Here is a 57,068-nt window from a genome sequence, read left to right on the forward strand (position 1 = left end):
CCATCCCGCTGCGCACCGGCATCAAGTTCCACGACGACAGCGTCATGACCTCGGCCGATGTGGTCGCATCGCTTGAGCGCTGGATGAAGATTGCCACCCGCGGTAAGCAGGCAGCCGAAGTCATCACCGACATCGCCGCAACCGACGACGCCACGGTCACTATCACGCTGAGCAAGCCTTACGCCCCACTGCTGCCGCTCCTTGCCTTCAACAACGCGGCCGCAATCATCATTCCGGCGGCCAATGCCAGCCAGGACCCGCTCGAAAGCTTCATCGGCACCGGTCCCTACAAGCTCGAGCAGCGCGTTCCTGACCAGTATATCCAGCTCGTGCGCTTTGACGGCTACCAGTCGCTTGAAGGCGAGGGCAATGGCTATGGCGGTGCGCGGCACCAGTATCTCGACGAAATCCGCTTCGTGCCGGTCCCCGATCCCAACACGCGCATCGGCGCGGCAGTGGCTGGCCAGTACGACTATGTCGATCAACTGCCGGTCGAGGCTTTCGACCAGATCAGCGGTGGCGCCACCGAACCGGTCGTTTTTGCGCCATTCGGCTGGCCCGTGTTCATGATGAACCATTCCGAAGGCCTCGCCTCCGACATCCGGGTGCGCAAGGCAATCCAGGCGGCGCTCGCGCCCGAGGACATGTTGTTTGCCGCCTTTGGTTCGGACGAGTTCTTCACCGCCGAGGGTGCTTGGTATCCCGAAGGCTATGCCTGGCATTCCGATGTTGGCACCGAAGCCTACAAGCCCATGGGCGACACCGAAACAGCCAAGGCCCTGCTGGCGGAAGCCGGCTATGATGGCTCCAAGCCGCTGCGCATCCTGACCAGCCGCCAGTATGAGTTCCACTACAAGATGGCACTGGTTGCCCAGTCCTACCTGGAAGCTGCCGGCTTCAAGGTGCAAATGGACGTGGTCGAGTGGGCGACGCTCACCACCAATCGCGCCGATCCGGCCCTTTGGGATGTCTACATCACCCACAGCCCGTTCCTGCCCGAGCCTTCGCTGATGGGCATCATGTCCGACACCGGCCCTGGCTGGTGGGTGAGCGATGCCAAGCACAAGGTCCTGGAAGCCTTTAATGCCGAAAGCGATCCGGCCAAGCGCGCCGAGTTGTTCGTTGAGGTCCAAAAGGTCATCTATGACGAAGTACCCGGCTACAAGGTCGGCAACTTCAATGCCCTGGCCGCACAGAACCCGGCTCTCGACGGCGTAACACCCGCTCCATGGCCCTATTTCTGGAATGCCTATCTGACCGAATAGGTCCCTATCCGGCTTCGTGCCGCCTGTCGCGTCTTCGGTCGCGGCAGGCCTTTTGTCCATCAGCTTCGACGGGGATTTTCCAGAGCATCATGATCCGCTCCGCACTCAACCGCATATTCGGCATGTTGGTCGTAATGGCGCTGGTGGTTACCATCGTGTTTGTCATTGTGCGCGTGACGCCCGGCGATCCCGCAGCCGTCATGCTCGGCCCCGACGCAACCGCAGCCGATATTGCCAGCCTGCGCCAGCGCCTTGGCCTAGATGCTTCCATTCCGCAGCAATTCATCAGCTATGTCGGGGGCGTACTGCGCGGCGATTTCGGACAGTCCATCTTCCTCAACATGCCGGTGACCACAGCGCTGATGCAGCGCGCGGAACCGACCTTTTTCCTGACGATATTTGCCCTGCTGATCGCGACCCTGATCGCCTTGCCCGTTGGCGTGCTGTCGGCCTATTGGCGCGGCTCGGTGTTTGACCAGGCAGCAACCGCACTTGCCATGTTCGCGGCCTCGGTCCCCAGCTTCTGGCTCGGGTTGATCTTCATGCAGGTTTTTGCCGTGCAGCTTGGGTGGTTCGATACCTCCGGCTATGGCGGCCCTGGCGCCAGCTTTGGCGAACGGATGCATCACCTGGTGCTGCCCGCGACGACCCTTGGCCTGATCAGCTCGGCGCTGATCACCCGGTTCACCCGCGCCTCGATGCTCGATGTCCTAAACGATGATTATGTGCGCACCGCCCGCTCCAAGGGAATGAGCGAGTGGCGTGTCGTGGTCAAGCATGCGCTCAAGAACGCCCTGATCCCGATCCTAACCGTGATTGGCCTGACCGCAGCCCTGCTGATCTCGGGCGCTATCGTTACTGAAACCGTGTTCGGCCTGCCCGGCGTGGGCAGCCTCATTGTTTCAGCCGTGCTGCGCCGCGACTATCCCTTGATCCAGGGTGCCCTGCTGGTGGTGGCCGGGCTTTATGTCCTCGTCAATTTCATCATCGACATGCTCTACCTCCTCGTCGACCCTCGGGTGCGTTACTGATGGCTGCTGTTGCACAAAGCGGGTTTCGCGAACCCAATCTGCTGATGAAGATCGCCAGCCGCCCCACGGCGTTGGCGGGCTTGGTGATTATCGTCACCATGATCCTGCTGGCTTTGCTGGCGCCGGTTATTTCGCCCTATGACCCCGCGCAATTGTCAGTGCGCAACCGGCTGCAGCCACCGAGCTGGCTGCATCTGTTCGGCACCGACGATCTGGGTCGCGACATCCTTACCCGCGTGCTGTATTCGGGTCGCACCTCGATCGCGGTTGGCTTTGCCGTGGTGATTTTCGCCTCGGTAATCGGGGTGTTCCTGGGGCTGATGTCGGGCTTTTTCCGCAGGCTCGATACGCCAGTGTCGCGCCTGATCGACGCTATGATGGCCTTTCCCGATATCCTGCTCGCCATTGCCTTGGTGGCGGCGCTGGGGGCGTCGGCGACCAATGTGGTAATCGCGCTTGGCGTGGTTTATGCGCCTCGGCTTGCTCGCGTCGTGCGTGCCTCGACGCTCGTCATCCGCGAACTGCCCTATGTGGAAGCGGCGCGGGCACTTGGCGTGCCAACGCATGTTACCCTGGTGCGCCACGTCCTGCGCAACGTCACCTCGCCCCTGCTGGTGCAGGCAACCTTCATCTTTGCCAATGCCATCCTCGCCGAAGCCGGGCTGTCGTTCCTGGGCGTCGGCATTTCACCCGATATCCCCACCTGGGGCACCATGATTTCCGTAGGCCGCCAGTATCTGGAACAGGCCCCCTGGATCATGTGGTTCCCGGGCGGCGCCATCATCCTCACCGTACTTTCACTGCAACTCGTGGGCGATGGTCTGCGCGATTTTCTTGATCCGCGCCTCGCCAAGGATGTCTGATGTTCGATAACCGTTTCAAACCGCAAGCGCAGAACCTCTTGATCAAGGGCGCCAAGCCCGTCGGCTTCGCCCAGCCGGAACTGCCGCCGGTTCTCGATGTGCTGGTTGGCGCCGATGGGGCCATTCTCGATATCGGCGCGAGCCTGGCGGCTGACAACGCCAAGACCGTTGCCGCCAACGGCGCCTTCATTTCACCTGGCTGGACCGATCTGCATGCCCATGTCTGGTATGGCGGCACCGATATCTCCATTCGCCCCGAACAGGGCGGCGCGGCGCGTGGCGTCACCACCATCGTCGATGCGGGATCGGCCGGCGAAGCCAATTTCCATGGCCTTCGCGAATTCATCATCGAGCCGGCGCGCGAGAACATCTACGCCTTTCTCAATCTCGGCTCGATTGGCCTCGTCGCCTGCAACCGCGTGACCGAGCTGCAGGACATGCGCTCGATCGATCTCGATCGCACCATCGCCGTGATCCGGGAAAACCGTGACGTCATCATTGGCATCAAGGTTCGCGCCAGCGCGGTGATCTCGGGCGGCTGGGACCTGGTGCCGCTCAAGCTGGCCAAAAAACTGAGCCGCGTGCTTGATCTGCCGGTAATGGTGCATGTCGGCGAGCCCCCTCCGCTTTATGATGACGTGCTGGGCCTGTTGAGCGAGGGCGACATCGTCACCCACTGCTTCAACGGCAAGCAGGGCGGCTCGATCATCGAGGACGATGATCTGTTCCGGCTGGCCGAAGACGCCGCCAAGCGCGGCATCATCCTCGATGTCGGCCATGGCGGCGCGTCGTTCTCGTTTGATGTCGGCAAGGCCGCGCTCGAGCGGGGTCTGCTGCCCAACACCATTTCCACGGATCTGCACAATCGCTCGCTCGACACTTCGGTATGGGATCTCGCCACCACGATGAGCAAGCTGCTCTCGCTGGGCATGGGCATGGAGGATGTGGTCATCGCCTCGTCCACGGCGCCCAAGCGCGCGATCCGCAAGCCGGCCGACAATCTGCTGGCCAAGGGCAAGCCGGCCGAGTTCACCTTGTTCGACCTCGTCGATGGCGATCTGGTGGTGACCGATAGCCAGGGCGCCACGAGCACGCTGCATCAGACCTTTGAGCCACGCTACGCCATTCTGGGGGCCGAGGCCGTGGTTGCACATCGCCACCACCCGATTCCCGCCGGAGCGCCGGGCCACAAATGCCCCAGCTGCGGGTGGACTGCATGACGGGAACGCTGCCAGCAGACACCATCCTGTCGGTTCGTGACCTTCGGACCTGGTTCGAGAGCAAGCGCGCCACCGCCAAGGCGGTGGACGGGGTAACCTTTGATCTCAAGCGCGGCAAGACGCTCGCCGTGGTCGGGGAATCGGGCTCGGGCAAATCGGTCACCAGCCTGTCGATCATGGGCTTGCTGGCCAAGCCGGGACGCATTGCCGGTGGCGAGATCCTGTTCCGCGATCGCAAGGAGAAGGTGCACGATCTGGCGCGTTTCGCGCCCAGCCAGTTCCGCGCCATGCGGGGCAGCGAAATCGCGATGATCTTCCAGGAGCCGATGACCTCGCTCAACCCGCTTTATACGGTGGGCGACCAGATCGGCGAGATGATCTCGCTCCATACCCGTCTGAGCCGCAGCGAGGCGCGGGCCAAGGCCCTCGAAATGCTCCAGCATGTGGAGATCCCCGATGCGGCGCGGCGCCTGGATGACTACCCGCACCAGATGTCGGGCGGCATGCGCCAGCGCGTGATGATCGCCATGGCGCTCAGCTGCGACCCCTCGCTGCTGATCGCCGACGAGCCGACCACCGCGCTCGACGTGACCATCCAGGCGCAGATCCTCGATCTCCTGCAGCGCCTGCAGGCGCAGCTCGGCATGTCGATCCTCTTCATCACCCACAATCTTGGTGTGGTAGCCGAGATCGCCCATGACGTCGTGGTCATGTATGGCGGGCGCGTGGTGGAACAAGCGCCAGTCAATGCGCTGTTCGCCCACCAAAAGCACCCCTACACCAAGGGACTGCTGGCCTGCACGCCCGATGCGACACGCGACCTTGGGCAGGACGGCGAGCGCCGGGCGCTGTATTCCATTCCCGGCTCGGTTCCCCCCATCACCAATCTGCCGCCAGGCTGTGCCTTCGAGCCGCGCTGCCCCATGGCCATCCCAGCCTGCCGAGCGGCCCTGCCGCCCTTGATCCCGGCAGGACCAGACACCTTCTCGCGCTGCATCAGGACCCATGAGCTATGATTGAGGCAGTCGATACCAAGCCCCTTCTGAGCCTGCGCGGGCTGACCAAGCATTTTGGCGGCCGCAACGGCCAGATCGTCCATGCCGTCGAAGATGTGAGCTTTGACATTGCGCGCGGCACCACCGTGGGTCTTGTCGGTGAAAGCGGCTCCGGCAAAACCACTGCCGGGCGCTCGATCCTGCGGCTCGTTGAGCCCACCAGCGGGCAGGCGATCTTTGATGGCACCGACATCTTTGCGCTCAAGCCCCGCGAGATGAAAGAGTGGCGCAAGCGCCTGCAGATCGTCTTCCAGGACCCCTATTCGAGCCTCAATCCGCGGTTGCGCATCGATGCCATCATCGGGGAAGCCCTTGATGCCCGCGGTTATCCGCGCGGGACCAAGCGGCGTGAACGCATTGCCGAATTGCTGACCCTGGTTGGCCTACCAGCCGATTATTCCCGGCGCTTTCCGCATGAATTTTCAGGCGGCCAGCGCCAGCGCATCGGCATTGCCCGCGCCCTGGCAGTTGAGCCCGATTTCATCGTTGCCGACGAGCCGGTTTCCGCGCTCGACGTTTCGGTGCAGGCGCAAGTGCTGAACCTGCTCAGCGAGTTGCAGCAGCGGCTTGGTCTGACCATGCTGTTCATTGCCCATGATCTAAGCGTCGTTGAATATCTCTGCGATGAAGTCGTGGTGATGTATCTCGGCCGGGTGATGGAGCGCGGCCCCTCGCGCCAGGTTTACGCCCATCCGCGCCATCCCTATACGCGGGCCTTGCTCGCGACCGCTCCCGTGCCCGATCCAACCCGCAAGCGCACCCATGTGCCCCTGCAGGGCGATATTCCTTCGCCGATCAATCCACCCTCGGGCTGTGTGTTCCGCACGCGTTGCCCCATGGCCATCGAGGCTTGCGCGCGGGTCGTTCCGCCCGTCGAGCATATCGGCGCCAATCATCACGTCGCCTGCATTCGCCACGGCGAGCTATAGTATTTGTTGGAGTTCCATTTATGAGCATTTCCGAGCTGGCCACGCGCCCGGATGCGTCCCCCTATGAGCGGCTCAAGGCGCTGGGGATCGTCTTGCCCGCAGCGCCCTCGCCGATCGCCAATTTCGTGACCCATGTGATCGATGGCAAGCTGTTGTTTCTGTCAGGGCAGGGGCCAACCGAGACCGACGGCACGCTCCATACCGGCAAGGTGGGCGCCGATGTTTCGGTTGATGCGGCCTATGCCCATGCCCGCCTTACCGGCATCAATCTGATTGCCGTGATGCAGGCGGCCTTGGGCGATCTGGGGCGCGTGCGCCGCATCGTCAAGCTGCTCGGCATGGTCAATGCGACGCCCGATTTCGAGGCCCATCCCGCTGTCATCAATGGCTGCTCGGATCTGATGATCGAAGTGTTCGGCGAGCAAGGGGTGCATGCGCGCTCCGCCGTGGGCTTTGGCTCGCTGCCCAACCAGATCACCGTGGAAATCGAAGCCATCGTCGCCTTTGACTGAGCCGATCCGGCCCAACCCAATCGCTGCCGCATCAACCGGGCAGCCCATCAATCGAGAGTTATTTGCATGACACAGGATATTCGCAGCCAGCTGGGACTTCGTCCGGTGATCAACGTTTCGGGCACCATGACCTCCCTGGGCGCCTCGATCGTCGTTCCCCAAGCCGTGGATGCCATTACGCGCGTCCTCACCGAGTTCGTGGAAATGGGCGCCCTGCATCGACGGGCCAGCGACGCTATCGCCGAACTGACGGGTGCCGAGGCCGGCTTTGTCACCGCTTCATGCTCGGCGGCGATCAGTCTCGCTGTGGCGGCCGCGATTACGGGCGACAATCTCTGGGCGATCGAGCAGCTTCCCGATGCGGGCAGCCTCAAGAATGAAGTCCTGATCCAGACCGGCCATATGGTCAGCTATGGCGCGCCGGTGGAACAGGCCATTCGCATTGCCGGCGGCAAGGTGGTGCCGGTCGGCCAGGCCACCAGCGCCCACGGCTATCAGCTTGAAGGCGCCATCACCGAGCGGACTGTTGCTGCGGTGTTTGTTGTGTCGCACCACGTCGTCGATTACGCGCAGATCCCGCTCAAGACCTTCGCCGAGATTTGCCATGCCCGCGGCGTCAAGGTGATCGTCGACGCCGCATCCGAATACGACCTGCGCAAGTTCCTGGCCGATGGCGCTGATGTGGTGCTGTACTCGGGCCACAAGTTCCTGGGTGGGCCGACCTCGGGTATCTGCGCCGGCGACAAGGAATTGATCCGCAACATCTACCTGCAGAACCGCGGCATCGGCCGGGGCATGAAGGTGGGCAAGGAAGGCATTGCCGGCGTCATCGCGGCTCTGGAAGCCTGGAAAGTGCGCGACCACGACGGCATCCGCGCGCGCGAACAGGCCGCACTCGATCTCTGGCTTGAAACCCTGGCCGACAAGGCCGGCGTAACCGCCACCATTGTGCCCGATCCCACCGACAATCCGCTGGATCGACTTAAGGTGACGATCAATCCAGAACTGGCACGCATCACGGCCTGGGACCTTGCCCGCGCCCTAGCAACCGGGCCGCGCCCCATCATCGTGCGCGACCACGAAGCCGAGCATGGGCACTTCTTCCTCGACCCGTGCAATCTGCACCCCAATGAAGAAACCGTCGTGGCCGAACGGCTGGTCGAAGAGCTCGAAGCGGCCCGCGGCTCCAATGAAATCATTGCCACGCCAATCCATGAACATTGGCGTGCGCAAGAGGCTGCTATATTGAAGTGGCTCGACTAAACGCCTAGACGGGCGGCACATCGGTTGAACGACGGGACAGAGTAGTGAGCGACATCCTTAGTGCAACTGAGCCGGTTCGCCGTACGCGCACCAGCGGCATCGATCGGGCGCTGCAGATCTTTGATCATCTGCAGCAGCTCGAGCGATCCGCCACTGCCTACGAAATCGCGAGAGCGGTCGGCGCGCCGCTCTCGACCATTTATGCAATCATCGACGATCTCGTCGACAAGGATCTGCTGGACCGCGACAGCAACGGGCTGATCTGGTTTGGCCCGCGGATGTATCATTATGGCTTGAGCTATGCGCGCAGCCTCGATTTGCTGAGCGCGGCGACCCAGGAGATGCACGAACTGGCGCGGCTGTCGGGCGAGACGGTGCAGATCTGCGGCCGCGACCAGGACATGATGGTGGTGCTGGCCATGGAAGATGGCACCGGTCAGTTCAATGTCAGCTCTCGAGTGGGCTCGCGCAGCCCGCTCAACTGGACCGCTTCGGGCAGGCTGCTGGTCGGCCACCTGCCACGCGACGAACTGCTGGGCATCTTCGCGCGCTCCGCCCGCGTGTCCCCGACCGGCCGGGCCGAAACCGACCCGGCGGTGCTCGCCGACAATGCCCATGAGGCGCTGGCGCAGGGCCTCTCCATCCAGGCCGGCGAGTCCGATTATGCCGTAGCCTGCATCGCCGCACCCGTCTTGGATCGGAGCGGTCACTGCCACGCCACCATGTCGATCGTGGTACCCGAACACAAAGTGCAGCAAAAAGACCCCGATCTCATCGCCCTGGTGCGCGACAGCGCTCGCCGGGTGGAAAGCCGGCTGGGCTGGCTGCGCTGAGATTGCCGGGTATGGCGTGGCGGCCTACCCGGATTGCAGTTTCATCAAATCCCTCCACAACACCACCTTGCCGCGACACATAAGTCTGTGCTTATGTGTTGGACATGAGTGACGTGGATATCTTCAAGGTCCTGGCTGATCCGACCCGTCGTGGTGTGCTCGAGCGGCTTGCTGCCGCCGAAATGACGGCGACCGAACTGAGACAGGGCCTCGCGATATCCCAACCCGCTATGTCGCAGCACCTGGCAGTGCTGCGTCAGGCGGGTTTGATCAGCGAGCGGCGCGAGGGCCGTTTCGTCAACTACCGCGTTGAACCCGATGGTTTGGCGCCACTGCATCAATGGCTGGCTCGATATCGCGCCTTCTGGCCTGATCGCATCGAGTCCCTCAAGGATGTGCTCAAGGAGATGGACCAGTGAAGATCGATGCAGATGCCTTGGTGTTCGAATGCGCGCTCGAGGCCGCTCCTGAACAGGTGTGGCGGGCGCTGACCATCCCGGTGTTGCTGGAGCGCTGGCTGCGCCCTGCGCCGGGCCTGGAGCTTTCAGTGGTCAACGCCGAGGAAAACCGTACCCTCACCTATCGCTGGCGCGAGCAGGGGCAGGGGGCCGTCCTCGGGGCAGAGGAAAGCCTCGTGACCTTCGAGCTCACCCCAACCCCTGAAGGCGGAACCTGGCTGACCCTGACCCACGCCCCACTGCTTGCCCCGGCCGGCGCCAATGATAACCGGCGCGGCCCCCTGATGCTGGCCGCCTGACCTTAGCCAAACCGCAAGTTCGAACGGAGATCGCCGATGCGCGACATGATGCAGCTCGTCCCTATGGTCGTGGAACAATCCAGCCGCGGCGAGAGATCGTTTGATATCTATTCGCGCCTGCTGCGCGAGCGGATCATCTTCGTCAATGGCGAAGTCGAGGACAACATGGCCTCGCTGGTCTGCGCGCAGTTGCTCTTTCTTGAGGCGGAAAACCCTAAAAAGGAGATCTACCTCTACATCAACTCGCCCGGTGGGGCGGTGACCTCGGCCATGGCGATGTATGACACGATGCAGTTCATCAAGGCGCCGGTGGGAACGCTGTGCATGGGCATGGCGATGTCCGCGGGATCGTTCCTCTTGATGGCGGGCGCGCCGGGCAGCCGCATCTGCCTGCCCAATGCGTCGATCATGCTGCACCAGCCGAGCGGCGGCTTTCAGGGCAAGGTCACCGACATTCTCCTGCATGCCGAGGAAAGCATGCGCCTTAAGCGGCGGATGCATAATCTTTATGCCAAGCATTGCGGCCGCACCTATGAGGAAGTGGAGAAGGCCCTCGAACGCGACAATTTCATGACCCCCGAACAAGCCCGCGACTGGGGACTGGTAGATCATGTTTACCATGATCGCAGTGAAATCGAGGGCGGCGAAGCGCAGCCCTGAACCCAACATGTAGGGGGAACGCCCGGGGCCACCCCCTTGGGCACCCCTTCTTTCCTGCACTTTGGCGGGCCCGGCAGCGTGCTGCGCGGCGAGCGAGGATCGGAACCAGACCGGGCACGAGCGCATTGCCCGCAATAATGCCCGCCTACCCCAATGGGGTGGGCCCGCTCCGTCCGGTGTGACGGCGGCACGCCAAGAACCCGGCAAAGCCTTCCCGCCGCACCGACAGACATCAAGCCTAGATGTGCCGGCAAAGCCAAGCGCGTGGAGAGCACGAATGGCAAGAACAGACTCTCCCAACTGGATGCTTTCCGAAGCGCTTGAGGCGCTGGCCCGCGCCGAACGCATCCAATCCCAGTTCTTTCGCATCTCGACCGCGACGGCCGCGCGCGAGCCGCGCTGGGAACCGCCCATCGATGTGCTGGAAACCGAGCGCGAAGTTCTGGTCTTTGTGGCCTTGCCGGGTGTCGATCCTGAACAGGTGGAAGCCGGCATCGAAGACGGATCGCTGGTAGTGGCAGGCCGCCGGACCTTGCCGCCCGAACTGCGTGCGGCGGTGATCCATCGGCTGGAACTGCCGCAAGGGCGCTTTGAACGGCGCATTGCGCTGCCGCCTGGGCGTTATTCCGTGCGCCGCTTTGCCACCAATGGCTGCGTCGTGTTCAGCCTGACCAAGCTCGGGTGAGGAGATCGTGCCGTGACCGATACCCAGAATGCCCAAGGCGCCGCAAGCGACGACAAGCCCCTGGAACTGCCCAGCGATTCCCTGATCATCGTCGCGGTCCGGGACATGGTGCTGTTTCCCGGCATTGTTGTGCCCCTGACGCTGGGGCGCCCCAAATCGATTGCCGCGGCCCAGCAGGCGGTCAAGCAGGAACGCCAGATCGGCATCGTGCTGCAGCGCGATCCCCAGCAAGCCGATCCCGGTCCCGACGACCTGCACCGCACCGGCACTATGGCCAATATCGTGCGCTACATCACGGCCCCCGACGGGTCGCACCATCTGGTGTGCCAGGGCGTGCACCGGTTCCGCGTGCTCGATTACTTCCCTGGAACACCGTTCCCCGTTGCGCGCGTGCTTGATTTGCCTGAGGTTGATACGCGCTCGCCCGAAATCGAGGCACGTTTCCTCAACTTGCAGCGCCTTGCGGTTGAAGCCGTGCAGCTGCTGCCCCAGGTGCCCCAGGAATTGCTGGCCGCGATCCAGGGCACAACCTCGCCATCTCAGCTGGCGGATCTGGCAGCCGCCTATATGGACATGAAACCCGAGGAAAAGCAGGAGATCCTCGAAACCCTCGACGTCACGGCGCGCATGGACAAGGTTTCGCGCGTCCTGGCGCAGCGTGTCGAAGTGCTGCGGCTTTCCCAGGAAATCAGCCAGCAAACGCGAACCGCACTCAACGAGCGCCAGCGCGAAACCCTGCTGCGCGAGCAGATGGCAGCCATCCAGCGCCAATTGGGCGAGGACGAAGGCAAGTCCCAGGAAATTGCCGATCTCAATGAGGCGATTGCCAAGGCCGGCATGCCCGAAGAGGTGGAAAACCAGTGCCGCAAGGAATTGCGGCGCTATGAGAGAATGCCCGAAGCGGCCGGCGAAGCGGGCATGATCCGCACCTATATCGATTGGCTGATCGAGCTGCCCTGGACGCTGCCCGAGGAAAGCCCGATTGACATCGCGGCGGCTCGGCGCATCCTCGACGAGGACCATTTCGGGCTCGAAAAGATCAAGACCCGGATCATCGAGTATCTGTCCGTTCGCAAGCTCAACCCCGATGGCAAGGCGCCGATCTTGTGCTTTGTCGGCCCTCCCGGGGTCGGCAAGACCTCGCTAGGCCAATCCATTGCCCGGGCAATGAACCGGCCCTTCGTGCGCGTCAGTCTTGGCGGCGTGCATGACGAGGCGGAAATCCGCGGTCACCGCCGGACCTATATCGGCGCGCTGCCCGGCAACATCATCCAAGGCATCCGCAAGGCGGGGGCACGCAATTGCGTGATGATGCTTGATGAAATCGACAAGATGGGCCGGGGCGTCCAGGGCGATCCCTCCGCCGCCATGCTCGAAGTGCTCGATCCCGAGCAGAACCGGACCTTCCGCGACAATTATCTTGCCGTACCCTTCGATCTTTCGCGCGTGGTCTTCATCGCCACGGCCAATATGCTCGACACCATTCCCGGGCCGCTGCGCGACCGCATGGAAATCATCAGCCTCGCCAGCTACAGCGAGCCCGAAAAGCTGCAGATCGCCCGGCGCTATCTGGTCCAGCGGCAGCTGGAGGCCAACGGGCTGCGCCCCGACCAGGCCGAGATCGATGATGAGGCGCTCAAGGCCATCATCCACAGCTACACCCGTGAAGCCGGTGTGCGCGGCCTTGAACGCGAAATCGGTCGCGTCCTGCGCGGGGCCGCCATGCGGGTAGCCGAAGGCACGGCCGAAAAGGTCAGCATCAAGGCCGCCGATCTTGAGGAACTGCTGGGTCCTGCCCATTTCGAAAATGAAGTAGCGATGCGCACCGGGGTTGCCGGAGTGGCGACCGGCCTTGCCTGGACGCCGGTGGGCGGCGATATCCTCTTCATCGAAGCCACGCGCGTCCCAGGCAAGGGGGCGCTGATCCTCACTGGCCAGCTTGGCGATGTGATGCGCGAAAGCGCGCAGGCGGCGATGAGCCTGGTCAAGAGCCGTGCGGGCGTGCTGGGGATCGATCCTTTGCTGTTTGAAAAAAGCGACATCCATGTGCATGTGCCCGCGGGCGCTACGCCAAAGGATGGACCCAGCGCCGGGGTGGCGATGACGACGGCGCTGGTTTCGCTGCTGCTCGACCGCCGCGTGCGCAGCGATACGGCAATGACCGGCGAGATATCGCTGCGGGGTCTTGTGCTGCCGGTGGGCGGCATCAAGGAAAAGGTTGTTGCCGCGGCGGCTGCCGGGATCAAGCGGGTGCTGCTGCCAGCTCGCAACCGCCGCGACTATGAAGACATTCCCCAAGATGTGCGCGAGCGGCTTGAATTTGTCTGGCTCGAGAACATCGACCAAGCCGTTGCCGCCGCCCTAGAGCCCGCAGAAAGCGTGGCCGCAACCGCGGCTGAATAGCGGTTGCGCTCTGGCGCCCTCCCCGATTGGCAGGCTCGGTGGGACCGCCTGCCAGCGCCGTGATGTAAAACATCTTGGCGCAGCCATACTTGGCCGCTTGCCCAGATCGCGGCGACTCTCCGGCAAGTTTTAGGCTGTTTCTGCAGGCTTTAGTACATGAATACCCCTAAACCGATTAGGGGTGGCGCGGCGTATGGTTTGCTTTGATCAACAGGTTGTAGTGGGCATGGCATGTCGTCGGCGGAGATAGTCTATGGACTGGCCTCTGATCAGAATATTGGTGGCTGATGCATATCCGGTGGTCCGGAGTGGCCTGCATCGCTTCATCGGTGCCGAGCCTGGCCTTGAAGTGTGCGGCGAGGCAGGCAGCGGGCACGATGCCGTACAGCTTGCCCTTCAGCTGCGCCCCGATCTCGTGCTGCTCGACCCCGCCATGCAGGATCTGGCGGGCACCGGGATACTGGACCTGTTGCGCATCGACTGTCCCGAGTCCCAGGTTCTTATCTTCTCACTGCCAAGGGAGGAAAGCGAACTTCGTGAGCTGATCCTTGCCGGCGCCAAGGGGTGCGTGTTCAAGAACGACCCACCCGAGATCGTCATCAGCGCCATTCGTGCCCTCCATTTTGGCCGCCCATTTTTCTCGCCCGCGCTTTCTGAAGCGGAGCTACAGGCCTGCTTGCAACTCGCGTTGTGCCGGGCTGATGGAGGTGGCGGCGATGCCATGACGCCGCGCCAGCTCGAGGTTGTGCGCCACCTCGCCGAAGGTCTCGGCAATAAGGAGGTGGCCCAGCTGCTGGGGATCAGCATCAAGACCGTCGAGACGCACCGCGCCACCATCATGCGCAAGATCGGAGCACGCTCGGCGGTGGATCTGGTGCGCTACGCCATCCGCCATAACCTCAGCCCACTCTAGCTCCCCGCCAGCAACGCGAAGCTAAGTCTCTCAGGGAATCCCCGATTGTGGTTGGCTTGAGCCAGCCGAATACTGGCCGTGCCCGGCATCAAGCCGGAGTGTTACATCAGGTGGGTATCGGTTATGCCTCATCTTTGCGCCCAAGGCGCCACCACGATCCTGTTCTGCGCCAGTCTCGTTTTTGTTCCGGCTGCCTTGGGGCAGGACCGATCCAGCCAGGATGAAGCTAGCCAGGAACAAATTACTCAAAGCCAAGGCGGCAAGGACCCGCTGCTGCTGATCGACCAAAATGGCTTCATGCTGCGCGGACATCTGCAAGCCGGTGTGAACGGGGTCGTCGAGCACAATCTATTCTGGGATCTGGCCGATCTGGTTGCCCCCGGCGTCGATACCGACGCGCAATGGTTGGAGGGCTATATCGAGCCGGGGCTGAGCTTTACTCTTGATCTCGACAATTCGGTGGTACTTTACGGCAAGGTGTCCGCCATTGCCTCTGGCACCTTGGGCATTGACGCGTTCGATACCGGCAATACCGGGGCGATCACCCTCGAAGAAGGCTATCTGGCGCTCCGCACCACCAACCAGAACGGCCCGACCATCGATCTGTCGCTGGGGCCGAGGGATTTCGTTGCCGGCAGTGGCATGCTCCTGGCCAATGGCGGCTCGAACGGCTTTGAGCGCGGGGCCCTCAAGCTCGGACCGCACAAGGCGTGGGGCATGGCAGCCTTGGGCACGATCGGGCTCGATGACGTCAAGGGAACGGCATTTTACCTTGAGCCCAACGAGCAGCGCGACAACGAAACCGGCACCAAGATCGTCGGCGTCGATCTGCGCTATGACAAGACGACGCAAACTTTTGTCGGCGGCACGCTTGGCCATGTGCCGGAGTCCACGTCGCCCTATCCCAAAGCGGCACCCGGCGGCATCGGCGCGCCCGATTTGATCCCGGATGGACGCAAGGGGCTCAGCTTCATCAACCTTTATGGTCGCGGCAACCCGTTCAATCCGGAGAACGAGAGCTTCTTCCTGTCTGGCGACATCGCCTATGAATGGAACCCACGGATCGACATGTCGGCCTGGGGCGGGCGAGCGCAGATCGGCTACACCTTTGCCGATGCGCCCTGGACACCATCCCTGTCCTACACCTTCCAGACCTTTTCGGGCGACGATCCCACGACCTCGCGCTTCGAACGCTTCGATCCGCTGTATTACGAAGGCAGTCCCGATGCCTGGGCCACCGGCTCCAAGTCATCCCTGGTCTTCAACAATTCCAATGTCAACGCGCACCAACTGGCGCTTTCAGTCAAGCCGACCCAGGTGGATACGATTACGCTGCGTTACGCCCATATTCGGGCCAATGAGTTGGGCAGCCCAATTCAGTTCGGCCAGGGCGCAAGAACCATCGAAGTTAGTGGCCAGCCCTATCAGATCGCTGGCGTCACCAACGCCCATCTGAGCGACGATTTTTTCATCGAGTACAACCGCGTTCTGAGCCCCAATGCCTTTTTGACGGCCGGGTTCAGCGTGTCCATCCCGGGTGAAGGCATTCGCGAGATCACCCAGAAGGACACGATTTGGTCAGGAGGATTTGTCAATGTCGTGGTCAATTTCTAGGCTGAGCCTGAAGACGGGCCTGTTCTGCGCCCTGCTGGCGGTTCCGGCGCTGGCCCAAGATGCACCGGTGCTCAACGCCGCCGAATCTGACCCCAACAAGATGGGCTGGATGGTTGGGTCGCCGCCGCCTGAAGACAAGATCATCCGCGTCGATGATCCCGACGCCTATGCCTTTCCCAAACTGCGCTGGACGGTCTGCCATTTCCGCCAGCTGATGCCGACCGTTAATGTCAGCCGCGGGCTGACCGACCCCGTTCCGCTCGAGGAAGTGCTCGATCCCGCCATTGATGCGATCACCTTCACCCCTCTCGGGGGCGACACCACGATGACATGGGCGGAGTCGCTGCAGGCGAACTACTCGGACGGCGTCATCGTCATGCATGACGGTGTGGTGGTCTATAAGCGCTATTCAGGCTGCCTGACCGATTTGGGCCAGCATGCCCTGATGTCGGTGACCAAGTCGGTTACGGGCCTCCTGGGTGAAACGCTGGTGGTGGAGGGCAAGCTCGACGAGAATGCGACCGTCGGCTCGATCATCCCGGAGCTGGAGAACAGCGGTTTTGGCGATGCAACGGTGCGGCAGGTGCTCGATATGACCACCGCGCTCGACTATTCCGAAGACTATAACGACCCTAATTCCGATATCTGGACCTATTCGGCGGCGGGCAATCCTCTGCCCAAGCCCGCTGACTACAAGGGGCCCCGGACCTATTTCCAGTATCTGGAAACCGTCAAGAAATCCGGGGAACACGGGGAAGCCTTTGGCTATCGAACCATTAATTCCGACGTGATGGGGTGGATCATCTCCCGCGTCACCGGCAAGCCGATCAACGAGGTGCTTTCGGAACGCATCTGGAGCCAGATGGGCGCGGATCAGTCCGGGTACTACACGGTGGACTCGATCGGCACGCCCTATGCAGGCGGTGGCCTGAATGCCGGGTTGACCGATCTGGCCCGCATTGGCCAGTTGATGCTCGACAACGGCTCCATCAACGGCAAGCAACTGGTGCCCGAAGAAGCTATTACCAGTATCCGTGCGGGCGGCAGCCCGGAAGCCTTTGCCAAGGCCGGCTATGACCTGCTCAAGGGCTGGAGCTATCGGGCGATGTGGTGGATCACCAACAACCCCCATGGCGCCTTCATGGCCCGGGGCGTGCACGGCCAGTCCATCTATGTCGATCCCGAAGCCCGGATGGTGATCGCACGGTTCAGCTCCCATCCGCAAGCAACCAACTCGGCCAATGATCCGACGAGCCTGCCGGCCTTCGAGGCGCTCGGCAACTATTTTGCGACCAAGTAAGGCTTAGGCCTGTCCTGGCTCCGGGTGGGGTGCATATTCCCACCCGGACAAAGCGCTAGATCAGCGCAGCGGACCATCCCGCTCGAACTCTTCCCAGCCAATCAGCTGCGGCCGGGCCTCGTCAGGGCTGCTCTCTTGGGCAGCAGCAGTTGCGGTGCCACTCTGTTGCGCCCGCTTCACCTTGGCCTTCCAGGCCGCCTGCCGCCGGTTGTCGGCTCTGGTTGCCGCATCCTCTTCACGCCAGTTCACCACCATATCGCGATCAAGGATGTCCTCGACCTTGCGCGGGTCGAACACGTGGAAGGTGATCTTCTTGGCGCGGCCGGCCAGCTTGACTGTGCGGGTGCCAGCACTAGGCAGGCGACCATCCTTGAGCCAGCGGTGGCGCTCAGTGGTGGAGATCGTCAGGATATCCTCGATCTCGCGCGGGATCACCGGCAGGCTTTCAATACCTTCAAGGGCTTTGGCAACAATCGTCGACGCCGCCGTAAACTCAGCCCCGGCGGTGGGGGGCAGCTTCAGAACCAGCCGGCCGGCCTCTAGGTCGAGCGACTTCTTCACCGGGCCCGGCAGGCGCGCCCGGATTTCCAGCACAATCCCCTTGGCGCGCACAAAGGAGCCCAAAGTGGCGGCACTGGGCAGCGGCCATTCCTGGCGCAGCCAGTTGTCAGTGTTCATCTCGGCTTTGGGCTTGGGCATAACTTCTTATTAGGTGCTGCCGCAGCCAGCTTCAAGAACGGGCAGCCGCCCGAGACGGGCAAAGCTAGAAAGAACCTTAGTTGTCGAACATGCCCTTGGGCGCTTCACCCTTCAGGAATGGTTCGATGAATGCATGGAGCAAGTTGGCCTGCCCGATCACCGCGGTGTGGGAGGTCGCGGGCAAAACCGCGAGCCGCGATGCGGGCAGGGGATTGCCCAGATCGCCCATGGCCCCGCCACCGAGGAGGCGGAACATGGCCACCGAATGCTCAAGCGTCACCACATCTGCATCGCCGGTGATAATAAGCACCGGGTGCTTGAGTGCCTTCACATCCTCCTGCCAGGCCATGGGTTCATGCTCGAGCGCGATCAAGCGCTCCACAAAGGGGCGGAACGCCTCGGCGTTAGGCGCGAGTTTTTTCCACTCGTCCTCCATCGGAGTGCCCACAAACATTTCGGGCGTCATCGTGGGGATCATGGCGTGATATTCAGGCTGCGCGCCTGCCATGTCATAGGAAACCGAGGCAGCAACCAGCTGGTCCACCTTTTGCGGATGGCGAATGGCCAATTGCAGGGCCGCGGCCGAGCCCATGGAATAGCCGAACACATCGGCCTTTTCGAGCTCAACGGCGTCCATGAAGGCAGCGACATCGTCGGCCAGGTTGGGATAGGTGATCGGGCGATCGATGTCGTTGGTGCGCCCATGGCCCTGCAGCTCCACCGCATAAACCGTGTGGGTTTGGGCCAGCATGGGGATGATCTGCCCCATGGCGGGGATGTTCATATAAGCGCCGTGCAGCACCACCAGCGGCTCGCCCTGGCCCGACACCTCGTAATACATGCGCATGCCGTTCACCTCGGCATAGTCGCCCTTGGGCGCTTCCTGGGCATGGGCCAGGGCACCCGTCAACAGCAAGGCTGCAGCTATGGTGGCTCGGATCATCTTTGGACTCCTCAATATCGGTGGCGCGAGCATGGCTCACTCCAGCGACGATCTGGACGCCGAGGTTCCGACACGCTGCCAACAAAAGCGACAACAAACTGCATGCCCCGTGGGCGGGAATGCGTGGGCACCTCTGGAAGTCCGCAGGGCTTGAAGATAACCCCTGAGTTTCTCCTTGCGGAACGGTCCAACTTTGCTTGGGCTGACGCACGGCGACTGTAAGAGAATGTCCGTATTAGCTCACCGCAAGTCAGGGCAGGGACACTGATTTACGGCAAGCCCAAAAAGGGCCAGGACGGGTCGGCGCGAGGAATATGCAGCGCGAGCATGAGCGGCTATTCCGATATGCGAAATGCGGCCAAGGCATTTATCGGGCGCGGCAAGGTCATGGCAGAAACATGGACCTGAGCGCCAAAAGGGCCAACGGGAGGAAACATGACAAAACAATCCAAGATCGCATGCAGCGCAGCACTGGCAGTGCTGCTGAGCGCCGCCACAACTGCCCCTGGCCTGACGCAGGAGGCTTATCCCGTCGACACCGTCACCATGGTGGTGCCCTATGCGGCCGGTGGCGCCGGGGATATTGTGGGGCGCATTGTCGCTGACGAACTCAGCCGGCGACTGGGCGTCAACTTCGTGGTGGAAAATGTTGGCGGCGCCAGCGGCACCATTGGAGCAGAACAGGTCTCGCGCGCAGCTGCCGACGGCTCCACGCTGTTGCTGGGCGGCAATGCCATTTTCACCACGGCGCCGCATATGGCCGAAGTGGGTTTTGACCCCTTCGACGATTTCACCCCGATCGCCAATGTCAGCGAAGCCGTGCGCATGCTGGTCTCGTCCAAGACCCTGCCTGTGGCCACGCTGGAAGAGTTCATCGCCTATGGCAAAGAACACCCAGGCGAGCTGAACTACGGCTCGGTCGGCGTTGGCTCGACCGGGCATGTGGCCACGGTCGATATGCTTGATGCGATGGGGATCGAGGCAACTCACATCCCCTATACCGGTGCCGCCCAGGTGGTGCAGGCCGTGTTGGCGGGGGATGTACAGTTCATGATGGATGCCGCCGCCATTCCCCAGGTCCGCCAGGACGCGCTGACCCCGCTGGCCGTTCCCGGCCCTGATCGCCTGGCCGAGTTCCCCGATGTGCCTGCCCTGGCAGAGCAGGGGATTGACAGCATCAGCGGTACGGGCTGGCAGATGGTGATGGGCCCGGCCGGCATGCCAGCCGAAGTGGTTGCCATGATCGAGGACGCCCTCAAGGCCGCCAATGACACGCCCGAATTTGCCGACAAGCTGGTTAAGGCCGGCGTGTCGCCGCGCTTCATGCCCGGCTCGGAACTCGGTGCCGCATTGCAGGCTGAGTACAACCGGTTTGATGAAGTGCTGACCGAAATCGGCCTCGCAAAATAAGCGAGACTCCCCGTAGCCGGCGGCAATCTGCTGCCGGCTATATTTTTGCCGCCGGGCGCGAGGGGGCTGCTGCATTCCACCCGCGCCGCGCTGCAACTGCTCTGTACTTTACAACGGCCTTGCGGCCAGTTTTTCTTTGCGATCAAGGCTCACCCATGCCGAATTTGAGTTCCCAACTGGCCGAGTGGGCCGTTGGCTTTTCCCTCGATGATGCGCCCGCCGAGGTGGTTCACCACACCAAGCTGCGCATAGTTGACCTGGTTGGGGTGATGTTGGCCTCACATCGGCTGGGCCCGGTGGAAGCAGCGCGCCGCGCCCAGCAGGATGCCGATGGGGGGGGGCGGGGCGCGCAGGCCCTTGGCGAGGCTGCCGAAACCTCGCTGGCCGGCGCTGCCTTCATCAATGGCGTAGCTTCGGCGGTGCTCGAATTCGATGACACCCATATCGCGAGCAATATCCATCCAACGGGCGTTATTCTGGCTGCGGCACTGGCCGAAGCGCACAAGACGCCCCAGACCGGCCGGCAACTGCTTGAAGCGGTTCTGGTTGGCTCCGAAATCCTGTGCCGCCTAGGCTTGGTTTCCCCGGTGCGCATGCATGAAGTGGGTTTCCACCCGACCAGCGTTTATGGCGTTTTTGGCGCCGCTTATGCAGTAGCCCGGCTCCGTGGCCTGCCGGTCGGCGTCATGGCCGATGCGGTTGGAACAGCCGCCAGCCTGTCAGCGGGCTCGATCAGCGCCTTTCAGGACGGTGCCGACAGCAAAACCCTCCATGTCGGCTTTGCCGCAGCGGCGGGCATCCGCGCCGTTGCCCTGGCGCAGCAGGGTCTGACGGGGCCATCGGCCGTGTTCGAGGGTAATTTTGGCTGGTACAAAAGCCATGTTCAGTCCGATGTGCAATTCCGCTTTGACACCCTTGTTGAGGGGCTGGGTTCGCGCTGGGAAGTGCTCAATATCGCGCCCAAGCTATACCCATGCGCCTATACGATGATGCCCTTCATTACGGCCGCGCTGGAATTGCGGGCGCAGCACGACTTCGCCCTCGAGGACATCGCCGAAATCCGCTGCGAGATCATGCGGCGCTCCTTCCGCACCGTTTGCGAGCCGGTTGAGGACAAGCGGCGTCCGCGCACCTCCTGGCACGGCCGCATCAGCCTGCAGCATACGGTGGCGGAAGCGCTGGCCTTGGGGCGGTTCAACAAGTCTTCCTACAGCAAGGAAAGCCTGGGCAATCCGGTCATCAATGCACTCGCCGACAAGGTTGTGCATGTGGCCGATCCGCTGGCCGATGCCGACACTTCGCGCTCGCGTGCAGTGGTGACCCTGGTGATGGCCGATGGCAGGAGCCTCACCCATACGGTGGAGGACATGGTCGGCACACGCCGCAACCCTGCGCCTGACAGTGTTTACTTCGCCAAGTTCCACGCCAATGTCGATGACGTTATCGGCGCGGATCGGGCGAACGCCCTCCTGGCATCGCTGTTGCGGCTCGAGCGCGCCGACGACATCAACGACCTGTTTGCCAAGCTCAAAGCGTGATGACCGGTTCTCGTGTCCCAGGCGACTTCGCGGGGGCGCGTGAACTGGACCGGCCGGGCAACACATCCGGCAGGGCAGGCACCACCGTGCCTGCCAGCCCCTAGCGATCCCAAGCCATGCACACCGATCCGGTCGCCGTCGCCTAGGCTGGCTTCCCGCAGCTCGGGCAACCGGCCGTTTGCTCGACCGTCGCCATCACTCGGTGACCTCCGCCCGCCCACGCCGCACAAAGGAAGTCGTGGTCGCCAGCAGCACCGCAATGCCGATCAATACGAAGGTCAGGCTGATCGGGCGCTCAAGGAACACCATCGGATCGCCGCGCGACAAGGTCATGGCGCGCCGGAAATTCTCCTCGAACATGGGCCCGAGAATGAAGCCGAGGATGAAAAGGGCCGGGTTGCACCCTGCCGCCTTGAGCAGGTAGCCAAGGGCACCAAAGAACACGAGCGAATAGATGTCAAAGCTCGATGAGCCCATGGTGAACACGCCCACGCAGGCAAAGGCGAGCACGAACACATAAAGCCAGTGATAGGGGACCCGTAGCAGCCGCACCCAGAGCCCGATCAGGGGCAGGTTGAGGATCACGAGAAGCAGATTGCCGACCCACATCGAAACGATCAGCCCCCAAAACAGCTGGGGATGGTCACCCATCATGCGCGGGCCTGGCTGCACGCCATGGATCATGAAGGCCCCCAGCATCAGCGCCATGGTCGGGCTGCCCGGAATGCCAAGCAGCAGCGTGGGAATAAAGGCAGTCTGGGAGGCCGCATTGTTGGCCGATTCGGGCCCGGCAACGCCCTCGACGGCGCCTTTGCCGAACTGCTCGGGATGCTTGGAAACACTGCGCTCGACCATATAGGCGGTGAACGAGCTCATGGCCAAGCCAGCCCCCGGCAGCACGCCCAGCAGCGCGCCCATGCCGGTGCCGCGCAGCGCCGCTGGCCAGGAACGCCGGAAGTCCTCACGGCTCGGCCAAAGCCGGCCAATATTCCGCGAGGACACTGCGTCGCCCTGCGGCGCGCCGATATTGCCGATGATCTCGGCAACGGCGAACAGTCCCACTGCCAGCACGGCGAAATCTATGCCATCGCGCAGTTCGGGAATGCCAAAGGTGAACCGGAACATGCCGGTCGACACGTCCGAGCCAACCGAACCGAAGGCCATCCCCAGCAGGGCCACCCCGACGCCCTTGACCACGCCACCCCGCGTCATCGCCGCGGTGCTGAGCAGGGCGACGAAAACCAGGGCTGCATATTCTGCCGCGCCAAAGCGCATAGCGATAAGGGCCAATGGCGGCCCAGCGAGCGCGATCAGCAAGGTGCCGATGGTGCCGGCAAAAAACGAGCCCAGCGCCGCTACCGCTAAAGCCGCCCCGGCACGGCCCTGTCGCGCCATCTGGTGGCCGTCGATGCAGGTCACCGCCGAAGACGCTTCCCCCGGCAAGTTAACGAGGATGGACGTGGTGGAGCCACCATAGGCCGCACCATAAAAGATGCCGGCCAGCATGATGATCGAGGCTTCGGGCGTGAGCCCGAAGGTAAGCGGCAACAGCAGTGAGATGGTGATGATCGGTCCAACGCCGGGCAGCACGCCGATAGCGGTTCCGAGGGTCACCCCCAGGAGGCAATACATCAGGTTGATCGGGGTTACGGCAACCTGGAGCCCAAGGGCCAGCGAAGCAAAGAGATCCATGCTCAGAACCTCCAGGCCACAAGGCGGAACGGGATGCCAAGGCCATAATAGAAGATGGCGACAATCAGCACTGCCACGACAACCAGAACGGCGAGCATCTCAAGCCGCCGCCCGCCACTTTCGGCAAACCAGCTGATGCACACCAGCGCCGTCAGCGCGGGCAGCAATCCAAGGGGACCCACCAGCAGGCCAAAGGCCAACACTGCCGCCAGGATCACCAGCAGTGGGCGCATCTCGGCGCCGGGGAATGCGGAAACAAAGGCCTGTCCAGCCCGCCGTGCTGCCGCCGTTTGCACCAGTTGGGCGACCCCCATGATCAACAGGCCGCACCCGGCAAGCACCGGCATGGCGCCCGACCCTAGGCCCGAGAAGGTGCCAAAGCCATAGCCCCATCCCACCACCGTGGCGATCGCGCCAAAGACCAGGAAGATCAGTGCGGCAAGAAGGTCGGCATGTATTGTCATGGTGGGAAGTCCAAATGGCAGGAAAGTCAGAAACGGCGCGCGAGCACCGACCGAGTCAACGCAGCGACCCTCGCTAGAGCATGTCGATCGAACAATGCTGCCCCGCGCTGATTCCGCTGCGCGGAACGGTTAGCCACGATGCACGGTGAGCCGTTCCACCTCGGCATTGATGCCTTCGGCAGCGCGCTTGAGCGCGGCGACGGAATCATCGCGTGAGCCAAATGCATTGGTCGCTGTGCGGAAATAGGTCAGGCCAATGCTCGCCTGCACCCCACCCCGTCCCATGATCGGCACCGCCACCGTGTCGGAGGTGCGCGGTTCGGCCCCGGGATCGCGCATGGCATATCCGCGATCACGGATGGTGCGAACCATGCGCCGAACCTTGTCGGGATCCCGATCCAAAGGGGTCTCCAACTCCGGCGCCGCAGATGTCTCGGCCAGCAGCTCCTCGATCCTGGCGTCGCTGCAGGCGGCGAGGAAAGCGCGGCCCAAGGCGCGGGTAAAGAGGCTCAGCCGCATATTGATGGTAGCGTGAAAGGGCGAAATCGGGCTGTCATGCACCGTGGAATAGCGCACGATCACGGCGTTACGGTCAAACACCGCAATGGCAACCGGCCATTTGAAGCGTGCGCTGAGCTCCATTGCCCAGGCGCGCCCGGCCTCTACCACCAGCGGGTCGCCGTGAAAGCCGCTGCTGAGCGAGGTAACGAGGGAGGTGATCTGGTAGCCTGCCTGGCGCCGGTCATTACTGACAAAGCCATTGCCCACAAGGGTCTTGAGCAGGCGCACCAAGGTTGGCTTCGGCAGCCCGGTGGTTTGATGCAGCGACAGAATGGTGGAGTGCGGCTCCCGGTTCATGGCCTGCAGAATGGCCAGCACCCGGCTTGCCGCCCGCACCTCGTCGTCACGCTCCCGCATCCACCCCTCCGTTCCGCCTGTCGGAACTCACTCAAAGCGGATTTGTCGCTGCCGCGCAAGGGTGGATAGGTGGTCGCGATTGGCCGGATAACTGTCCACCGGCAACGACAAAAAACCGTATTCAATCCGGCGGGGTCATTGCCGGCATCGGTCGGTCCCTTGATCAGTGCGGTTCGGCGGCGTTTTGCCCGGCGCTCCGCCATGAGCCCGCGGGCGGGTGATCCCTTCCACCAGTACAGGAGCAAGCCAGCTTGCGCATTGTTGAAATTACCCGTCCTGGCGGGCCCGAAGTGCTGCAGATCGTTGAAGGTCCGGTGCCGGTGCCTGGCCGGGGCGAAGTCCTGTTGCAGGTGCTTGCCGCGAGCGTCAACCGCCCCGACATCCAGCAGCGCCGTGGGCTTTATCCGCCGCCGCCAGGCGTCACCAATATTCCCGGCCTCGACGCTGCAGGTCGGATCGCGGCGGTGGGCGAGGGCGTCTCGGGCCTTGCGATTGGCGACGCAGTTTGCGCCCTCACCAATGGTGGGGCTTATGCCGATCAGGTTGTCGTGCCGGCTGTGCAATGTATGCCGGTTCCTGCGGGCTTCAGCTTCATCGAGGCGGCTTCGCTGCCCGAAGCGCTGTTCACCGCCTGGAACAACATCATCTGGTTGGGCCGGCTGGGCGAAGCAGAAACGCTGCTGGTTCAGGGCGGCTCCAGCGGCGTTGGGATGGCCGGTATTCAAATGGCCAAACTGCTGCGGCGGGCCAGGGTATTTGCAACCGCCAGCACCGCTGAAAAGCGGGATGCCTGCACCCAACTGGGGACCGATGCCGTGTTCGACTATCGCGAGGATTGGGCCGGCGCCATTCGCCGCCATGCTGGCGAACATTGCGTCGATGTTGCGCTTGACGCTCAGGCCGGCCCCAATGTGCAAGTGCAACTCGATCTCATGGCCCCTGACGGGCGGCTGGTCTTCATCGCCAGTCACCAGGGTCCCACCGCCGAGGTCAATATCCGCGATCTGGTGCGGCGTCGGCTGACGCTCACAGGATCCACCCTTCGCCCGCGCCCGCCAGCCTATAAGGGAAAGATCGCGCAGGCACTTGTCGCCCAGGTTTGGCCGCTTCTTGAAACCGGCCGTATGACCACCCGAATTCATTCGGTGTTCCCGCTCACCCAGGTCCAGCAGGCTCACGCGGTGCTGGATGCCAACGAGCAGTTGGGAAAGGTAGTTTTGTCCTTGGACGAGGAACAGGCCCGAGACGTTCCGGGGCGCGCCTAAGGGGAATAGGTCAGCGCAACATTGTCCTGAGCTCCGCCTGAACGGACTGCATGCCCGCGAGATAGAGCTCAGGCAGGGCCTCGATTGAAGCTTGGCTGGCCGAAACGCCCACATTGATGGCCGCCACTGTCTGCCCTCGCGAGGTAATCACCGGAACGGCGATCGAGCGCAAGCCGAGCTCAACCTCCTGGTCGATCAAGGCAAATCCCTGGGCCCGCACCCGGCCCAGTTCTGCCAGGATATCCTGGCTCCGGGTCCGGGTGTAACGCGTGCGCGGCGGCAGTGGTCCAGCCAAGCGGGCCGCCGCTTGGCTTTCCGGCAGGGCTGCGAGCATGACGCGCCCCATCGAGGTGCAAAAGGCGGGTAAGCGCGAGCCCGGCATCAAGGCAATCGACATCACTTTCCGCTGCGCTGCCCGCGCCACGTAAACGATCTCGTCACCATCAAGGATCGAGGCCGAAGAGCTTTCCCCCAGTTGCTCGGACAGCTGGTCGAGCAGCGGCTGCACCAGCTGTGGCAGCGGCATTGTCGCGAGGCAGGCCGTTCCCAGACGCAGCACCCGCGGGGTCAGGGTGAAGTATTTCCCGTCGTAATCGGCATAGCCCAGCTGCGCCAGGGTCAGGAGGCATCGCCGCGCGGTGGCGCGATCGAGCCCCGAAGCGGCGGAGACCTCGGCAATGGACTGGCGGGGGCGCTCGGCGGTGAAGGTTTCGATCGCCGCTAGCCCCTTGGCCAACCCGCCCATCATGTCGCGCTGCAATACAGCCACCGTCACCTGTCCGTTGTGCGATATGTCAACAAAAAACAGATATCGCACAATTCACATTGCCGGCCAACCCACCATTTGGGTATCCCAGCGCAACAGCAAAGGGGTTGCTCATGGACAAGACGGTCGCCGATCTGCCTGCTGCATTGGCAGGCATCCAATCGGGCATGACACTGATGATCGGCGGTTTTGGTGGCTCGGGCGCCCCGATAGAACTGATCCATGCGCTGATCGATCAGTTCGGGCAGACGGGTAGCCCGAACAACCTGACGGTGGTCAACAACAATGCGGGCAACGGCCGCATCGGCATCGCTGCAATGATCGACGCCGGCATGGTCGCCAAGATGGTGTGCTCGTTCCCTCGCTCCGCCGATCCGCGCGCCTTCACCGAGAAATACCTGGCCGGCGAGATCGAGCTGGAATTGGTGCCGCAAGGCACACTGGCCGAGCGCATCCGAGCCGGCGGCGCTGGTATCCCGGCCTTTTACACCCCGACCAGTTTTGGCACCGACCTTGCCGCGGGCAAGCCGATCGGGGAGTTCGATGGCCGCAGTTATGTGCAGGAACGTTGGCTCAAGGCCGACGCAGCGCTGATCAAGGCGGAGCTGGCGGATCGCCACGGCAATCTGACCTACCGCAAAGCGGGGCGCAATTTCTCGCCGTTGATGGCCTCTGCCGCGGCACTCACCATCGTGCAGGCCAGGCGTGTAGTCGAGCCCGGTGAGATCGATCCCGAGCAGGTGATTACCCCGGGCCTCTTTGTCGACCGGGTCATTGAAATCGCAGATGCACAACAGGAAGAAGCGCTGATGCGCGCCGGAGTAGCCTACGCATGACCCCCAAGCTCTCCAACGCCCAGATCGCCTGGCGCGCCGCGCAGGACATCCAGGACGCCTCCTATGTCAATCTGGGTATCGGTTTTCCCGAAATGGTTGCCAAGTTCCAGCCACCGGGGCGGCAGGCCATCTTCCACACCGAGAACGGCATTTTGAACTTCGGTGAGAGCCCCGCCGCGGGCGAAGAAGACTGGGACCTGATCAATGCCGGCAAGAAAGCTGTGACGCTCAAGCCCGGAGCTGCGTTTTTCCACCACGCCGACAGCTTCGCCATGGTGCGCGGCGGGCATTTGGATGTTGCGATCCTGGGCGCCTACGAAGTTGCCGAAAATGGCGATCTTGCCAATTGGAGCACCGGTCCCAAGGGCGTGCCGGCAGTGGGCGGGGCAATGGATCTGGTGCACGGCGCCAAACGGGTTGCGGTGATTACCGACCATGTCACCCGGGATGGCCGTCCCAAGCTAGTCAAGCGCTGCAGCCTGCCGCTGACCGGGGTGGGCTGCGTTACCCGGGTCTACTCGAGCCTGGCCGTGATCGACATCGACGCGCGCGGCTTTGTGCTGCGCGAAAAGCTTGCCGGGGTGCGCCTTGAGGAACTGCAGGCGCTCACCGGGGCCGAACTGATCATCGAGGGCGACATCGCCGACCTCACCGCTCCGGAGGACCTGAAATGACCCACGCTTTCATCTGCGCCTATAAGCGCACCCCAATTGGACGCTTCGGCGGCGCCTTGTCGTCCGTGCGCCCCGACGATCTGGGAGCGGTGCCGCTCCGGGCATTCATGGCCCAGTTTTCGCAACTCGATTGGGAAGCGGTTGACGACGTGATCTTCGGCAATGCCAACCAGGCCGGCGAAGACAATCGCAATGTGGCGCGCATGAGCCTTTTATTGGCCGGTCTGCCAGTGGGCATCACCGGCACGACCATCAACCGCTTGTGCGGCTCGGGGATGGATGCGGTGATCACCGCCGCCCGCGCTATCCGGGCGGGAGAGGCGGAGTTGCTGATCGCGGGCGGAACCGAATCGATGAGCCGCGCGCCTTTCGTCATGCCAAAGGCCGAGACAGCGTTTTCGCGTCATGCCGAGATCCACGACACCACGATCGGCTGGCGCTTCGTCAACCCCGAGATGGAAGCGCTTTATGGGGTCGATTCCATGCCCCAGACCGGCGAGAATGTCGCGCGTGACTATGCAATCACGCGCGAGGCGCAGGACGCCTTTGCCTTGCGCAGCCAGGAAAACGCTTTGCGCGCCCAAGCCAATGGCCGCCTGGCGCTCGAAATTGTGCCAGTCGCCATCGCGCAAAAAAAGGGGGAGCCCCTCAGCGTTGCCACTGACGAGCATCCCCGCGCCGGCTCCAGCCTCGAAACGCTGGGCAAGCTGCGCCCGCTGTTTGCCGGCGGCACCGTGACGGCTGGCAATGCCTCGGGCGTTAATGACGGCGCCGCGGCTCTGATCATCGCCAGCGAAGCGGCCGCCGCTCGGCACGGCTTGACCCCGATTGCGCGGATTTTGGGTGGAGCGTCGGCCGGCGTGCCACCCCGCATCATGGGCATGGGTCCGGTGCCGGCGACCCAAAAGCTCTGCGCCCGCTTGGGACTGGCCCCCGCCGATTTCGACCATATCGAGCTGAACGAAGCCTTTGCCAGCCAAGCCATCGCAGTGCTGCGGCAGTTGGGCATTCCCGAGGACGCCCTGCAGGTAAATGCCAATGGTGGCGCGATTGCGCTTGGACATCCGCTGGGCATGAGCGGGGCGCGCATCGCGGGAACCGCGGCGCTGGAACTTTCGCGCGGCGGCAAAAAGCGGGCTCTCGCTACAATGTGCATCGGGGTTGGCCAAGGGATTGCGGTGGCCTTGGAAGCAGTCTGAAGCGCTGAGTGCCGGTCGGGCAACGCTGGGGCTTGGCGGTTTTCCTAAACCCCGGTTTGGCGCTGACCCGGTTGCACTCGAAAAAAGCGACACTGTGCACCGGGCAAATTGCACCACATCGCCCGCTTTTCGTTTATCAAGGCGCCATTATCGCCAACGACCTTGTTAGGAAAGCCCGTGAAGAATGAAAGAGAGAATTTTGCCAAGCGCCGGGAGACCGCATTAGAAGCCAAAAAGCAGCTCCTTGAGCGGGTGAAATCTGCCCCCAAGCCCGATCAGGCCGAGCTCGATCGCAAGCGGGCGGAAAAGGAAGCCGCCGCAGTGGCTCGTGAGGCCCGGGAGGCCGAAAAGCTGCGCCTCAAGCAAGCCGAAGCGGAGCGCAAAGCGGCTGAACAGGCAGCTGCCGCCCAATCCCAAGCCGAAGCGAGCCTGAATACCGAGGCTGACGCGGCCGCGACTGCGGCGGCGAAGGAAGCCGAAGCGGCTGAACGCAAAGCTGAGCGGGATCGACGTTATGCTGCGCGCAAGGCCCGCCAGCGCTAAGTCGCTGGGGGGCAATTGGGTGGGTCCCACGTGATGGGACCAGCCCGGCAACCCTGTCCCCGGTGGGCCTAAGCCATGCCGGATCGAGGATGCGCTGCGCGCATCCTCGCGGCCGTGGCCGCTGCAGGTGGCAGATGTGAAATGTTGCCACAAACTAGCCGCTGAAAACGCACCATTGCTGATTGGAGATTAACTCAAAGCGCCGCGGTCATCTTAGAGGTCCGTTGTGGCGCCGTGCTTGAGACATATCCCTGAGGAGTTCGGCGAGCCGCCGTTGGTTCGACGGCAAGGATATCACCCATGCTCTCGCTGGTTCTTCCTGTTCGCAACTGGCCCACCGAACGGATAGAGGCCTGCATCGACAGCTTTGCCGCGCTTGATGCGCCCTTTTTGACCGAAATTTTGGTGATCGATTTCGGCTCGGATGAGCCGATTGTTCTCCGGGACGACATCGCGCCGCTAGCCAGCGTGGTTCGGCTCGAGGCCGAGGTGTGGAGTTGTGGCGAAGCCATCAATGCCGGCGTTCTGCTGGCGGTCAACCACGTGATCGCCAAGGCGGATTCCGACATGCTGATCTCGGCGAGCAGCAAGGGGGAACTCGAGCGCCTGGTCACCGAAGCTGCCGCGGGGCGGCTGGGCGTCGGTATCGCCCAGGCGACCGACTTGCACCAAAGCTATTCCGTCGGCGATGCCTTGGCACTGGTACTCGAGGGCAGACGCCCGAACGGCCGCTTGCGCGCCAAATGGGGGCAGGGTGGCCTCGTCGTCTTCTCCCGTTCCACCTGGCAGGAGATCGGCGGCGTCGATTCCCGCTTCACGGGCTGGGGCAATGAGGACAACGATTTCGCCGAACGAGTGCGCCGCTCCGGCCGCACCCTGCACTGGGCCGATCCGCAAGCGCTGCAAATCTTCCACGTCTGGCACGCGCCCTCGACGGGCATGAACGGCATCCTCAAGCTGCGTCAAACCAACCAGAAAATCGCTCATACCGACAAGAGCGTGCTGCGCTCGATGCTCTTTCCCCATTCCAACTTCGCCGAACTCGCGGCTCCAGAGGTCCTCAAGGGCAGTACGCCTTTGGTGACTCTCGGTATCGCCACCACCGAGCGCCCCAACCATTTGCGCATGATCCGGGAAGCCATCGACAGCTTCCGCGGCCAGATCGACGAAGACTTCGAAATCCTCGTGATCGACAATGGCTCCAGTCCAGAGGCAGTGGAGGAATTGCGCCGGTCCCTGGACAAGATCGCTTGGGCCGGGGGGCTACTTCGCCTCGAATCCACGGAGATCGCCTCGATTCCCGGCGCGCGCAACCTCATCACCCAAGGCGCCCGCGGCCGTTATATTTGCGTTGTCGATGATGACGACATTGCCCTGCCCAACCGCCTGGGCGATCACCTGCGCAATTTCGAGCGCAATGGGCAACTCCATGGCTCGCACGGGGGCTGGATCGATTTCGACGAGAGCACGGGCGTGATCGAGCGCAACAGCGGCAAGCAGCGTACTGCGGCGACCTTGTTGCGGGGCACCGGCAAGATCACCGCCCATCCCGCCAGCTTCTATCGCCGGGATGTGCTGCAGGCGCTTCCCTATGATGAGGCTTTCTCTTTGGGCTCCGATCTCGATCTTGCCCTGCGCATGGCGGTGATGGGTTTTGAGATCGGCCATACCGGCAGCTTCGTAACCCTGCGGCGTTATCATTCAAGCAACGTAACGATAACGGGCACGGCGCGGCAAGCATCAAATGGGCAAACTGCGCGAACCAGGGTGGTAAATACTTACGGCTGGAACAAAAATGAAGGTCTGGCGCAGAAAGCCAAAGAAAGCGACAACGAAGTTTACTGTCGCAACCAGCTGTCGATCGATACTCTCGCCGAGCTGATTCCAGGCTATGTCGGGCAGTGGCAAATCTATGTCCCGATCTCTGCCTTCACCGGTGATGGCGCAACCGCCGCGGCGACGCCTGGCCCAGCCGGAGCTTCGGCAAAGGCCGTGCCGGATGCTGCGGGTGGAGCCGGGGAGGATCAGCCGTCCAGTGGGCGCTTCAAGGTCAATGGCGGCTTGCTTGAATCGGTCTTTGCCGTGTCTGCGGGTGATCTGTGTACCAGACGGGCGGGTCTTAACCAGCCCATCTACTTTCGCTCCGCGCCAGTGCGGGGGCTCAAACGGGCGAGAAAGCTCAAGGGCGAGATGGAAACCTTGCTGCATCTTCCCTGCCATCTCACTTCCGTTCGGCAAGGGGAGCTCGACCGTGAGGTTCCCTTCAACTGGAAGGACCTGGCGGTCAAGGCCGGCGAGCGAGTGCTCAGGTCCGAAGAATTCAACGATCTTTCCACCCTCATGGCCTGCCTCAATATGGTGAATGGGCGCTCGGCCATGGGGCAAACCCTGCGGATCGTTTCCGACTACAACGAGCGGGGGCAAGTCTACTGCCTCGTTTCGCCGCCGATCAAAGGCTATGATGAAATCCGCCAGTTCAAGTTCGGCCTTGAGCAGCAAACCGGCCTCCTTTTCCATCAGATTGCCTCCAACGGGGAACTCAGCGAGCTTACGCTTGGGTCCAAGGGGCACTGATCATGAAGTTCGAGGCCAGCTACGATCCCGTTCTCGGTGAAACCCGCGTGGAGCTTGCGAGCAACTGCTATACCGATGCTTTGCCCATGTTGCCGGTGATCATCTTTCGGCAGCAGGATATTGACCTCAAATCCCAGAGCCTACCTCTGGCGGTAGCAATATTAACGGCACGCTATTGCGGTGAAGTCTTCGAATTTGCTGGCACAAAGATCGGTGTGGACTATGCGGACGCGATCCGGATGGTGTTGCGCGAGGGGGCCAACATCAACAATGTGGATGGTCATTTCCGCACCATATCCACCGGAGAGGTCGATGTTGTTTGCGAGAAGGCTCGGGGCGACCGGGGCACGCCCGTCGTGCCGCGCTTACCCGACACGGTTCCTTTGACGCGGCTGGACTGGTCGGGCGATTTCGTTTTCCCTGAAACCCGCAGCTCTGCGCTGCATGCCTTTGGCCAAGTCCATACCAATGCAGAGTTTTTCGCCGACCAGACCCGGGTATCGATAGCGCTCGGCCTGCTGTACGGCCGTGACCGGGTCCGCAATCTTTACGTGGAAGGACCGGCCGAGGATGGTGTTGGCGAGCTCGGTGGGATTGGGGCAGCGCTTGCAACAGTGGCAGTGGACTTGTGCCTGCTGGACCTTGCTTGAGTGTCCCAAAATGGCACAGCCAGGTCTATTTACTGCAAAACGCGCGCAAAATCATACTGCGTGAAAAGGAGAAGCGCCGAGAGGCGACAGTCCAAATCGCGTTTGCGTGTCTAAGATTGTTACGAAACAACTAACGGGCGGGCCACTACTGCTGGCGTATCTTTGAACCAAGCTTGGGGCGGTACATTGAGTTCGGGACTTCAAAGGAGCCTGAAATGAAACGATCTGATCTTCGAAAACTGACCATCGCCATCGCGTCAGCGACGATGATGGCCAGCGTTGCCGCGCCTGCGATTGCCTATGACGTCGAGCCAGGGCTGTACCTGCAGGCGGTGCAGAATTTTGTCGAGACCGGAGACGACCAGGATGCACTGAGGCTATTGGTGCGGCTGCAGGCCATTGGCGTGACCGACATTGCCTTCAACGGGCAGATTGTCAGCGTTGAAGACTTGGCTGCATTGATCGTGGAAGGATCATTCCGGTCCCGCGAAGTTTTCCGGGAAATCGTCCGGAGCGTTCTGCTTGGCGGGGGCGCCAGTTTCGTGGCCGGAAACACCGTTGTCGCGGCCGTTGACTCCGATCAGTTCAATGGATTTCCGATTGGGTCGACCGGCTGAATTACTGGCGTATACTTGCTAATACTGGCGCGGGATGGCAGTGGAAGCGTGTGACGAGCGCCCCTGTTCCCGCGCCTTTTGCTGTCACGCTGGGCCCGTTCCGCCTTTTAGCCACAAAGATGAACGGGTTCTGAACGGGGTGACCGGCTGCTTGGATCACCCCAGGTGAGACTAAAGTCGTATATGCGGCTGGGCGTGCAGTTGATCGGATCACCGGCAAGGTCGGGGATGTGCACCGGCCCAAGCGTGGTTTGCCCATTCTTGAGTTTGTCGCGGCTGAACTCTGACCTACTGCCTGTATCCGCTTCGGCCAGCATGGCCCGATTGCTGGAACAATTGCGCCATCGCTGGCGCCTGCTGCGCTTGGTCGAGGCGGGGCTTTATGCCCTGGCCTCGGGCATCGTCGTATTTATCATTTCTACCGGGACCCTGACTGCCGGCAATCCTGGTGCCGCAATCGCGCTGGGGCTGGGTGCGGGGCTGCTGGGTTTTGCGATTTTCGCCGCCATGATCACCGCGAAGGCGCCCGCGCCAGTGCGGCTGGCGATGGTAACCGACGATCGCTATGCGCTGGCCGAAAAGCTCGCCAGTGCGCTTGAAGTGGTGCCCGGGCTACAGGCCGGACCAGTGGGTGAGGCCTTGTTGCTCGATGCCGGGCAGGCGGCCGAGCAGGCCGACCCGGCGCAAGTGGCCCCGTGGTTCACCAAACGGATGGGTTGGGCCATGGCAGCGCCGCTGCTCGCCGTGACCTTGGCCATTGCCGCCCATTGGGTGGGTGCCGTGCCGGTGGCAGGGGACCGCGAGCGGTTGAGCGTTCCGGCGCAAGCCCAGGTGAGTGGCAGCGACATTGCCGCCGCCGCCGAGTTGATCGCGACCGATGCCGAACGGCGCGACGACCCCGAACTGGCCGCAGTCGCTGCGGAGATGCAGGCCCTTGCTGATGGGCTCGACGAGGCCGGGCCCGACTCGGCCGAGATCGGTGAACTTGCCGAGCAGTTGGACCGGGCCGGCAATCGTTATGGCAATCCGCTCCATGATTGGCCGCCCTTTGAGGGCGACGAAACCGGCTTGGCTGACCGCATGGCCGCCGCGCGCTCGGCCGGCGCCGACAACAATGCCGCCAATCCCGGCGCGGGCGCGGGCGGCAATGGCGGCGCAGGGCAGCCTGGGGGCGAAACGGCGGCGCCCGCGGGCGATGCGGCGCAGGTCAAGCCCAGTGCGCTGCCGGCATCGGGAGACGAAGGCGAGGGTCTCGGCATTGCCCCGCCATCCAACCAGCAGCAAAGCTCGGGCATGGGCGAGGAGGAGGGCTTTGATGACAGCGCTCCCCAGCCCTCCGCCGAGGGCGCCGCAGAGGGGGCGGGGGAAGCCGAAAGCAACATGGCCGGCACCGGCGAGGGTCCGGCTGCCAATGCCTCGGCGCCAAGCCTGCCGCCGCCGGCCGGGTTTGCCGAAAGCCAGACGCTGGCCGCGCGAACAACCATTGATGCCGAACGGGTGCGCAGCAGCGAAACCACCGAGGCGCGCCAAAGCCGGGTCAACGACACTGTCGCGCAGCGGCAATGGCCGCGCCAGGACGCCATGCCCGTGGTGCGGCAAGCCGTTCCCCCAAGCGCCGCGCCGGCCGTGAAGCGCTTGTTCAGCCGCGACGAGCAGATCGCGCCATGAGTTTGCTGGCCCCATTCATGTTGGGTCTGCTGGCATTGGGTATCCTGATCGCGCTGTTGCATGTGCGCCGCCGTCGTCCGGTGACGGTGCCGGGACTGATGATCTGGAAGCAGATCGACATGGCGCCGACCGGCATGCGGGCGCTGTGGCAATGGCCGCGCCCAAGCCTCCTGCTGCTGCTGCAATTGCTGGCACTGGTGCTGATCGTGCTGGCGCTCAGCCAGCCATTCTGGGGCGCCAACCGCGAGATCAGGCATTGGATCTATGTGCTCGACAATTCCGCCAGCATGGGCGCGAGCAACGGCACTGCGACGCGCCGCGCGGAGGCCGAAGCGCTGGTCCGCGCGCATGCCGAGGGGGATGGCGACCTGGCGCGCTATTCGCTAATCATTGCCGGCAACAGCGCCCGCCCCGAACTGGCGCGGCAGGCCATGTTGCCCGACCTCCTCGCCGATGCCCTGGCGCGGGTTGCGCCCGAGGACGGCGCGGCGGATTGGCCCGGCGCGCGCGCCCTGGTGGAAACACTTCATCGCCCCGACGAGATCACCCAGGTGATCGTGGTGTCCGATGCGCCGCCTGCCGATTTCCTGGTCCGCAACGACAGCTTGCGGCTGGCGCTGGTGCCGGTCGGGGCGCCTGCGGCCAATGCCGGTGTGCGGGCGGTGCTGGCCCCACCGTCGGCCGGGCAGGAGGAATGGACCCTTGCCGGTGAAGTGACCTTCTCGGATCGCATGGACCAAACGGTCGTGACAGTCGAGTTCCAGCCGCAGGGTGGCGAGCGGCAAACCCTTTTAAGTTTCGAGCAGGCCGCGGCGGGGGCGTTTACCCAGAGCCTGGCCGTGCCGGGCGCCGGCATTGTTTCGGTGCAACTGGCGCCTGATGCAGCTGGCTTCGACGATCGGGTGGATTTTGTGGTCAATGCTGCCCCATCCGAACGAGCCGTTCTGTATGTGGGACCGGGCGAGCAACCCTTGGCGCAGGCGCTTGCGGCAATCGATGGCGTGACGCTAACCGAAGCGGCGAGCCTGCCCGCTGACGCCGACCGTTTTGACCTGGTGCTGATCGATGGGGTGGCGGTCGAGGAAGCGCCCGCCACCAATCTGGTGTGGATCGGTGCGGCGCATCAGGCGGGGGAAATGACGAAGGCCCTGCCTGCCGCAGCGGTGACGGGCTGGCGCGATGATCACCCCCTGTCGCGCGCCATGGGGTGGCAAAGCCTCGTTTTCGCGGCGGCTTATCGCCAGCCGGCGCCGACCGATGCGGAAATCATCGCCTGGGCCGGGGACGCGCCGCTGGTGACGCTGGCCCGGCGGCCCGAAGGCTATGACCTCCGGCTGGGCTTTGATCCCGCGGCGAGCAGCTGGGCCGGCCAGCCGGCGCTGGCGGTTCTCGCGGTCAATCTGATGGAACTGCTCGGGCCGCTGCCGGGAGCCGTGGTGGAGCCGCATTGCGAGATTGGGGTGACGTGCCCGCTCGATGTGCGCCTCGCCGGCGGAACAATGCGGCGGCTAGACGCGGGAACGGGCGCGGCCACTACGCTGGCCGGGGCTTTTGTGCCGGACCGGGCGGGGCTGTATCAGCTGGAGCGGGAGGGTCGGAGCGCCCTTGTGGCGGTGCCGCCGCTCGTGGGGGCGGAAAGTCGGCTCGCCACCGGTGGCGCAGCCATTGCCATGCCCGATCGCCCCGTGGCGCTGTGGCCCTGGCTGATCGGCGCGGCACTGACCGTGCTGCTGATCGAGGCGGTTCTGGCGGGGCGCGGCGAGGAGCGCTTTGCCACCCGGGAGCTCTTGAGCCGCGGCGCGACCGGCCGGCGCCGCCGTCTCGTATTGGGCACGCGCCTGCTGACGCTGGCCCTCGCGCTCGGGGCTTGGTTCAACCTGCCGCTCTGGATCTATCGAGCCGACCAAGCTGCGGTGGCCATTATCGGCCCGGAAGCCGCACCGGTGGCTGGGGCCGAAACTCTCGTGCTGGCCGAGCAGCCGCGACTATCGAGCGGGGAGATGGCGCCAAGGGGAGGAGGCTTTAGCGGCTCCGGGACCGCAGCGCTGCAACTGGCGGCGGCACTGTTGCCGCCGGACCGGCCGGGTCGAATCGTGCTGGGCGCGGATGTGGGGCCTGAACCGGGCCGCGCAGCGGGTCTGCTGGAGCGCGGCATCCCCATTGATGCAGTGGCGGGAGGGGAAAGCCGGCAGGGCGATCTTGCGGTCAGTTTGCGTGCACCCGCGCCGGTTTTTGCCGGCGACCGGATCGAGCTTGTAGGGCTGGTGCAGGCGCCGGCACCGGTTGAGGCCGAGATCGTGGTCAGAGATAACGGGGGCGAGATATGGCGGGACAATGTTGCCCTCACCACCGGGAGCAACCGCGTCACCGTGCCGGTTTCGGTGCAGGCGGCGGGGTTGACGCCCTATCAGATGGAGGTTGTGGCGGCAGGTGACCCCGAGCCGCGCAACAATGTGGCGGGCACCGTTGTTTCGGCGCTGCCGCCCGGGCGAATTGCCGTGCTGGCGGGGCAAGCCGGGCAGGGCGCCGCGTTTGCTGCCATGCTCGCGGACCAGGGCTTTGACGCCGAACTCGTGCCGGCCGCGGAGGCGCCCGAAACGCTGGATGGCTGGCTCGATTATGCTGGGATCGTCCTCATGAACCTGCCGGCGATCGACTTGACCATTGCCCGGCAGGAACTGATCCAAACCGCGGTTGCCGATCATGGGCGAGGGCTGCTGATCCTGGGTGGACCCAACACCTTTGGTCCGGGCGGCTATCTGGAAACCCCGCTCGATGCGATCTCGCCGATTTCCGCGCGGGTGCCGCGCGACAAGCCGGGCGTCGCCATGGTGTTCGTGCTCGACCGCTCCAGCAGCATGAAGCAGCCGGTGGGGCCACTGACCCGGCTCGATGTCGCCAAGCAAGCCACGCTGGCGGCAATCGAGCTGCTGAGCCCGGAAAGCCAAGTGGCCGTGGTGACCTTTGACTCGGGCGCCCGCCTGACCGTGCCGATGACCGCTGTAACGGACAAGGAGTTCATCGCCCGCTCGGTCAATCAGGTGAGCCTGGGGGGCGGCACGGCGCTGTATCGCGGGCTTGTCACCGCTTACCAGCAATTGCGCGATGTGACCGCTTCGGCCCGCCACATCGTGGTGATGACCGACGGGGAAAGCCAGCCGGCCGATTACGATACGCTGATGGAGGCGATTGGGGAGGCCGATATTACCGTTTCTTCGGTGGCGATCGGCGCGGGCTCCGAGCGCGAGCTGATCGAAATGCTGGCGCGCGAAGGGGGCGGGCTGTTCCACGCCACCAGTGATTTTGCCGCGCTCCCCTCCATCCTGTCCCAGGAAGCCATGTTGCTGGCCGGCGAGCCGCTCGAGGAGCGGCCGGCACAACCCTATTGGCTGGACCGGGACGCGCAGTTCCTCCGCGGCATGGACGAGGACTTCCCGCCCATCGAAGGCTTTGTGCTGGCCACGCCCAAGCCGGAGGCAACAACCCACGCGGTGGTTGAGGATCAATTCGGCGAGCCGGTGCCGCTGCTGGCCTCCTGGCAATATGGCGCCGGGCAGGTGCTGGCCATGACCACCGATGCGGCGGGCGACTGGACCCGGACCTGGCAAGGGAGCAGTGACTATCCCCGCCTCTTCACCCAGGCGCTGCGCAGCTTTTTGCCCGCTACCGAGCCCCCGGGGCTGCGCTTGAGCGCGAGCCGGCAGGGCGATGTGGTGCATTTGCGGTTGACTGAGGCGGGCAATGCAGCAGAGCCGGTGCTTGAAGCTGTGGCGCCCGATGGCGGCAGAAACGTCGTGCCATTGCACCGCGCCGGGGAAGGTTTGTTCGGGGGCAGTTTCGTGGCCGGCGGGCCCGGGGCCTACCAATTTGTCGCCCATGCGGGGAAGGCGGAGGCACAAACCGCGCTTTATCTCGATTATCCCGCCCGCCTCGATCCGCTGCGGCGCCCCGACGGTGCGGCGGCGCTGGTTGCCGCGACGGGCGGGCGGCACTACGCTGCTGGCGCGGCGCTCGAATTGCCCCCGGCGGGGCGCTGGTCGCTCGATCCGGCCGGGCCGCTTTGGCTCGGGCTGGCGCTCCTCGTGTTCATTGCGGACCTGGTGGTTCGCTATTCCGATCTTTTCACCCGTCTGGTCCGCCCCCGGCGGGCTGCCGCAGAGGAGCCGATATGACAGTTCTTTCCCCCACGCGCCCCGCCCCGATGCCGGCCGACCGCGACGGGCTCGACGCGCTGCTGGCGGCGCTGCGGGCGGCGCGCACCGAGATCGGTCATTCGGTGCTGGGCCAGGAAGCAATTGTCGAGCAATTGCTGATCGGGCTCATCGCGGGCGGGCATGTGTTGCTAGAAGGCCCGCCCGGCGCCGGCAAGACGCTGCTGGTCAAGACGCTGGCCGAGGTCACGGGTCTGAGTTTTTCGCGGGTGCAGTTCACGCCCGACCTGATGCCGGCCGATATCACGGGATCGCTGGTGCTGACGCCCGAAGCGGACGGGCGCAATGTGCTCAAATTCCAGCCGGGGCCGATCTTTACCCAGCTGCTGCTGGCCGACGAAATCAACCGCGCCACCCCGCGCACCCAATCGGCGCTGCTTGAAGCCATGCAGGAGCGCACGGTCAGCGCCGCGGGCACCAGCATGCCGCTGCCCCAGCCCTCTTGCGTGCTCGCGACGCAAAACCCGATCGAGATGGAGGGCACCTATGCCCTGCCTGAAGCGCAGATCGATCGGTTCATGTTCCGCATCGATGTGGGCTATCCCAGCGCCGAAACGCTGGCCGCGATTTTGCAGGCCACCACGGGCGCCGAGCAGCCGGTGGCGCGACAGGTGCTGACCCCCGAGCAAATCCTGGCGCTGCAGGCAAGTGTGCGCACCGTGCCCATTGCCGAACATGTGCGCCGGGCGGTGGCGCTGTTTGCGCTGGCGACCCAGCCTTCGGCGCCGGGGGCAAGCGCCGACGTGCAGCGCTTTATCCGCTTTGGGCTGAGCCCGCGCGGCGCGCAGGCGCTGGTGCTGGCGGCCAAGGCGCATGCCTTGCTGGCAGGGCGCTTCAACGTGGCCTTTGATGATCTGCGCGCCGTGCTGCTGCCGGCGCTCCGGCACCGGGTGCAACTCAATTTCGAAGGGAGTGCCGAGAACGTGTCGCTGGAGGCGCTGGTGGGCAAGCTTTTTGAGCAAAGCGTGCGGGCGGTCGCGTGAGACCCGATTCGCGCCTGCTCGAGCAATTGGTGGTGGCGCGCTACCGGCTCAACCGGGCGCAGGCTTCGGTGGGGGTGGGCGAGCGGCGCTCGCAGAACAAGGGCGCGGGCATGGAATTTGCCGCCCATCGGCCCTACCGCGAGGGCGACGATGTGCGCAAACTCGATCCGCGGCTGCTGGCGCGATTGGGCGAGCCCTTTGTGCGCGAATATTTCGTGGACCGGCAATTGCCGGTTTATGTGCTGCTCGATGGCTCGGCCTCCATGCTCACGGGTGAGCCGCAGAAATACCGATTCGGCGCTGTTCTGGCGCAAGTCCTGGGCTTCATCGCGCTGGCTTCGGGCGACCGGGTGCAACTGGGCGTGTCCGGCGGCAAACGGGTGGACTGGTCGCCCCAGTTGCAGGGGCAGAGCCGGGCCGAGATGCTGTTTGACTGGCTCGGTAAACGCCCCACCGGCGGGCGCACGCCCTTTTCCCAAGCGCTGGCCCAGGCGCGCAGCGAGATGAAGCCGCGTGCCATGGTGGTGCTGGTGGGCGATTTCATGGATGAGGGGGTGGACGCCCAGTTCAAGCTGTTGGCGGGGGCGCGGCACGACATCGTGGCCATCCACCTCGCTTCGCCCCAGGAGATCGACCCAGCAGCGCTGGGTAGCGGGCCGGTGCGGCTCAGCGATGCCGAAACCGGGGAAGCGCTCGACTTGTCGCTCAATCCCGCAGTGCTGGAGCGCTATCGCGCTGCATTCGCGCAGTGGCGGAGCCGGCTGGAACAGACCATTTCACGCGGAGGGGCGGGGCAGTACTTCTTTCTCCCCACAAGCGGGGACATTAATTCCTTTGTTGGCCTTGAACTACGGCGAAGATACGTAATTTCCTGAAAGTACGGCTTGCCAGCTTTAAAATCCCCAAGTTTGATGGGGCAATGAGAAGTTGCTTTGGTTCGGCGAATACGGGCTTGTTATCCCTCTTCCACTCTGCCCGGCCGGATCTTGGGGCTTGGTCAAGGTAGGGAGAATAAAGACTGTGAATTTCATCAGTACAAAGTTTGTATCGGCGGCCGCGCTGGCCGCAGCGATGTTGGCGAGCGGCGCCAGCTTTGCGCAGGAGGCAGCACCAGAAGCTGCCGCTCCTATCGATACCGCAGCCTATGGCGAGGCTGTTGACTCCATCCTGGCCGATCCCAAGTTCGATGCTGCCGTGCAGTATCTCGACGCCAATTACGACCAGATGATCACCGAATTCGAAGAACTGACCGAGATTCCTTCCGGCCCGTTCATGGAAGAAGCCATTTCCGCCCGCTATGCCGAACTGCTCGAAGCTTCGGGCCTGACCGAGGTCAAGGTCGACGAAGAAGGCAATGCCATCGGCGTGTGGAAGGGTACCGAAGGCGACGGCAAGTTCCTCGTCGTTTCGGCGCACCTTGATACCGTGTTCCCCGAAGGCACCGATGTCACCATCGAGTGGAAGGGCACCGAGGCCCATGCCCCCGGCGTGCGTGACGACAAGATGAGCACGGCCATTATCCTGGCCTATGCCCGCGCCATGAAGGATGCCGGGATCCAGACCAAGGACGATATCCTGTTTGTTGGCACCGTGGGCGAAGAAGGCCCGGGCGATCTGCGCGGCGTGCGCTACCTCTTCAACGAGGGCGAATATGCCGACAAGATCAAGGGCTTCTTTTCGGTTGAAGGCGGCTCGGCCGGCAGCGCCACCGTGGGTGGTACGGGCTCGGTGCGCTATCGCGTGCACTTCAAGGGCCCGGGCGGCCACAGCTTTGGTGCCTTTGGCCTCGTGAACCCGGCCTATGCCCTGGCTGACTTCATGACCTCCTTCTCCCAGATCCAGGTTCCGACCGAGCCCAAGACCACGCACAGCGTCGGCATTCTCACTGGTGGCACTTCGGTCAACTCGATCCCCTTCAGCGTTTCCGCCGATATCGACATGCGCTCCAATGAGCCCGCCGAACTCGACAAAGTGCATGAGCGCATGAAGGTGATCGCCGAACAGGCTGCCGCCAATGAGAACGCCCGCCGTTCCGTGGCCGAAGGCCCGATCACGGTTGAACTCGAGCAGATCGGCCTGCGTCCTGCCGGCAAGACCGCCGAGGACACCGAGATCTTCCAGCTGACCAAGGCGGCCTTCGAAGCCACGATCGGTGACTTCAAGGGCGAAGGCTTTGGTTCGACCGACTCCAACATGCCCATGAGCCTGGGGATTCCTGCGCTCACCATTGGCGCCAATAGCGGCATTGGCGGGCGTGGCCATTCGCTCGACGAATGGCTGGAAACTGCCAAGGACAAGACCCTGCCCAACATGAAGGCCACCCTGGCTGTCGTGCTGGCCAATGCCGGCATGGCTGCAGAGTAAGTCCTAATCGCCCGCCGGCCCCGCCGGCGGGTTTTTTGCTCTTGTGGGAGGCGGTTTTGCACCGCCTCCCACCCGATTTCGAGGAGACAACTGCAATGATCACCCGTCGCGATTTTACCACCGGCCTTGTTGGCCTCGCTGCGCTGCCGCTCCTGACCCTGCCGAGCTTTGCGGCGCCGACCCGCATTCGCATGGGCTCGCTTTATGACTACGACAACGACATGGCCTTTTCCGACCGGGCTGAGGAACTGGCCGGCACCGAAGTCGAGATCCAGGGCTTCATGGCGCCCCATCTCAAGGTGGATTCCGACTTTTTCGTCCTGTCCAACCAGCCCGTTGAATCCTGCCCCTTCTGCGAAAGCGAGGATGACTGGATCGACACCATCATCTTCGTGGTGATGCGCGAACGCCAGGAAGCCATTAATCCGGGTACGCTGATCTGGACCCGGGGCACTCTCGATATCGGCCCGGCAACCGATGAGGCCACCGGGTTTGTCAGCCGCGTGCGCTTGCTCAATGCCGATTTCTACGAGGCCTAGCACAGGCAAGGCCCGGCGGGATGGGTCCGGCAGCAAGCGGGCAGACACATTGGCGCAAGCGTCAAGGTATTGCCCTTGCCTTGCTGGTCACGATTGGCACCGGGCTCTGGTGGTTTGGCGCGCAACGGGACAATGCCCCGGCGCTCGCGCTCGGCGCGCCGCTTCCCGCCTTTACCCTCAAACCCATCGAAGGCTTGGCGGGGTCGGGGTTTGACGCGGGCGCGCTGCAGGGCCAGGTCACGCTGCTCAATGCCTTTGCCAGCTGGTGCGTGCCCTGCCGGGCCGAGCATCCGCTGCTGGTGGAGCTTGCCGCCGGCGAGGGCGTGGTGCTCGCCGGCATGAACGTCACCGACCTGCCGGAAAACGCCACCGATTTTCTCGCCGAGCTCGGCAATCCCTATGCCCTGGCGGGCGCCGACACCGACAAGTCGGTGGCCAATCGGCTCGGCATGGTGGGGCTGCCCCATAGTTTCGTCATCGATCCGCAGGGCCGGCTATTGCTGAGCCATCCCGGACCGATCAGCCGCAAATTCGTCGATGAACAACTGCCCAGATTGCTGGCCCGGGCGGGTGTTCCCTGAAGCGTCACACGCTGAGCGCACCGGCCAGGCGCAGCAGCGATTGCCAACCTTTCGGGGATGGTGGCTCACCCGGGGGTGGGCGGAGGAGCACCTTGCTGCAATGATCATGCTGGACAATATCTCGGCGCGGTTTGCCGATCGCACCGGCGGGGAAATCGAGGCCCTGCAATCGGTGTCGCTACAGTTCGCGCCCGCCCGGTTCTACGCCATTATCGGCCCGTCCGGGTCGGGCAAGACCACGCTGCTGCACATCATCGCGGCGATCCTGCAGCCCAGCGGTGGCACGATCCGGGTGGGCGATCTGGCACTGAACACGATGAGCGAAGGCAAGCGCGACGCCTGGCGGCGGCACAATTGCGGGCTGATCTTCCAGGATTTCCGGCTGATCGACGAATTGGGCCCGCTCGACAATGTGCTGGTGCCCGCCTGGTTCACCCATCTCAAGACGCCAGCGGCATTGCGCGAACGCGCCGAAGCCTTGCTGGCCCATTTCAACGTGCCGGTGCGCTCGGGCCCGGTGGAGGCCTTGTCGCGCGGCCAGCAACAGCGCGTCGCCATGGCGCGCGCCTTGTTGCTCGAGCCCGGCATTGTGCTGGCCGACGAGCCGACCGCGAGCGTCGACAAGGCCAATGCCGAACTCATCATCGAGGAACTGCATCGCCTGGCCCGCCAGGGCAAAACCGTGATCTGCGTCAGCCATGACGAGCGGGTGGCGCGACGCGCCGATCAGGTGTTCGAGATCGAGGATGGCCAGTTGCTGGCTGGATCGCGGGCTTATCCCGCCGCCGATAGCGTCGAGGTGCAGCTATGAACCCCTGGCCCATCGTTCTGGCCGCGCTGCTGCGCTATCGCATGACGGTGCTGGCTTTTATCGTGTTGATCGTGGCGGGCACCGCGCTTTCGGTGGCCATCGTGTCCCAGGAACGGGCGCTGAAATCAGGCAGCGCCCAGGCGGCGGAAAAATTCGATGTGGTGGTTGCCCCGGTCAGCAGCCGCACCGATGCGCTGCTGACCTCGGTTTACCTGCAGCCCGGTTCCTCCCGGCTGCTGTCCCCCGAAATGACCGCGCGGGTGCTCAATGACGAGCGCGCCGCCTTCACTTCGCCGCTGGCCTTCGGCGACAGCTATCAGCGCGCCCCGCTGGTGGGCGCGACGGCGCCGCTGGTTACTCATTTGTCCAACGACGCGCTGCTCGATGGGCGCGTGTTCGAGGCCATCAACGAAGCGGTGGTGGGGGCCTCGGTGCCGCTGCAAATCGGCACCAGCTTCACCCCCGCCCATGGCACCCACGAGGGGGCCGATCTCGACCATGCCGAAGGCCATGATGTCGAGATCACGGTGGTGGGCCGGATGGCAGCGACCGGCTCGCCCTGGGACCGCGCCATCGTCGTGCCGGTGGAACTGGTGTGGGACCTGCATGGCCTGCTGCACAGCGAGGGGGAAGAAGTCGGGGGAGCAACCGCCGAAGCCGACCACGAGGGGCACGACCATGCCCATGAAGAGCATGGCCACGAGCACAACGAGCACGCTATTGGCGGACCGTATCTTGCAGGGGAAACGCCGGGCGTGCCCGCCGCGGTGCTCAAGGCCGCTTCGGTCGCCGACGCTTACCGGCTGCGCCAGGAATACAACACCGACGAGTCCATGGCGTTTTTTCCCGCCGAAGTGCTGATCCAACTCTACCAGACGCTGGGCGATGTGCGCGAACTGATGACGCTGATGGCCCTGGTCACCCAAGCGTTGGTGATGCTCTCGATCGTGGCGAGTGTGTTGATCCTGTTCCGCCTGCTGATGCCGCAATTTGTGACACTGCGGGCTATCGGGGCGCCCAAACTTTATATCTTCGCCATCGCCTGGGGCTTCATTGCCGTGCTGTTTACCGTCGGCGTCAGCCTGGGGCTGGGCTTTGGCTATCTGCTGTCGCTGGGGCTGAGTGCGATCATCGAGCAGCAGATCGGCATTGCCCTGCGCCCCTCGATCGGGCGCGACGAACTGCTGCTGGCCGGGGCAATCTGGGTGCTCGGGCTGGTGATTGCCCTGTTGCCGGCCTGGCATCTGCAAAGCCGGCCATTGGCGCAGGCGATGAAAGCCTATTGAAACGGCGGGACGGGGCGGGTGGGCTTGCCTGCCCCCCTCGGGCGCGCTAGCACCGCCGGTGCGACCCCAAGATAACCAATCCGGCCACGGCCGGCGGAGCCTATCCATGTCTGACCTGCACCTGGCCAACAGCGACAATCCGGTGATCGATGAGCGCATCCGCGGCTTTCCGCCGGGTCACCAGCCGCTGCCGCTGGCCGCGATCGGGGAGCAGGGCTGGAAGCCCTATGATGGCGCCATGGCGCTGCCGCTGATCTCGCTCGATCAAGCGGCGTTTGCGGGCAATGTCGCCGAGATGCTGGCTTATGTGAACGATCATGCCGTCGCCATCGCGCCCCATGCCAAGACGCCGATGTCGACCGCGCTTTCGGCGGCACTGCTGGCCGCGGGGGCCTGGGGCTCGACCGTCGCCGATATCCGCCAGGCCGCCGTGTTGCTGGCCGCGGGCCAGCGCCGGCTGATCCTCGCCAATGAAGTGGGTGGTCCCGCGGCGGCGCGCCGGCTGGCGGCCATGTTGGCAGGCGACCCCGATGCGGAGATCCACCTGTTCGTGGATAGCCTTGCGCTGCTCGAGGCGCTTCGCGCCGCCTGGAGCGAGCGGGACGACCTGCCAGCGCTAGGTCTGCTGGTGGAGTTCGGCACCGGTCGCGCGGGGCTGCGCAGCGCCGATGGGGCGGGCACGATGCTCGAGGCGATCCTCGCGGCCGAAACCGCCAATTTCCGACTGTCGGGCATTGCCACCTATGAAGGGGCGGCCGCGACCGCCGACGCCAGTGAAACCCTGCAGCGCATCGAGGGGCTGATGGCGATGACGGCCGCTTTCCTGCCGCTGGTGCGGGCGCGGGTGGGCGACAGCCGGCCGCTGATCGTGACGGCCGGCGGGTCGGTCTATTTCGACCTCGTGGTCAAGGGGCTGGAAGCGGCGGTGGCGGCGGACCCCGATTGCCGGCTGGTGCTGCGCAGCGGCGCGATCTTTTTCCATGACCATGGCACCTATGAGCGTGGCATTGCCGGGCTCGATGCGCGTGAGGGATTCCGCATTGGCGGGCAGGTCCGCTCGGCCTCGAGCGGGTTCAAGCCGGCGCTGCGGCTGTGGGCCGAAGTGCTGTCGCTGCCCGAGGCGGGGCTCGCGATCTGCGGCATGGGCCTGCGCGATGTGGCGATGGACCAGGGGCTGCCGCGCCCGCTCGCCCTGTATCGCGACGGCGCGCCGGCTCAGGTCGATCTGGGCGAGGCCTCGGTGCTGCGCCTCAACGACCAGCATGCGTTTGTGGCGCTGCCCGAAGGCGTGGTGCTGCAGGTGGGGGACGTGATCGAGTTCGGCATTTCCCATCCCTGCACCTGCATCGACCGGCACGCGATCATCTACAATCTCGCGCCCGACCACACCGTCACGGGCGCCTTCCTCACCAGCTTTGGCTGAGGCGGGCTCGGGCGCTCACAGCTCGAACTGGATGGGGATGGTGAGGGTCATGCGGGACTGGGCGAGCTCGGCCGGGGGGGCGGGCACGGGCGAAGCGCGCTGGATCATGCTCATCACCGCCTCGTCGAGATCGGGATAGCCCGATGAACGCGCGATGCGGGCCGACAGCACATTGCCGCGCGGGTCGATGGAAAATTCGAGCTGCACGAGCCCTTCTTCGCGCCGGTTCTGCGCGGCGCGCGGATAGCGCTTGCGCTGGTTGAGATAGCTCACCAGCTGCGACTGCCAGCGGGCGGGCGACACGCTGGGTGCCGATGGGCGCGCGGCGGGCTGGGCGCTGGCGGCGGGCGCCGGCTTGGCGGCAGCACTGGCAGTGGGCGCAGCGGTGCGGGCTGGCGCGGTTTGGGCAGGCGGGCGCGGAGTGGTGGTCCGAGGGCGCTGGCGGCGCTCCAGCAGCCGGGCCGATTGCTGCACCGGCAACGGCGCCACCACGGCGGGCTCGGGTGCTTCCACGGACTCGGGAATGATCTCTTCCACCACGGGCTCGGGTTCGGGCAGCGGCTCTGGCTCTGGCTCTGGCTCTGGCAGGGGCTCAGGCTCGGGTTCCGGCAGGGGCTCTGGCTCTGGCTCGGGCTCAGGAGGCGGTGGCTCGATGGCCGGCTCGGGGGGCGGTTCCTCGATGATCGGCTCGGGTTCGGGCGGTGGGGGATCGACGGCTTCCTCGACCGGTTCTGGCGTGGGGGCGAGATCGGGCTCTTGGGACGGGAGTTCGGCCGGTGCGGTTTCGGGCGGGGCCGGGAGCGGCGCCAGCTCGAGCATGATGGCCTCGGGCGCGTTGCCCGCGAGCGCAAAATCTTCGGGCGGACGGTTGAGGAGCCAATAGGCGCCGGCCCCTTGCGTGCCCAGGACGACAAGAAAGGCGCCGGCCCACACCAAAACGCCGCGCCAACCGGCGCGGCCGTCATCATCGATGGGGGTTGAACCGGCGGCTGCGGTCATGGCGCGGGCGCGGCGGCAGCGACCGGCGGGGCGGTTTCGAGCCCGACCAGCGCGATCTTGAGATAGCCGGCGGCGCGCAGCAGGTTCATCAGGCCCATGAGCTCGCCATAATCGACGCTCTGGTCGGCGCGCAGGAAAATGCGGGTTTCCCGATCACTTTGCGTCAGCGTGTCGAGCGCGGTGCCGAGCGTTTCGCGCCCAACGGGGTCGTTGTCCAGCGACAGGCTCAGATCCTGGCGCAAGGTGACATAGACCGGCTCGTCGGGGCGTGGCGCCTGGGCGGCGCTCGAGGCGGGCAGATCGACATTGATGTCGACGGTAGCAAGGGGCGCCGCGACCATGAAGATGATCAGGAGGACAAGGATCACGTCGATAAACGGCGTGACGTTGATCTCGTGGGTTTCGGCGAGCTCGTCGCCCGAATTTTCGCGGATGCCGCCGGCCATGTGGGCTTACTCCGCCGCTGCGGGGTGGAGCACCCCGGGATGGTGGCGCGCGACATAGCGATGGTCGAGATCACTGCTGACGAGGCGCTCAACGGCCGCCGAAACATCGCCCAGCTGCTGGCGATAGCCGGTGATGGCGCGGGCGAAGATATTGTAAAATATGACGGCGGGAATGGCGGCGACAAGTCCCATGGCGGTGGCGAGCAGGGCCTCGGCAATGCCGGGGGCCACGACGGCGAGGCTGCTCGATTGCGCCTGCGAAATGCCGATAAACGAATTCATGATGCCCCAGACAGTGCCGAAGAGGCCCACAAAGGGCGACACCGAACCGATGCTGGCCAACACGCCGGTGCCCAGCATCAAGCGTCGGCCGGCGCTGATTTCGATGCGGTTGAGGCGCGAGGCAACCCGCTCCTTGAGCCCGCTATTGGCGGCAAAATCGATGACCTGGTGGGCGCGCGCTACTTCCTGCTGGGCAGCCTGCACGAGGCGCACACCGGCGCCGCGTCGGCCGGTGAGGGCCGTGGCTGCGTCGGCCAGCGTGGTGGAGGCCTGAACCGCGCGCAGGGTGCGGCGCAGCCGGGCCTTGGCGCCAACCAGTTCAAGGGTCTTGGCCAGCCAGACCGTCCAGGTGACGACGGACGCCAGGAGCAGGCCGATCATCACGCCTTTGACCACCCAGTCGGCAGCCATGAACATGCCCCAGGGGGAAAGGTCATGTGGCAGGTCGGCATTGACGCCAGCTTGGGGCTCTTCGGGCGCCAGCAGGTCGGCCGGAGCAGTGGCGGGAGGCGGCAGCGGCGCGGCCGTATCAACAGCTGGAGCCGGTGCCGAGGGCACGGCAGCCGGTGCTGCGGGTGTGATGGTCGTTGGCGCAACCGCTGCGGGCGGCGGGCTTGGGGGTGCTGCGTCCTGGGCGAGCGTCAAGCCGGCGCCGAGACTCCATGCCATGGCCAGGGCCAGTCCGAAGGGGGCTGCCGCAGTGCGCTTCATTTGTTGACTCTCCGTGACCAGTTTTCGGCTTCTACGAAACATGATCATGACCGTCAACAATATTGCGCGGCTTGTCCCAAGGCGCTTTGCCAGTGCTGACAAGGAGATAGCAAGACGGCCCTCGCCAACAAAAAAGGGCGGCAAGCCCGTGCTCGCCGCCTTTGGTTCTCGCCTAAAGGAAAAATCTAGAGCGTAGCGTCGAGTGCCTTGATCAGACCATCGACCTCGGCCGGGCTGTTGTAATGGGCCATCGAGACGCGCACGACGCCGCTGCTGCCCATGAGGTTGAGATATTCGGCCAGCCGGCGGGCGTGGAAATCGCCAAAGCGCACGGCGATCTTGTAGGGGTCGATGCCTTTGGCGATCTCGCCGCTATCCTTGCCATCCACGACAAAGCTGATCGTGGGCACCCGTTCGCCGGCAACAGCATGGGTGCGCCCGATGATGCGGGTGTCGTTGCGCTCGCGCAGATAGCTCAGCAATTGCTCGCCGATGATGCGCTCATGCTCGACGATCTGGCCGAATGCGGCCACGACCTTGGCGCGGTCGTCGCCCGTGCTGTTCGACTTGCCACCGAGTTCGACGAGGTAATCGACGATGCCCGCGGCACCACAGGAGAGCTCGTAATTGACATTGCCCGGCTCGAGCTTGTGGGGGACTTTGTCCTTGCCGTAAAAATAATGGTAGAGGCCGTCGAGCTCGAGCAGATGCTCATACTTGCCGTAGAGCACGGCGTGGTGGGGTCCGAACACCTTGTAAAAGCTGAAGGCGTAGTAGTCGACATCCCAGCCGGTGACATCGACCGCGCCATGGGGGGCGTAGGCGACGGCATCGACGCAAATGCGCGCGCCATGCTCATGGGTGATGCGGGCAATCTCGGCCACCGGATTGATCGTACCCAGAAGGTTCGACACATGGGTGACGGCCACGAGCTTGGTGCGCGGCCCAAAGAGAGGCAGCAGGTCTTCGATCTCGAGCTCGAAGGTTTCGCGATTGACCTCCCAGGTGCGGATGACGACGCCACGTTCCTTGAGGCTCATCCAGGGCCCGATATTGGACTCGTGATCGGCATTGGTGACGATGATCTCGTCGCCCGCGCTGAGCTGGCTGGCCATGGCGCGGGCCAGGTTCTGCAGCAAAACGGTGGTCGAGGGGCCCATGACGACTTCTTCGGGCCGGCTGGCATTGACCAGGGTCGCAATGGCGCGGCGGCTGGCTTCCACCGCTTCCTTGGCCTTGATCGAAACATCATAGGACCCGCCGGTCTGCACGTTGCGGGTAAGAAGGAAATCGGTGATCCGCTCCACCGAGCGCCCGAGGATCTGCGATCCGCCGGCATTGTCGAAAAACGCCCATTCCTTGCCCACGGCCGGAAACTGGTTGCGAACGAAATCGAGATCTAGGCTCATCTATCAAGTCTCTGGTTGGGGCGGGTGGCGTTAGTGGGCCAGCACGGCCTTGAGAAAATCTTGCGTGCGTTGCTGCTTGGGATGGTCGAACACTTCGGTTGGAGTGCCCGCTTCGATGATGCGCCCGCCTTCCATGACGATGACGCGGTCGGCGACCTGACGGGCAAAGCCCATTTCGTGGGTGACGACGATCATGGTGACCCCGGTATGGGCGAGGCCGCGCATCACATCGAGCACTTCGCCCACCATTTCGGGGTCGAGCGCGGAAGTGGGCTCGTCAAAGAGGAGCGCCTTGGGCTCCATGGCGAGGGCACGGGCAATCGCGACGCGCTGCTGCTGGCCGCCCGAAAGCTGGCCGGGATATTTGTCGGCCTGCTCGGCAATCCCCACGCGCTTGAGGAGGGTCAGTGCGCGTTCGCTGGCGGTGGCTTCATCGAGCTTGCGGGTGCGCATGGGGGCCAGCATGACATTGCGCTTGACTGTCAGATGCGGGAACAGGTTGAAGGACTGGAACACCATGCCCACATCGGCGCGCACCGCAGCCAGTTCCTTGCCGGCGCGCACCGGCACGCCGCCGACGCTGATCTCGCCGGGCCCAAACTGTTCGAGCAGGTTGACGCAGCGCACAAGGGTGGATTTGCCCGACCCGGACGGGCCGATGATGCAGACGACCTCGCCCGCCGCGATATCGAGGCTGACATTGTCGAGCGCGAGGAACTTGTCATAGGACTTCGAGACGCCCTTGATCGAGATAAACGGCGCCATCAGCGTGTTCCTGCCTTGAAACGCTTTTCGAGCTGGGACACAGCCACGACCATGGGCCACAACAGGGCCAGGTAAATGACCGCCGCGCCGATCAGCGGGGTGGGATTGGCGGCAAGCGCCTGGGCCTGGGTTGCTTGCTTGAGGAGGTCGGGCATGGCCACGACCGAAGCGAGCGCGGTGTCCTTCATCACATTGATGCAGTTGTTGGTCAGCGGCGGAATGACGATGCGCACCGCCTGGGGCAGCACCACGTCGACCATGGTGTAGCGGTAGTTGAGCCCGAGCGCCTGGGAGGCCTCGAACTGGCCCTTGGGAATGGCCTCGATGCCAGCGCGAAAGATCTCGGCGGTGTAAGCGCCCGAAACGAGGGTCAGCGCCGTCCAGGCCGCCCAGAACGAGCTGAGGCGGATGCCGACAAAGGGGAGGGCGTAATAAACGAGGATCAAGAGAACCAGGATCGGGATCGAGCGAAAGATGTCGATATAGATCTTGGCAATGAGCCCCACGATGGTCGGGCCATAAAGGCGCAGCAAGGCGACGCCGAGGCCCAGGATCAGCCCGGCGATGATACTGGCGGCGCCCAGCTGCACCGTGACCCAGAGCCCGGCCAGGAGCAGGGGCAGGCTGTCCACGAAGACGGACCAGTTGAAAAAGGTTTTGACGATATCCAACGGGCAACCCTAGCTAAGAAGAAGGGCGATGCGGCGCGAACCGCATCGCTTGAGAAGGGCTCGCCCGATCAGGGGGCCGCAGGCATGTCGAGGACGGCGACCGTCGACGTGGTGTCCTCAGGGGCAGCGCCGAACCATTTTTCGTGCAGCTCGGCAATGAAGCCCTCGCCCTTGAGTGTGGTCAGCACCGCGTTGACTTCGGTGGCCAGCGGATCGTCCTTGTTGAACATCACCGAGTATTTTTCGCCGGTGACGATGCGCTCGACCACTTTGAACTCGGGCTTGTCCTTGGTGTAGTAAAGCAGCGCCGGAATATCGCTGACATAGCCATCGATGCGGCCGGCCTGCAGGTCGAGCATGGCGGGGGTCAGGCCCTCATAGCGGCTGATACCGGCAAGCCCGAGCTTTTCGGTGTTCTCGGTGGCATAGATGTCGCCGGTCGAGGCGGTATCGACGCCAATGGTCTTGCCCTTGAGGTCGGCCGTGCCGGTGATGCCGGAGGCCGCGAGAACGGTCAGCGACTGGTCGCTGTCGTAATAGGGCTGGGCAAAGGAGACCGATTCCAGGCGCTTGTCGGTGATGGTGATCGAGGAGACCGCCATGTTGATGCGACCAGACTGCACAGCGGGGAAAAGCCCGTTGAACGGGATGTTCTCGAAGGCAACGGTCTTGCCGAGGCGATTGGCGACTTCGGTGATCAGGTCGATTTCAAAGCCGACAACGGTGCCGGACGCATCCTGAAATTCCCACGGCACATTGCCGATATTGGCGCCAACCGTCAGGTCAGCCGCCTGGCTGGCTCCGGTCAGGCCGCCAAAGGCCAGGGTTGCGAGCAGTGTAGCGGAGGCGAGAAAACTCTGTAATCTCATCGTGTATCCCCTTCTAAGGCGCCGATAGCGCTGGCATGTGTTGCAGTCACGATCCACTAGTGTACGGCAGGCCATGCCCACTCGCATGCTGGTCTGGCCGGTCTGACCGGTCTAACTTGGCGTCGATTTTTGGGCAAGATTGAATCTGTGCTTATTCGGTGATCATTGCTGGTGACGGGGCCCGACCCGCGCGCTAACGGTTGATCCACCAGCGAGTGCCCAATAGGTTCGGGGGAGTATGGCTCGGTCAAATGTCACCAGCGCTGCGGCCCAAAAGCTGCAGGAGATGATCCAGACGGGCCAGTTGCAGCCCGATCAGCAACTGCCCTCGCAGCTGGAGCTGTCGCGCCAGCTTGGCATTTCGCGTGCCTCCCTGCGCGAAACCATCTCCATGCTCGAGACCTTGGGCTTTTTGCGTATCGAGCCGGGGCGCGGCACCTTTATTGCCAGCACCACTCCCAGCGGCAGCGGCCAACTCGCCCCCCGGGGTTTAAGTGGACGCCATGACAAGCAGGATATCTACCAGACGCGGCTTTATCTCGAGAGCCTCGTGGTCAATCTCGTCGCGCCGGGCATCACCCAGGCCACGGTGGCCCGCCTCAACGAGCACACCACGTTGATGTGCGCGGCCTGGGATCGCAATGATCTTGTCGGCGTCGTGGACCATGACCGCGATTTCCACCACGCCATCTGGGCTGTTTGTCCCAACAAGCTGCTGCTCAACCTCTGCATGAGCGTTGCCGATGAATTTGCCGCCACCCGCAGCTATCCCCTGCCGGCGACACGGCCGCAGCGCTTCGCCGAATCCGCCAACGAGCATTTCGCCCTGGTGGATGCCCTGTCCCGGCATGACGGCGACCGGGCCACCGCGATCATGCAATCCCATATCCGCAACACCGCCGCCGCGGCCGGCATCGCGCTGACGCCGTTGCCGACGCCAGCCCCTTTGCCCTAACCGTGCCGAAAGAGCCCGCCATGACCCATTACGACTTGATCATTCACGGCGGCCTTGTCGTCAACGCCGATGGCCAGCAGCGCTGCGATATCGGCATTCGCGACGGGGTGATCGCGGCGCTCGGCACCGATCTGGGTACCGCGAGCGAGCAGATCGATGCCACCGGCAAGATCGTGGTGCCCGGCGGTATCGACAGCCATGTCCATATCGCCCAGCCTTCGGGCGATGGCTCGGTCATGGCCGATGATTTTGCCAGCGGCACGCTGTCGGCTGTGTGCGGGGGCACGACGACGGTGCTGCCCTTCTGCCTGCAGCAAAAGGGCCAGTCCTTGCGCGAAGTGCTCAAGGACTATCATGCTCAGGCCGAGGGCAATTGCCACGCCGATGTGAGCTTTCACCTTATCATCACCGACCCCACGCCCAATGTACTGGGCCAGGAACTGCCGGCGCTGGTGGAGGAAGGCTATACCTCCTTCAAGGTGTTTTTGACCTATGAAGGCATGCGCCTTTATGACGACGAGGTGCTCGCCACCATGGATTGCGCGCGCGAAACCGGCGCGCTGATGATGGTGCATTGCGAGAACGAGGATGCGATCCGCTACCTCATCGGCAAGCACGAGGCGCAGGCCAAGTTCGAGCCCAAATACCACGCCACGACCCGCCCGCAGGTGGTGGAGCGCGAAGCCACCCACCGCGCCATTTCGCTGGCTGAAGTGGTGGATGTGCCGGTGGTGATCGTGCATGTCTCCAATGGCCCGGCGATGCGCGAAATCCGCGCGGCCAAGGAGCGCGGCCGGGCGGTGGTGGGCGAAACCTGCCCGCAATATCTGGTGCTGACCGCCGACGATCTCGATCTCGCCGATTGGGAAGGCGCCAAATTCGTCTGCTCGCCGCCGCCGCGCGACACGCAAAGCCAGGCCGATTGCTGGGAAGGCATCGAGACGGGGGTTTTCGACATCTTCTCGTCCGACCACTGCCCGTTCCGCTATGACGATCCCAACGGCAAGCTGAGCGCTGCGGGCCAGCAGAGCTTCCGCTATATTCCCAATGGCATTCCGGGCGTGGAAACGCGCCTGCCGATCCTGTTTTCCGAAGGCGTCGCCAAAGGGCGGATCGATCTCGAGCGCTTTGTGGCGCTGAGCTCCACCAACCATGCCAAACTCTATGGGCTTTATCCCCAAAAGGGCGTGATCGCCGTGGGCTCAGACGCCGATATCGTCATCTGGGACGCAGGCAAGAGCGCCCCGATCGAGCAGGCGCGGCTCCACCATGGCGCCGATTACACGCCCTATGAGGGCCTGCACATCAATGGCTGGCCGGTGCTGTCCATGCTGCGCGGCGTCGTCGTGATGGCCGATGGCGAGCCCGCCGGCGCCGCGCCCGCCGGCCAGCATCTGGCGCGCGCCCGCTCGCCGCTGGTGGCGGTGGCCCAGGCCCAGCTCTGAGCTTGCCGGAGGGCAAGGTGCCGCAGCGCGCCGCATGGATTGCTGCGGGCGGGCACAGTCTGATAATCTTGGGTCCATGAAACTAACCGATCCATACGCCACATTGGGCGTGCCGCGCGCGGCCGACGCCAAGGCGATCAAGGCTGCCTACCGGCAAAGCGTGCGGGTCGCCCATCCCGATCGGGGTGGCGATGCTGCCCATTTCATCGCCGTGGTGCAGGCCTTTGGCATCTTGTCCAATCCCGTGGCCAAGCGCCTGTTCGACGAAACCGGCGAGATCGACGAGGCCGGTGTTCGCGATTATCGGCAGGAAGTCGTTGTCGTTCTGGCCGACATGTTTGATTCGGCCGTCAGCACCGCCCTGGGCTTGGCGCTGCCGCTCAATCGGGTCGATTTCATCGAGCAGATGAGCTCGGTGGTAAAAGCCCAGATCAGCGATGCCGAGCAAAAGCGCAAAAGCGCCGATGCCGAGATCAAGGCGCTCGAAGACCTGCGCTCGCGCATCAAGCGGCGCGATGGAGCGGCGAACCTGTTTGTGGATCGGCTCAACGAGCAGATC

At 63.9% G+C, this 57,068-nt stretch carries 53 protein-coding genes (2 of these 53 cut by a window edge); 40 read left to right on the forward strand and 13 right to left on the reverse strand.

Annotated elements, in window-relative coordinates:
• The 17 genes from HRU92_RS17025 to HRU92_RS17105 form a co-directional block, all read left to right on the forward strand.
• Positions 1-1,265, forward strand: the 3' portion of a protein-coding gene (locus tag HRU92_RS17025; RefSeq protein ID WP_127751823.1) for an ABC transporter substrate-binding protein. Its footprint begins 271 nt before the window's first position; only the last 1,265 of its 1,536 coding nucleotides appear in the window; its start codon lies off the left edge, out of view; its stop codon occupies positions 1,263-1,265.
• An 89-nt stretch (positions 1,266-1,354) separates the two neighbouring features.
• Positions 1,355-2,296: an ABC transporter permease gene (locus tag HRU92_RS17030; RefSeq protein ID WP_172122266.1), complete on the forward strand. Its 942-nt coding sequence runs from the start codon at positions 1,355-1,357 to the stop codon at positions 2,294-2,296.
• Positions 2,297-2,340: 44 nt separating this feature from the next.
• The gene (locus HRU92_RS17035) at positions 2,341-3,159 is read left to right on the forward strand and encodes an ABC transporter permease (RefSeq protein WP_248307232.1); all 819 of its coding nucleotides are present in this window, start codon (positions 2,341-2,343) and stop codon (positions 3,157-3,159) included.
• Complete coding sequence (locus HRU92_RS17040; protein ID WP_172122270.1) at positions 3,159-4,379, forward strand: amidohydrolase/deacetylase family metallohydrolase; 1,221 nt, start codon at positions 3,159-3,161, stop codon at positions 4,377-4,379. The genes HRU92_RS17035 and HRU92_RS17040 overlap by 1 nt, the downstream gene beginning before the upstream one ends.
• On the forward strand, positions 4,376-5,395 hold the full coding sequence (locus tag HRU92_RS17045; RefSeq protein WP_173088761.1) for an ABC transporter ATP-binding protein: 1,020 nt from the start codon (positions 4,376-4,378) through the stop codon (positions 5,393-5,395). The genes HRU92_RS17040 and HRU92_RS17045 overlap by 4 nt, the downstream gene beginning before the upstream one ends.
• Positions 5,392-6,363 carry an ABC transporter ATP-binding protein gene (locus HRU92_RS17050; RefSeq protein ID WP_173088763.1) on the forward strand — a complete coding sequence of 324 codons (972 nt, stop codon included), beginning with the start codon at positions 5,392-5,394 and terminating at the stop codon, positions 6,361-6,363. Before HRU92_RS17045 ends, HRU92_RS17050 begins: the two co-directional genes overlap by 4 nt.
• Positions 6,364-6,383: 20 nt before the next feature.
• Positions 6,384-6,875 carry a RidA family protein gene (locus tag HRU92_RS17055; RefSeq protein WP_127751828.1) on the forward strand — a complete coding sequence of 164 codons (492 nt, stop codon included), beginning with the start codon at positions 6,384-6,386 and terminating at the stop codon, positions 6,873-6,875.
• Between the two features lie 66 nt (positions 6,876-6,941).
• Entirely contained in the window at positions 6,942-8,138 is a 1,197-nt protein-coding gene (locus HRU92_RS17060; protein ID WP_172122273.1) for an aminotransferase class V-fold PLP-dependent enzyme, read from the forward strand.
• A gap of 44 nt (positions 8,139-8,182) precedes the next feature.
• Entirely contained in the window at positions 8,183-8,971 is a 789-nt protein-coding gene (locus HRU92_RS17065) for an IclR family transcriptional regulator (RefSeq protein ID WP_172122275.1), read from the forward strand.
• Between the two features lie 104 nt (positions 8,972-9,075).
• A complete protein-coding gene (locus HRU92_RS17070) occupies positions 9,076-9,390 on the forward strand; it encodes a metalloregulator ArsR/SmtB family transcription factor (RefSeq protein ID WP_127751831.1) in 315 nt (104 codons plus the stop codon).
• The gene (locus tag HRU92_RS17075; RefSeq protein ID WP_172122277.1) at positions 9,387-9,728 is read left to right on the forward strand and encodes an SRPBCC domain-containing protein; all 342 of its coding nucleotides are present in this window, start codon (positions 9,387-9,389) and stop codon (positions 9,726-9,728) included. Before HRU92_RS17070 ends, HRU92_RS17075 begins: the two co-directional genes overlap by 4 nt.
• Positions 9,729-9,764: 36 nt before the next feature.
• Positions 9,765-10,388 (forward strand): ATP-dependent Clp protease proteolytic subunit, encoded by a 624-nt coding sequence (locus HRU92_RS17080; RefSeq protein WP_127751833.1) that lies wholly within the window; start codon positions 9,765-9,767, stop codon positions 10,386-10,388.
• A 277-nt stretch (positions 10,389-10,665) separates the two neighbouring features.
• Positions 10,666-11,073 (forward strand): Hsp20/alpha crystallin family protein, encoded by a 408-nt coding sequence (locus HRU92_RS17085; RefSeq protein WP_248305214.1) that lies wholly within the window; start codon positions 10,666-10,668, stop codon positions 11,071-11,073.
• 12 nt (positions 11,074-11,085) lie between these two features.
• Positions 11,086-13,476 (forward strand): endopeptidase La, encoded by a 2,391-nt coding sequence (gene lon / locus HRU92_RS17090; protein ID WP_349236666.1) that lies wholly within the window; start codon positions 11,086-11,088, stop codon positions 13,474-13,476.
• Positions 13,477-13,729: 253 nt separating this feature from the next.
• Positions 13,730-14,389 (forward strand): response regulator transcription factor, encoded by a 660-nt coding sequence (locus HRU92_RS17095; RefSeq protein WP_172122279.1) that lies wholly within the window; start codon positions 13,730-13,732, stop codon positions 14,387-14,389.
• A 123-nt stretch (positions 14,390-14,512) separates the two neighbouring features.
• Complete coding sequence (locus HRU92_RS17100; RefSeq protein WP_172122281.1) at positions 14,513-16,003, forward strand: alginate export family protein; 1,491 nt, start codon at positions 14,513-14,515, stop codon at positions 16,001-16,003.
• The gene (locus HRU92_RS17105) at positions 15,984-17,303 is read left to right on the forward strand and encodes a serine hydrolase (protein ID WP_172122283.1); all 1,320 of its coding nucleotides are present in this window, start codon (positions 15,984-15,986) and stop codon (positions 17,301-17,303) included. The genes HRU92_RS17100 and HRU92_RS17105 overlap by 20 nt, the downstream gene beginning before the upstream one ends.
• A 60-nt stretch (positions 17,304-17,363) precedes the next feature.
• On the opposite strand, the gene HRU92_RS17110 is transcribed toward HRU92_RS17105, so the two are convergent.
• Positions 17,364-18,002 (reverse strand): hypothetical protein, encoded by a 639-nt coding sequence (locus HRU92_RS17110; RefSeq protein WP_248307214.1) that lies wholly within the window; start codon positions 18,000-18,002, stop codon positions 17,364-17,366.
• Between the two features lie 76 nt (positions 18,003-18,078).
• Positions 18,079-18,945, reverse strand: coding sequence for an alpha/beta hydrolase (locus HRU92_RS17115; RefSeq protein WP_173088765.1), 867 nt, complete (start codon positions 18,943-18,945; stop codon positions 18,079-18,081).
• Positions 18,946-19,380: 435 nt separating this feature from the next.
• Here HRU92_RS17115 and HRU92_RS17120 point away from each other — a divergent pair, with 435 nt between their 5' ends.
• Both HRU92_RS17120 and HRU92_RS17125 read left to right on the forward strand, forming a co-directional pair.
• Complete coding sequence (locus tag HRU92_RS17120; protein ID WP_172122287.1) at positions 19,381-20,355, forward strand: tripartite tricarboxylate transporter substrate binding protein; 975 nt, start codon at positions 19,381-19,383, stop codon at positions 20,353-20,355.
• Between the two features lie 155 nt (positions 20,356-20,510).
• Positions 20,511-21,893: an MmgE/PrpD family protein gene (locus tag HRU92_RS17125; protein ID WP_172122289.1), complete on the forward strand. Its 1,383-nt coding sequence runs from the start codon at positions 20,511-20,513 to the stop codon at positions 21,891-21,893.
• Between the two features lie 195 nt (positions 21,894-22,088).
• Here HRU92_RS17125 and HRU92_RS17130 read toward each other — a convergent pair whose 3' ends face one another.
• The 3 genes from HRU92_RS17130 to HRU92_RS17140 all read right to left on the reverse strand — a co-directional run bounded on the left by HRU92_RS17130 (position 22,089) and on the right by HRU92_RS17140 (position 24,967).
• Positions 22,089-23,585, reverse strand: a complete 1,497-nt coding sequence (locus HRU92_RS17130) for a tripartite tricarboxylate transporter permease (RefSeq protein ID WP_127751841.1) — start codon at positions 23,583-23,585, stop codon at positions 22,089-22,091.
• Between the two features lie 2 nt (positions 23,586-23,587).
• Entirely contained in the window at positions 23,588-24,049 is a 462-nt protein-coding gene (locus HRU92_RS17135) for a tripartite tricarboxylate transporter TctB family protein (RefSeq protein ID WP_173088767.1), read from the reverse strand.
• A 129-nt stretch (positions 24,050-24,178) separates the two neighbouring features.
• On the reverse strand, positions 24,179-24,967 hold the full coding sequence (locus tag HRU92_RS17140) for a helix-turn-helix domain-containing protein (protein WP_172122295.1): 789 nt from the start codon (positions 24,965-24,967) through the stop codon (positions 24,179-24,181).
• A 251-nt stretch (positions 24,968-25,218) separates the two neighbouring features.
• On the opposite strand from HRU92_RS17140, the gene HRU92_RS17145 reads away from it, so the two are divergent.
• On the forward strand, positions 25,219-26,232 hold the full coding sequence (locus HRU92_RS17145) for an NAD(P)H-quinone oxidoreductase (protein ID WP_172122297.1): 1,014 nt from the start codon (positions 25,219-25,221) through the stop codon (positions 26,230-26,232).
• A gap of 10 nt (positions 26,233-26,242) precedes the next feature.
• Here HRU92_RS17145 and HRU92_RS17150 read toward each other — a convergent pair whose 3' ends face one another.
• Positions 26,243-27,001: an IclR family transcriptional regulator C-terminal domain-containing protein gene (locus HRU92_RS17150; protein ID WP_172122299.1), complete on the reverse strand. Its 759-nt coding sequence runs from the start codon at positions 26,999-27,001 to the stop codon at positions 26,243-26,245.
• Between the two features lie 110 nt (positions 27,002-27,111).
• On the opposite strand from HRU92_RS17150, the gene HRU92_RS17155 reads away from it, so the two are divergent.
• From HRU92_RS17155 to HRU92_RS17235, 17 genes are all read left to right on the forward strand, one after another.
• Positions 27,112-27,834: a 3-oxoacid CoA-transferase subunit A gene (locus tag HRU92_RS17155; protein ID WP_127751845.1), complete on the forward strand. Its 723-nt coding sequence runs from the start codon at positions 27,112-27,114 to the stop codon at positions 27,832-27,834.
• Complete coding sequence (locus HRU92_RS17160) at positions 27,831-28,508, forward strand: 3-oxoacid CoA-transferase subunit B (protein ID WP_172122301.1); 678 nt, start codon at positions 27,831-27,833, stop codon at positions 28,506-28,508. Before HRU92_RS17155 ends, HRU92_RS17160 begins: the two co-directional genes overlap by 4 nt.
• On the forward strand, positions 28,505-29,707 hold the full coding sequence (gene pcaF, locus HRU92_RS17165) for a 3-oxoadipyl-CoA thiolase (RefSeq protein ID WP_173088769.1): 1,203 nt from the start codon (positions 28,505-28,507) through the stop codon (positions 29,705-29,707). The genes HRU92_RS17160 and pcaF overlap by 4 nt, the downstream gene beginning before the upstream one ends.
• 177 nt (positions 29,708-29,884) lie before the next feature.
• On the forward strand, positions 29,885-30,250 hold the full coding sequence (locus tag HRU92_RS17170) for a DUF6481 family protein (protein ID WP_127755134.1): 366 nt from the start codon (positions 29,885-29,887) through the stop codon (positions 30,248-30,250).
• Positions 30,251-30,550: 300 nt separating this feature from the next.
• The gene (locus tag HRU92_RS17175; protein ID WP_173088771.1) at positions 30,551-32,824 is read left to right on the forward strand and encodes a glycosyltransferase; all 2,274 of its coding nucleotides are present in this window, start codon (positions 30,551-30,553) and stop codon (positions 32,822-32,824) included.
• Between the two features lie 2 nt (positions 32,825-32,826).
• Positions 32,827-33,474: a hypothetical protein gene (locus HRU92_RS17180; protein WP_172122307.1), complete on the forward strand. Its 648-nt coding sequence runs from the start codon at positions 32,827-32,829 to the stop codon at positions 33,472-33,474.
• Between the two features lie 215 nt (positions 33,475-33,689).
• Positions 33,690-34,091: a hypothetical protein gene (locus HRU92_RS17185; protein WP_172122309.1), complete on the forward strand. Its 402-nt coding sequence runs from the start codon at positions 33,690-33,692 to the stop codon at positions 34,089-34,091.
• Between the two features lie 315 nt (positions 34,092-34,406).
• Positions 34,407-35,759, forward strand: coding sequence for a hypothetical protein (locus HRU92_RS17190; RefSeq protein WP_172122310.1), 1,353 nt, complete (start codon positions 34,407-34,409; stop codon positions 35,757-35,759).
• Complete coding sequence (locus HRU92_RS17195; RefSeq protein ID WP_173088774.1) at positions 35,756-39,931, forward strand: VWA domain-containing protein; 4,176 nt, start codon at positions 35,756-35,758, stop codon at positions 39,929-39,931. The genes HRU92_RS17190 and HRU92_RS17195 overlap by 4 nt, the downstream gene beginning before the upstream one ends.
• On the forward strand, positions 39,928-40,953 hold the full coding sequence (locus HRU92_RS17200) for a MoxR family ATPase (RefSeq protein ID WP_248307215.1): 1,026 nt from the start codon (positions 39,928-39,930) through the stop codon (positions 40,951-40,953). Before HRU92_RS17195 ends, HRU92_RS17200 begins: the two co-directional genes overlap by 4 nt.
• On the forward strand, positions 40,950-41,828 hold the full coding sequence (locus HRU92_RS17205; protein WP_172122314.1) for a DUF58 domain-containing protein: 879 nt from the start codon (positions 40,950-40,952) through the stop codon (positions 41,826-41,828). Before HRU92_RS17200 ends, HRU92_RS17205 begins: the two co-directional genes overlap by 4 nt.
• A gap of 145 nt (positions 41,829-41,973) precedes the next feature.
• Complete coding sequence (locus tag HRU92_RS17210; protein ID WP_210258505.1) at positions 41,974-43,317, forward strand: M20/M25/M40 family metallo-hydrolase; 1,344 nt, start codon at positions 41,974-41,976, stop codon at positions 43,315-43,317.
• A gap of 95 nt (positions 43,318-43,412) precedes the next feature.
• Positions 43,413-43,856 carry a hypothetical protein gene (locus tag HRU92_RS17215; protein WP_127751854.1) on the forward strand — a complete coding sequence of 148 codons (444 nt, stop codon included), beginning with the start codon at positions 43,413-43,415 and terminating at the stop codon, positions 43,854-43,856.
• 20 nt (positions 43,857-43,876) lie between these two features.
• A complete protein-coding gene (locus HRU92_RS17220) occupies positions 43,877-44,437 on the forward strand; it encodes a redoxin family protein (protein WP_173088776.1) in 561 nt (186 codons plus the stop codon).
• A gap of 100 nt (positions 44,438-44,537) precedes the next feature.
• Positions 44,538-45,248: an ABC transporter ATP-binding protein gene (locus tag HRU92_RS17225; RefSeq protein WP_172122318.1), complete on the forward strand. Its 711-nt coding sequence runs from the start codon at positions 44,538-44,540 to the stop codon at positions 45,246-45,248.
• The gene (locus HRU92_RS17230) at positions 45,245-46,534 is read left to right on the forward strand and encodes an ABC transporter permease (RefSeq protein ID WP_172122320.1); all 1,290 of its coding nucleotides are present in this window, start codon (positions 45,245-45,247) and stop codon (positions 46,532-46,534) included. The genes HRU92_RS17225 and HRU92_RS17230 overlap by 4 nt, the downstream gene beginning before the upstream one ends.
• A 106-nt stretch (positions 46,535-46,640) precedes the next feature.
• Complete coding sequence (locus tag HRU92_RS17235; RefSeq protein WP_173088778.1) at positions 46,641-47,957, forward strand: alanine racemase; 1,317 nt, start codon at positions 46,641-46,643, stop codon at positions 47,955-47,957.
• 15 nt (positions 47,958-47,972) lie between these two features.
• Here HRU92_RS17235 and HRU92_RS17240 read toward each other — a convergent pair whose 3' ends face one another.
• The 7 genes from HRU92_RS17240 to HRU92_RS17270 all read right to left on the reverse strand — a co-directional run bounded on the left by HRU92_RS17240 (position 47,973) and on the right by HRU92_RS17270 (position 54,109).
• A complete protein-coding gene (locus HRU92_RS17240; RefSeq protein ID WP_172122324.1) occupies positions 47,973-48,956 on the reverse strand; it encodes an energy transducer TonB in 984 nt (327 codons plus the stop codon).
• Positions 48,953-49,402, reverse strand: a complete 450-nt coding sequence (gene exbD, locus HRU92_RS17245) for a TonB system transport protein ExbD (RefSeq protein ID WP_172122326.1) — start codon at positions 49,400-49,402, stop codon at positions 48,953-48,955. Before exbD ends, HRU92_RS17240 begins: the two co-directional genes overlap by 4 nt.
• 6 nt (positions 49,403-49,408) lie before the next feature.
• Positions 49,409-50,395 carry a tonB-system energizer ExbB gene (exbB, locus tag HRU92_RS17250; RefSeq protein ID WP_172122328.1) on the reverse strand — a complete coding sequence of 329 codons (987 nt, stop codon included), beginning with the start codon at positions 50,393-50,395 and terminating at the stop codon, positions 49,409-49,411.
• Between the two features lie 185 nt (positions 50,396-50,580).
• A complete protein-coding gene (locus HRU92_RS17255; protein WP_172122330.1) occupies positions 50,581-51,804 on the reverse strand; it encodes a cysteine desulfurase-like protein in 1,224 nt (407 codons plus the stop codon).
• A 30-nt stretch (positions 51,805-51,834) separates the two neighbouring features.
• Positions 51,835-52,569: an amino acid ABC transporter ATP-binding protein gene (locus HRU92_RS17260; protein WP_172122332.1), complete on the reverse strand. Its 735-nt coding sequence runs from the start codon at positions 52,567-52,569 to the stop codon at positions 51,835-51,837.
• Positions 52,569-53,240 carry an amino acid ABC transporter permease gene (locus tag HRU92_RS17265; RefSeq protein ID WP_172122334.1) on the reverse strand — a complete coding sequence of 224 codons (672 nt, stop codon included), beginning with the start codon at positions 53,238-53,240 and terminating at the stop codon, positions 52,569-52,571. The genes HRU92_RS17260 and HRU92_RS17265 overlap by 1 nt, the downstream gene beginning before the upstream one ends.
• 68 nt (positions 53,241-53,308) lie before the next feature.
• A complete protein-coding gene (locus HRU92_RS17270) occupies positions 53,309-54,109 on the reverse strand; it encodes a transporter substrate-binding domain-containing protein (RefSeq protein WP_173088780.1) in 801 nt (266 codons plus the stop codon).
• A gap of 238 nt (positions 54,110-54,347) precedes the next feature.
• On the opposite strand from HRU92_RS17270, the gene HRU92_RS17275 reads away from it, so the two are divergent.
• The 3 genes from HRU92_RS17275 to HRU92_RS17285 form a co-directional block, all read left to right on the forward strand.
• Positions 54,348-55,064 carry an FCD domain-containing protein gene (locus HRU92_RS17275; RefSeq protein ID WP_172122337.1) on the forward strand — a complete coding sequence of 239 codons (717 nt, stop codon included), beginning with the start codon at positions 54,348-54,350 and terminating at the stop codon, positions 55,062-55,064.
• Between the two features lie 20 nt (positions 55,065-55,084).
• Entirely contained in the window at positions 55,085-56,509 is a 1,425-nt protein-coding gene (hydA, locus tag HRU92_RS17280; protein WP_173088782.1) for a dihydropyrimidinase, read from the forward strand.
• A gap of 76 nt (positions 56,510-56,585) precedes the next feature.
• A protein-coding gene (locus HRU92_RS17285) for a J domain-containing protein (protein ID WP_210259534.1) crosses the window boundary here: on the forward strand, positions 56,586-57,068 show its 5' portion. The gene runs 123 nt beyond the window's last position; 483 of the gene's 606 nt are visible here — the first part of the coding sequence; its start codon is at positions 56,586-56,588; its stop codon lies beyond the right edge, outside the window.

The organism is Devosia sp. 1635 (assembly GCF_013185955.1).
Classification (GTDB): Bacteria; Pseudomonadota; Alphaproteobacteria; order Rhizobiales; family Devosiaceae; genus Devosia.

What these genes read in the sequence shown, in the direction of transcription:
- HRU92_RS17030 (WP_172122266.1), top strand. Translation starts at nt 1,355, where the DNA reads ATGATCCGCTCCGCACTCAACCGCATATTCGGCATGTTGGTCGTAATG.
- HRU92_RS17035 (WP_248307232.1), top strand. Translation starts at nt 2,341, where the DNA reads ATGAAGATCGCCAGCCGCCCCACGGCGTTGGCGGGCTTGGTGATTATC.
- HRU92_RS17040 (WP_172122270.1), top strand. Translation starts at nt 3,159, where the DNA reads ATGTTCGATAACCGTTTCAAACCGCAAGCGCAGAACCTCTTGATCAAG.
- HRU92_RS17045 (WP_173088761.1), top strand. Translation starts at nt 4,376, where the DNA reads ATGACGGGAACGCTGCCAGCAGACACCATCCTGTCGGTTCGTGACCTT.
- HRU92_RS17050 (WP_173088763.1), top strand. Translation starts at nt 5,392, where the DNA reads ATGATTGAGGCAGTCGATACCAAGCCCCTTCTGAGCCTGCGCGGGCTG.
- HRU92_RS17055 (WP_127751828.1), top strand. Translation starts at nt 6,384, where the DNA reads ATGAGCATTTCCGAGCTGGCCACGCGCCCGGATGCGTCCCCCTATGAG.
- HRU92_RS17060 (WP_172122273.1), top strand. Translation starts at nt 6,942, where the DNA reads ATGACACAGGATATTCGCAGCCAGCTGGGACTTCGTCCGGTGATCAAC.
- HRU92_RS17070 (WP_127751831.1), top strand. Translation starts at nt 9,076, where the DNA reads ATGAGTGACGTGGATATCTTCAAGGTCCTGGCTGATCCGACCCGTCGT.
- HRU92_RS17080 (WP_127751833.1), top strand. Translation starts at nt 9,765, where the DNA reads ATGCGCGACATGATGCAGCTCGTCCCTATGGTCGTGGAACAATCCAGC.
- HRU92_RS17085 (WP_248305214.1), top strand. Translation starts at nt 10,666, where the DNA reads ATGGCAAGAACAGACTCTCCCAACTGGATGCTTTCCGAAGCGCTTGAG.
- HRU92_RS17095 (WP_172122279.1), top strand. Translation starts at nt 13,730, where the DNA reads ATGGACTGGCCTCTGATCAGAATATTGGTGGCTGATGCATATCCGGTG.
- HRU92_RS17100 (WP_172122281.1), top strand. Translation starts at nt 14,513, where the DNA reads ATGCCTCATCTTTGCGCCCAAGGCGCCACCACGATCCTGTTCTGCGCC.
- HRU92_RS17105 (WP_172122283.1), top strand. Translation starts at nt 15,984, where the DNA reads ATGTCGTGGTCAATTTCTAGGCTGAGCCTGAAGACGGGCCTGTTCTGC.
- HRU92_RS17110 (WP_248307214.1), bottom strand. Translation starts at nt 18,002, where the DNA reads ATGCCCAAGCCCAAAGCCGAGATGAACACTGACAACTGGCTGCGCCAG.
- HRU92_RS17115 (WP_173088765.1), bottom strand. Translation starts at nt 18,945, where the DNA reads ATGATCCGAGCCACCATAGCTGCAGCCTTGCTGTTGACGGGTGCCCTG.
- HRU92_RS17120 (WP_172122287.1), top strand. Translation starts at nt 19,381, where the DNA reads ATGACAAAACAATCCAAGATCGCATGCAGCGCAGCACTGGCAGTGCTG.
- HRU92_RS17125 (WP_172122289.1), top strand. Translation starts at nt 20,511, where the DNA reads ATGCCGAATTTGAGTTCCCAACTGGCCGAGTGGGCCGTTGGCTTTTCC.
- HRU92_RS17130 (WP_127751841.1), bottom strand. Translation starts at nt 23,585, where the DNA reads ATGGATCTCTTTGCTTCGCTGGCCCTTGGGCTCCAGGTTGCCGTAACC.
- HRU92_RS17135 (WP_173088767.1), bottom strand. Translation starts at nt 24,049, where the DNA reads ATGACAATACATGCCGACCTTCTTGCCGCACTGATCTTCCTGGTCTTT.
- HRU92_RS17140 (WP_172122295.1), bottom strand. Translation starts at nt 24,967, where the DNA reads ATGCGGGAGCGTGACGACGAGGTGCGGGCGGCAAGCCGGGTGCTGGCC.
- HRU92_RS17155 (WP_127751845.1), top strand. Translation starts at nt 27,112, where the DNA reads ATGGACAAGACGGTCGCCGATCTGCCTGCTGCATTGGCAGGCATCCAA.
- HRU92_RS17160 (WP_172122301.1), top strand. Translation starts at nt 27,831, where the DNA reads ATGACCCCCAAGCTCTCCAACGCCCAGATCGCCTGGCGCGCCGCGCAG.
- pcaF (WP_173088769.1), top strand. Translation starts at nt 28,505, where the DNA reads ATGACCCACGCTTTCATCTGCGCCTATAAGCGCACCCCAATTGGACGC.
- HRU92_RS17175 (WP_173088771.1), top strand. Translation starts at nt 30,551, where the DNA reads ATGCTCTCGCTGGTTCTTCCTGTTCGCAACTGGCCCACCGAACGGATA.
- HRU92_RS17180 (WP_172122307.1), top strand. Translation starts at nt 32,827, where the DNA reads ATGAAGTTCGAGGCCAGCTACGATCCCGTTCTCGGTGAAACCCGCGTG.
- HRU92_RS17185 (WP_172122309.1), top strand. Translation starts at nt 33,690, where the DNA reads ATGAAACGATCTGATCTTCGAAAACTGACCATCGCCATCGCGTCAGCG.
- HRU92_RS17190 (WP_172122310.1), top strand. Translation starts at nt 34,407, where the DNA reads ATGGCCCGATTGCTGGAACAATTGCGCCATCGCTGGCGCCTGCTGCGC.
- HRU92_RS17195 (WP_173088774.1), top strand. Translation starts at nt 35,756, where the DNA reads ATGAGTTTGCTGGCCCCATTCATGTTGGGTCTGCTGGCATTGGGTATC.
- HRU92_RS17200 (WP_248307215.1), top strand. Translation starts at nt 39,928, where the DNA reads ATGACAGTTCTTTCCCCCACGCGCCCCGCCCCGATGCCGGCCGACCGC.
- HRU92_RS17215 (WP_127751854.1), top strand. Translation starts at nt 43,413, where the DNA reads ATGATCACCCGTCGCGATTTTACCACCGGCCTTGTTGGCCTCGCTGCG.
- HRU92_RS17220 (WP_173088776.1), top strand. Translation starts at nt 43,877, where the DNA reads ATGGGTCCGGCAGCAAGCGGGCAGACACATTGGCGCAAGCGTCAAGGT.
- HRU92_RS17225 (WP_172122318.1), top strand. Translation starts at nt 44,538, where the DNA reads ATGATCATGCTGGACAATATCTCGGCGCGGTTTGCCGATCGCACCGGC.
- HRU92_RS17230 (WP_172122320.1), top strand. Translation starts at nt 45,245, where the DNA reads ATGAACCCCTGGCCCATCGTTCTGGCCGCGCTGCTGCGCTATCGCATG.
- HRU92_RS17235 (WP_173088778.1), top strand. Translation starts at nt 46,641, where the DNA reads ATGTCTGACCTGCACCTGGCCAACAGCGACAATCCGGTGATCGATGAG.
- HRU92_RS17240 (WP_172122324.1), bottom strand. Translation starts at nt 48,956, where the DNA reads ATGACCGCAGCCGCCGGTTCAACCCCCATCGATGATGACGGCCGCGCC.
- exbD (WP_172122326.1), bottom strand. Translation starts at nt 49,402, where the DNA reads ATGGCCGGCGGCATCCGCGAAAATTCGGGCGACGAGCTCGCCGAAACC.
- exbB (WP_172122328.1), bottom strand. Translation starts at nt 50,395, where the DNA reads ATGAAGCGCACTGCGGCAGCCCCCTTCGGACTGGCCCTGGCCATGGCA.
- HRU92_RS17255 (WP_172122330.1), bottom strand. Translation starts at nt 51,804, where the DNA reads ATGAGCCTAGATCTCGATTTCGTTCGCAACCAGTTTCCGGCCGTGGGC.
- HRU92_RS17260 (WP_172122332.1), bottom strand. Translation starts at nt 52,569, where the DNA reads ATGGCGCCGTTTATCTCGATCAAGGGCGTCTCGAAGTCCTATGACAAG.
- HRU92_RS17270 (WP_173088780.1), bottom strand. Translation starts at nt 54,109, where the DNA reads ATGAGATTACAGAGTTTTCTCGCCTCCGCTACACTGCTCGCAACCCTG.
- HRU92_RS17275 (WP_172122337.1), top strand. Translation starts at nt 54,348, where the DNA reads ATGGCTCGGTCAAATGTCACCAGCGCTGCGGCCCAAAAGCTGCAGGAG.
- hydA (WP_173088782.1), top strand. Translation starts at nt 55,085, where the DNA reads ATGACCCATTACGACTTGATCATTCACGGCGGCCTTGTCGTCAACGCC.